This window comes from Paenibacillus xylanexedens, from assembly GCF_007676705.1.
Lineage (GTDB): Bacteria > Bacillota > Bacilli > Paenibacillales > Paenibacillaceae > Paenibacillus > Paenibacillus xylanexedens_C.
Genome location: NZ_VEBF01000009.1, coordinates 57672 through 115342 on the forward strand (window position 1 = coordinate 57672; position 57671 = coordinate 115342).

54 protein-coding genes (1 of these 54 only partly in view) are annotated in these 57671 nt (G+C 45.4%); 33 read left to right on the top strand and 21 right to left on the bottom strand.

From position 1 onward, the window contains the following. The first annotated feature begins 24 nt into the window (after positions 1-24). Entirely contained in the window at positions 25-906 is an 882-nt protein-coding gene (locus tag FS628_RS27380; protein WP_017690659.1) for a diacylglycerol kinase, read from the top strand. A 28-nt stretch (positions 907-934) separates the two neighbouring features. After that, the gene (gene rlmD / locus FS628_RS27385) at positions 935-2536 is read left to right on the top strand and encodes a 23S rRNA (uracil(1939)-C(5))-methyltransferase RlmD (RefSeq protein ID WP_145326207.1); all 1602 of its coding nucleotides are present in this window, start codon (positions 935-937) and stop codon (positions 2534-2536) included. A gap of 186 nt (positions 2537-2722) precedes the next feature. Here the strand turns inward: rlmD and FS628_RS27390 are convergent, their stop codons facing one another. Next, on the bottom strand, positions 2723-4501 hold the full coding sequence (locus tag FS628_RS27390) for a leucine-rich repeat domain-containing protein (protein WP_260871218.1): 1779 nt from the start codon (positions 4499-4501) through the stop codon (positions 2723-2725). A 593-nt stretch (positions 4502-5094) separates the two neighbouring features. After that, the gene (locus FS628_RS27395; protein WP_145326210.1) at positions 5095-5301 is read right to left on the bottom strand and encodes a DUF2536 family protein; all 207 of its coding nucleotides are present in this window, start codon (positions 5299-5301) and stop codon (positions 5095-5097) included. 375 nt (positions 5302-5676) lie between these two features. On the opposite strand from FS628_RS27395, the gene FS628_RS27400 reads away from it, so the two are divergent. Further along, positions 5677-6651 (top strand): tRNA dihydrouridine synthase, encoded by a 975-nt coding sequence (locus tag FS628_RS27400; protein WP_145326212.1) that lies wholly within the window; start codon positions 5677-5679, stop codon positions 6649-6651. A gap of 95 nt (positions 6652-6746) precedes the next feature. Here the strand turns inward: FS628_RS27400 and FS628_RS27405 are convergent, their stop codons facing one another. Then, positions 6747-7802 (bottom strand): ankyrin repeat domain-containing protein, encoded by a 1056-nt coding sequence (locus tag FS628_RS27405; protein WP_145326214.1) that lies wholly within the window; start codon positions 7800-7802, stop codon positions 6747-6749. Between the two features lie 304 nt (positions 7803-8106). On the opposite strand from FS628_RS27405, the gene FS628_RS27410 reads away from it, so the two are divergent. Continuing rightward, complete coding sequence (locus tag FS628_RS27410; protein ID WP_145326216.1) at positions 8107-8676, top strand: SF0329 family protein; 570 nt, start codon at positions 8107-8109, stop codon at positions 8674-8676. Between the two features lie 267 nt (positions 8677-8943). After that, positions 8944-10104, top strand: coding sequence for a cobalamin-independent methionine synthase II family protein (locus tag FS628_RS27415; RefSeq protein WP_145326217.1), 1161 nt, complete (start codon positions 8944-8946; stop codon positions 10102-10104). Between the two features lie 378 nt (positions 10105-10482). On the opposite strand, the gene FS628_RS27420 is transcribed toward FS628_RS27415, so the two are convergent. Then, on the bottom strand, positions 10483-12018 hold the full coding sequence (locus FS628_RS27420) for a carboxylesterase/lipase family protein (protein ID WP_145326219.1): 1536 nt from the start codon (positions 12016-12018) through the stop codon (positions 10483-10485). Between the two features lie 116 nt (positions 12019-12134). Between FS628_RS27420 and FS628_RS27425 the strand changes: the two genes are divergently transcribed. Next, entirely contained in the window at positions 12135-12944 is an 810-nt protein-coding gene (locus tag FS628_RS27425; protein WP_145326221.1) for an AraC family transcriptional regulator, read from the top strand. A gap of 2 nt (positions 12945-12946) precedes the next feature. Here the strand turns inward: FS628_RS27425 and FS628_RS27430 are convergent, their stop codons facing one another. Together FS628_RS27430 and FS628_RS27435 are read right to left on the bottom strand one after the other, a co-directional pair. Continuing rightward, positions 12947-13150: a hypothetical protein gene (locus FS628_RS27430; RefSeq protein ID WP_145326223.1), complete on the bottom strand. Its 204-nt coding sequence runs from the start codon at positions 13148-13150 to the stop codon at positions 12947-12949. Continuing rightward, entirely contained in the window at positions 13151-14314 is a 1164-nt protein-coding gene (locus tag FS628_RS27435) for a glycoside hydrolase family 27 protein (RefSeq protein ID WP_145326225.1), read from the bottom strand. Positions 14315-14365: 51 nt separating this feature from the next. Between FS628_RS27435 and FS628_RS32835 the strand changes: the two genes are divergently transcribed. From FS628_RS32835 to FS628_RS27485, 11 genes are all read left to right on the top strand, one after another. Next, entirely contained in the window at positions 14366-14494 is a 129-nt protein-coding gene (locus tag FS628_RS32835; RefSeq protein WP_260871219.1) for a hypothetical protein, read from the top strand. 86 nt (positions 14495-14580) lie between these two features. Beyond that, positions 14581-15396: an AAA family ATPase gene (locus FS628_RS27440; RefSeq protein WP_145326226.1), complete on the top strand. Its 816-nt coding sequence runs from the start codon at positions 14581-14583 to the stop codon at positions 15394-15396. Positions 15397-15428: 32 nt separating this feature from the next. After that, on the top strand, positions 15429-16136 hold the full coding sequence (locus tag FS628_RS27445) for a DNA alkylation repair protein (protein WP_145326228.1): 708 nt from the start codon (positions 15429-15431) through the stop codon (positions 16134-16136). A 216-nt stretch (positions 16137-16352) separates the two neighbouring features. After that, a complete protein-coding gene (locus FS628_RS27450) occupies positions 16353-17531 on the top strand; it encodes a DUF4317 domain-containing protein (protein WP_145326230.1) in 1179 nt (392 codons plus the stop codon). 73 nt (positions 17532-17604) lie between these two features. Further along, positions 17605-17997, top strand: coding sequence for a hypothetical protein (locus tag FS628_RS27455; RefSeq protein ID WP_145326232.1), 393 nt, complete (start codon positions 17605-17607; stop codon positions 17995-17997). A 208-nt stretch (positions 17998-18205) separates the two neighbouring features. Further along, on the top strand, positions 18206-18910 hold the full coding sequence (locus FS628_RS27460; protein WP_145326234.1) for an ABC transporter ATP-binding protein: 705 nt from the start codon (positions 18206-18208) through the stop codon (positions 18908-18910). After that, complete coding sequence (locus FS628_RS27465; protein ID WP_145326315.1) at positions 18910-21249, top strand: ABC transporter permease; 2340 nt, start codon at positions 18910-18912, stop codon at positions 21247-21249. Before FS628_RS27460 ends, FS628_RS27465 begins: the two co-directional genes overlap by 1 nt. Before the next feature lie 214 nt (positions 21250-21463). Further along, complete coding sequence (locus tag FS628_RS27470) at positions 21464-22273, top strand: ABC transporter ATP-binding protein (protein ID WP_145326236.1); 810 nt, start codon at positions 21464-21466, stop codon at positions 22271-22273. A gap of 90 nt (positions 22274-22363) precedes the next feature. Beyond that, the gene (locus tag FS628_RS27475) at positions 22364-23119 is read left to right on the top strand and encodes an ABC transporter permease (protein ID WP_145326238.1); all 756 of its coding nucleotides are present in this window, start codon (positions 22364-22366) and stop codon (positions 23117-23119) included. A gap of 99 nt (positions 23120-23218) precedes the next feature. Beyond that, positions 23219-24226 carry an ABC transporter substrate-binding protein gene (locus tag FS628_RS27480; RefSeq protein ID WP_145326240.1) on the top strand — a complete coding sequence of 336 codons (1008 nt, stop codon included), beginning with the start codon at positions 23219-23221 and terminating at the stop codon, positions 24224-24226. A gap of 50 nt (positions 24227-24276) precedes the next feature. Beyond that, positions 24277-25635, top strand: a complete 1359-nt coding sequence (locus FS628_RS27485) for an LLM class flavin-dependent oxidoreductase (protein ID WP_145326242.1) — start codon at positions 24277-24279, stop codon at positions 25633-25635. Between the two features lie 100 nt (positions 25636-25735). On the opposite strand, the gene FS628_RS27490 is transcribed toward FS628_RS27485, so the two are convergent. Continuing rightward, positions 25736-26683 carry an AraC family transcriptional regulator gene (locus tag FS628_RS27490; protein WP_145326243.1) on the bottom strand — a complete coding sequence of 316 codons (948 nt, stop codon included), beginning with the start codon at positions 26681-26683 and terminating at the stop codon, positions 25736-25738. Between the two features lie 171 nt (positions 26684-26854). Between FS628_RS27490 and FS628_RS27495 the strand changes: the two genes are divergently transcribed. The 3 genes from FS628_RS27495 (at position 26855) to FS628_RS27505 (ending at position 30527) form a co-directional block, all read left to right on the top strand. Further along, positions 26855-27874 carry a glycoside hydrolase family 88/105 protein gene (locus tag FS628_RS27495; RefSeq protein ID WP_145326245.1) on the top strand — a complete coding sequence of 340 codons (1020 nt, stop codon included), beginning with the start codon at positions 26855-26857 and terminating at the stop codon, positions 27872-27874. Between the two features lie 13 nt (positions 27875-27887). After that, positions 27888-30068, top strand: coding sequence for a 1,3-beta-galactosyl-N-acetylhexosamine phosphorylase (gnpA, locus tag FS628_RS27500; RefSeq protein ID WP_145326247.1), 2181 nt, complete (start codon positions 27888-27890; stop codon positions 30066-30068). 243 nt (positions 30069-30311) lie between these two features. Next, positions 30312-30527: a hypothetical protein gene (locus tag FS628_RS27505; RefSeq protein WP_145326249.1), complete on the top strand. Its 216-nt coding sequence runs from the start codon at positions 30312-30314 to the stop codon at positions 30525-30527. 138 nt (positions 30528-30665) lie between these two features. Here the strand turns inward: FS628_RS27505 and FS628_RS27510 are convergent, their stop codons facing one another. Together FS628_RS27510 and FS628_RS27515 are read right to left on the bottom strand one after the other, a co-directional pair. Beyond that, on the bottom strand, positions 30666-30989 hold the full coding sequence (locus FS628_RS27510) for a hypothetical protein (RefSeq protein WP_145326251.1): 324 nt from the start codon (positions 30987-30989) through the stop codon (positions 30666-30668). A 112-nt stretch (positions 30990-31101) separates the two neighbouring features. Beyond that, the gene (locus tag FS628_RS27515) at positions 31102-32046 is read right to left on the bottom strand and encodes an alpha/beta hydrolase fold domain-containing protein (protein ID WP_145326253.1); all 945 of its coding nucleotides are present in this window, start codon (positions 32044-32046) and stop codon (positions 31102-31104) included. 161 nt (positions 32047-32207) lie between these two features. Here FS628_RS27515 and FS628_RS27520 point away from each other — a divergent pair, with 161 nt between their 5' ends. From FS628_RS27520 to FS628_RS27530, 3 genes are all read left to right on the top strand, one after another. Next, the gene (locus FS628_RS27520; RefSeq protein WP_062836296.1) at positions 32208-32537 is read left to right on the top strand and encodes an ArsR/SmtB family transcription factor; all 330 of its coding nucleotides are present in this window, start codon (positions 32208-32210) and stop codon (positions 32535-32537) included. A 169-nt stretch (positions 32538-32706) separates the two neighbouring features. Further along, on the top strand, positions 32707-34482 hold the full coding sequence (locus tag FS628_RS27525; RefSeq protein WP_145326254.1) for a SulP family inorganic anion transporter: 1776 nt from the start codon (positions 32707-32709) through the stop codon (positions 34480-34482). A 165-nt stretch (positions 34483-34647) separates the two neighbouring features. Next, positions 34648-35637 carry a phosphotransferase gene (locus FS628_RS27530; RefSeq protein ID WP_145326256.1) on the top strand — a complete coding sequence of 330 codons (990 nt, stop codon included), beginning with the start codon at positions 34648-34650 and terminating at the stop codon, positions 35635-35637. Positions 35638-35750: 113 nt separating this feature from the next. Here FS628_RS27530 and FS628_RS27535 read toward each other — a convergent pair whose 3' ends face one another. The 5 genes from FS628_RS27535 to FS628_RS33070 all read right to left on the bottom strand — a co-directional run bounded on the left by FS628_RS27535 (position 35751) and on the right by FS628_RS33070 (position 38310). After that, positions 35751-36740 (bottom strand): DUF4003 family protein, encoded by a 990-nt coding sequence (locus FS628_RS27535; RefSeq protein ID WP_145326258.1) that lies wholly within the window; start codon positions 36738-36740, stop codon positions 35751-35753. A 22-nt stretch (positions 36741-36762) separates the two neighbouring features. Next, on the bottom strand, positions 36763-36945 hold the full coding sequence (locus FS628_RS32100; protein ID WP_222125297.1) for a hypothetical protein: 183 nt from the start codon (positions 36943-36945) through the stop codon (positions 36763-36765). 56 nt (positions 36946-37001) lie between these two features. Beyond that, on the bottom strand, positions 37002-37214 hold the full coding sequence (locus FS628_RS27540) for a hypothetical protein (protein WP_145326260.1): 213 nt from the start codon (positions 37212-37214) through the stop codon (positions 37002-37004). 164 nt (positions 37215-37378) lie between these two features. Then, on the bottom strand, positions 37379-37774 hold the full coding sequence (locus FS628_RS27545; RefSeq protein ID WP_145326262.1) for a hypothetical protein: 396 nt from the start codon (positions 37772-37774) through the stop codon (positions 37379-37381). Positions 37775-37944: 170 nt separating this feature from the next. Continuing rightward, positions 37945-38310, bottom strand: a complete 366-nt coding sequence (locus FS628_RS33070; RefSeq protein ID WP_145326264.1) for a DUF6713 family protein — start codon at positions 38308-38310, stop codon at positions 37945-37947. A gap of 379 nt (positions 38311-38689) precedes the next feature. Between FS628_RS33070 and FS628_RS27555 the strand changes: the two genes are divergently transcribed. The 4 genes from FS628_RS27555 to FS628_RS27570 all read left to right on the top strand — a co-directional run bounded on the left by FS628_RS27555 (position 38690) and on the right by FS628_RS27570 (position 43008). Further along, positions 38690-40069, top strand: a complete 1380-nt coding sequence (locus FS628_RS27555; protein ID WP_145326266.1) for an amino acid permease — start codon at positions 38690-38692, stop codon at positions 40067-40069. A gap of 248 nt (positions 40070-40317) precedes the next feature. Further along, positions 40318-40737 carry a hypothetical protein gene (locus FS628_RS27560; protein ID WP_145326268.1) on the top strand — a complete coding sequence of 140 codons (420 nt, stop codon included), beginning with the start codon at positions 40318-40320 and terminating at the stop codon, positions 40735-40737. 13 nt (positions 40738-40750) lie between these two features. Further along, positions 40751-41098 (top strand): hypothetical protein, encoded by a 348-nt coding sequence (locus FS628_RS27565; RefSeq protein WP_145326270.1) that lies wholly within the window; start codon positions 40751-40753, stop codon positions 41096-41098. A gap of 473 nt (positions 41099-41571) precedes the next feature. After that, on the top strand, positions 41572-43008 hold the full coding sequence (locus FS628_RS27570) for an alpha/beta hydrolase family protein (RefSeq protein WP_260871220.1): 1437 nt from the start codon (positions 41572-41574) through the stop codon (positions 43006-43008). A 26-nt stretch (positions 43009-43034) separates the two neighbouring features. Here the strand turns inward: FS628_RS27570 and FS628_RS27575 are convergent, their stop codons facing one another. Continuing rightward, positions 43035-44018 carry a MerR family transcriptional regulator gene (locus FS628_RS27575; protein WP_186327995.1) on the bottom strand — a complete coding sequence of 328 codons (984 nt, stop codon included), beginning with the start codon at positions 44016-44018 and terminating at the stop codon, positions 43035-43037. 268 nt (positions 44019-44286) lie between these two features. Here FS628_RS27575 and FS628_RS27580 point away from each other — a divergent pair, with 268 nt between their 5' ends. Continuing rightward, entirely contained in the window at positions 44287-45000 is a 714-nt protein-coding gene (locus tag FS628_RS27580; RefSeq protein ID WP_145326273.1) for an NPCBM/NEW2 domain-containing protein, read from the top strand. 117 nt (positions 45001-45117) lie between these two features. Here FS628_RS27580 and FS628_RS27585 read toward each other — a convergent pair whose 3' ends face one another. Further along, positions 45118-45813, bottom strand: coding sequence for a MerR family transcriptional regulator (locus FS628_RS27585; protein WP_260871221.1), 696 nt, complete (start codon positions 45811-45813; stop codon positions 45118-45120). A gap of 211 nt (positions 45814-46024) precedes the next feature. Between FS628_RS27585 and FS628_RS27590 the strand changes: the two genes are divergently transcribed. Beyond that, the gene (locus FS628_RS27590) at positions 46025-46927 is read left to right on the top strand and encodes an SDR family oxidoreductase (protein WP_145326274.1); all 903 of its coding nucleotides are present in this window, start codon (positions 46025-46027) and stop codon (positions 46925-46927) included. 124 nt (positions 46928-47051) lie between these two features. On the opposite strand, the gene FS628_RS27595 is transcribed toward FS628_RS27590, so the two are convergent. Then, positions 47052-49574, bottom strand: coding sequence for a transglutaminase domain-containing protein (locus FS628_RS27595; RefSeq protein ID WP_145326275.1), 2523 nt, complete (start codon positions 49572-49574; stop codon positions 47052-47054). A 302-nt stretch (positions 49575-49876) separates the two neighbouring features. Between FS628_RS27595 and FS628_RS27600 the strand changes: the two genes are divergently transcribed. Together FS628_RS27600 and FS628_RS27605 are read left to right on the top strand one after the other, a co-directional pair. Further along, positions 49877-50296, top strand: coding sequence for an ester cyclase (locus FS628_RS27600; protein ID WP_145326276.1), 420 nt, complete (start codon positions 49877-49879; stop codon positions 50294-50296). Positions 50297-50425: 129 nt separating this feature from the next. Then, positions 50426-52804: a GH36-type glycosyl hydrolase domain-containing protein gene (locus FS628_RS27605; RefSeq protein ID WP_145326277.1), complete on the top strand. Its 2379-nt coding sequence runs from the start codon at positions 50426-50428 to the stop codon at positions 52802-52804. A 113-nt stretch (positions 52805-52917) separates the two neighbouring features. Here FS628_RS27605 and FS628_RS27610 read toward each other — a convergent pair whose 3' ends face one another. Beyond that, positions 52918-53685 carry a GNAT family N-acetyltransferase gene (locus tag FS628_RS27610; RefSeq protein ID WP_145326278.1) on the bottom strand — a complete coding sequence of 256 codons (768 nt, stop codon included), beginning with the start codon at positions 53683-53685 and terminating at the stop codon, positions 52918-52920. A gap of 149 nt (positions 53686-53834) precedes the next feature. On the opposite strand from FS628_RS27610, the gene FS628_RS27615 reads away from it, so the two are divergent. Next, positions 53835-54497, top strand: a complete 663-nt coding sequence (locus FS628_RS27615) for a M48 family metallopeptidase (protein WP_145326279.1) — start codon at positions 53835-53837, stop codon at positions 54495-54497. A gap of 113 nt (positions 54498-54610) precedes the next feature. Here the strand turns inward: FS628_RS27615 and FS628_RS27620 are convergent, their stop codons facing one another. Together FS628_RS27620 and FS628_RS27625 are read right to left on the bottom strand one after the other, a co-directional pair. Further along, entirely contained in the window at positions 54611-55693 is a 1083-nt protein-coding gene (locus FS628_RS27620; RefSeq protein WP_145326280.1) for a saccharopine dehydrogenase, read from the bottom strand. Between the two features lie 99 nt (positions 55694-55792). After that, the gene (locus tag FS628_RS27625; RefSeq protein ID WP_145326281.1) at positions 55793-56113 is read right to left on the bottom strand and encodes an ArsR/SmtB family transcription factor; all 321 of its coding nucleotides are present in this window, start codon (positions 56111-56113) and stop codon (positions 55793-55795) included. 184 nt (positions 56114-56297) lie between these two features. On the opposite strand from FS628_RS27625, the gene FS628_RS27630 reads away from it, so the two are divergent. Further along, entirely contained in the window at positions 56298-56696 is a 399-nt protein-coding gene (locus tag FS628_RS27630; RefSeq protein WP_145326282.1) for an iron chaperone, read from the top strand. Positions 56697-56845: 149 nt separating this feature from the next. Here the strand turns inward: FS628_RS27630 and FS628_RS27635 are convergent, their stop codons facing one another. Continuing rightward, positions 56846-57671, bottom strand: partial view of a CAP domain-containing protein gene (locus tag FS628_RS27635; protein ID WP_145326283.1) — the 3' portion only. The gene runs 605 nt beyond the window's last position; the window shows 826 of its 1431 coding nt (coding positions 606-1431); its start codon lies beyond the right edge, outside the window — the gene reads right to left on this strand; the stop codon is at positions 56846-56848.

Below are 57671 nucleotides of genomic sequence, written 5' to 3' on the forward strand. Positions count from 1 at the left end.
AATGTGGAATAGGTGGCGTATGAGATGAAAAAAGCTCGCTTAATATATAATCCGACCTCAGGCCGGGAAGAAATGAAGAAACGTCTGGCTGATATTTTGCAGCGTTTGGATCAAGGTGGTATTGAAGCTTCATGTCACGCAACAACGGGTGAAGGTGACGCAACCCGGGAAGCTGAACTCGCGATTGAGCGGGGGTATGACATGATTATTGCTGCTGGCGGCGATGGCACGTTGTATGAGGTCATTAACGGTATGGCCGAGCGGGAGAATCGTCCTCCGTTGGGTGTGTTTCCTCTGGGAACGACGAATGATTTTGCACGTGCACTCGGCATTCCGAGACAGTGGGAAGATTACGTGGATCTGGTCATTAACCAGCAGCTTCGTCCGCTCGATCTGGGCAAAGCGAATGATAAATATTTTATCAACATCGCCGGTGGCGGATCATTGACTGAACTGACCTATGAAGTACCGAGTCGTCTGAAAACGATGATTGGGCAACTGGCCTATTATATGAAGGGTATTGAGAAAATGGCGAGCCTGTCTCCTCAGGAGCTGATTATTCGCGCCGATGGTCAGGAAGAAATTCATGATGAATTCATGTTATTCCTCATCGCCAATACCAACTCGGTCGGGGGCTTCGAGAAGCTGGCTCCAGGTGCAACCATTGATGATGGTCTGTTCGATGTGATCGGTGTCCGCAAATGTAATTTGGCTGACATGATCCGCCTCGTAACGCTCGCGCTGCGTGGGGAACATCTGAACGACAAGAAAGTGGTTCATTTCCAGACGAGTCATATGGAAGTCACGTCACCGGGTTATGTGCAGCTGAACCTCGATGGAGAACTGGGTGGCACGCTGCCAGCTACGTTTACAAATTTGCGTCATCATTTGATGCTGTATCGTTAAATACTAAAAAGAAAGAAGTGAATGTACGTTGTCTAATACGAACCGCAGCGGTCGTGGAAAAAACCGCCGGAATTCGGCTGCCTCTCAGGCGCAAGGGAACGCTTCAGCGTCCCGTCAGCCAAGTCAATCATCTCGTCCATCTACACGTCAGCAGGGAAAAGAGGTGCGGCCACAAGGCGCATCTCTTTCTGCCGTTCGTCCAAAGGGGAGAACGCGTGAATCTGCACCAATCGAAGGACTGCCTGTCAGCAAAAATGAAGAAACCGTCATCGACATCATTGGTATGAACCATGACGGTGAGGGAGTAGGCCGTGCGAATGGATACACGCTCTTCGTGCAGGGTGCGCTTCCAGGTGAAACCGTGCGCGTGCGCGTAATGAAAACCAAGAAGCAGTATGGCTACGCCAAGTTACTGGAGATCGTGAAAGCAAGCCCGGATCGTGTGTCCGCACCTTGCCCGATCTACGATCAATGCGGCGGCTGCCAGATCCAGCATATGAGTTACGCTGGTCAGCTTGCGTGGAAACGCCAGCTGGTGGTGGATAATCTACAGCGAATCGGCAAGCTGAACGTGATGGTGGAGGATATGGAAGGCACGGAGCAGGGCATTCGCGTCCTTCCTACGATGGGCATGGACGAGCCATGGCGCTATCGGAACAAGGCACAGGTGCCAATCGGCGTAACCGAAGGCGGCTTAGTAGGTGGTTTTTACGCTAAAGGAAGTCATCGGATCATTGATATGGAGACTTGTCTCATTCAGCATGAGCATAATGACGAAGTGGTTGCGAAGGTTAAGGAGATCGGCAATCATTTTGGAATCAGCACATATAACGAAGAGACAGGTCGCGGTCTGTTGCGCCATGTGGTCGTGAAGAAGGCATTCCGTACAGGCGAGATGATGCTCGTACTGGTTACGAATGGTCGAGACATTCCGTACAAGGACGAATGGATTGGCAGTATCCGTGAAGCGATTCCGCATGTGGCGAGTATCTGCCAGAACGTGAACAAGAAGCAGACCAACGTCATCTTTGGCGATGAGACCCGCGTCCTGTGGGGCCGTGATGTAATCTATGATTATATCGGTGATGTGCAGTTTGCCATCTCTGCGCGTTCGTTCTATCAGGTGAATCCGGTACAGACGGAAGTACTTTATGGGAAGACAGTAGAGTACGCAGGATTGAGCGGCAAAGAGACGGTAATTGATGCCTATTGCGGCATCGGGACGATCTCTCTTTTCCTCGCGCAACATGCGGATCAGGTGTACGGGGTAGAGATAGTGCCTGAAGCCATCGAAGATGCTCGCAGCAATGCGCTCTTGAACGAAATACGTAACGTGAAGTTCGAAGTTGGTGCCTCAGAGGACGTTATTCCACGCTGGAAAGAACAAGGCATCGAAGCAGATGTGATCGTTGTCGATCCGCCGCGGAAGGGCTGCGATCCACGTTTGCTGGAAACGATCTTGGAGATGAAGCCGGAGCGCGTGGTGTACGTGAGCTGTAATCCGAGCACGCTGGCACGTGATCTGCGTGTTCTGGAGGATGGCGGATATCAGACGGTTGAGGTAACGCCAGTGGACATGTTCCCACATACGGTGCATGTGGAGTCGGTTGCAATGTTGGTGAGAAGCTAAACATAAACATAAGGGGTTCGAGAATTTATACATGATTCTCGAACCCCTTCTTGTCTTTGTTTCAATCTGTGGCCTACAAACAGATCATACAGATGTATTAGCGAAAATAGTAAAGAGGAGCATTTTCGCTCCTCTTTACTTTATTAACTACAGTAGTCTAAAACTCCCCATCATCCCAGGCGGTAATTAATATACGTGCACACCCGTACCAACCACGGATTTGTTATGTACGGCATTGCCGGATAGATATACCTTTTGCAGATTAGACAGCTGGCTTAGGGTCTCTATATTGGAAATGGCGTTGTTCTCAAGATGAAGCTCTTCTATGGCCTGCCAGTTACTCATAAATTCGAGAGAAGCCAAATTGCTGTCTTGCAGAGTGAAGGAACGTAGAGCGGACATGTTGGCAAAGTAAGGCATCATTTGGTCAACTTCAGCGACCGAGGTGTTGTTTATGCTGAAATATGGCTCCTCTAAGGTCAAATGTTCAAGCACGCTGTTCGTTGCGGCACCCTTTTGTTCAAAATCCAGCCTGCATTCGGAGCACACCAGAGATTTCACCTGCTTCAAACGAAATAAGGCATCGCTTTCCTTGAACAGTGACGAGTCGTAAATGTTTAAGGTCTCTAGGCGGGATAAGCCGTCCAGGGCGACAAGATGGGTTATTTCACTGATCTCCCAGATGGAAAGCTGCTTCAGCTTCGGAAATTTCCCCAACGCCGCCAAATTTAACTCTCCGCTTCCGCCACGGAGCGTCAGGCTGGTTGCAGCGGGCGCCTTCAGGCCTGGGAGAAAGGAGGTCGGTATTTCCACCTGCACTACATTAGGCAAGGTCAGTGCTTCTGCCTCCTCGTAGTAACCGGACAACGTTAAATCCCGCAAAGAGGGCAGACTGTTTATGGCCTTTACCGAGCCAAGCTGACTTAGAGAAGCCAGGCGTAGTGTAGTAATGGAGTTTTTACCGGCCAAGCGCTCCAGACTGGAAAAGTTTACATTTTCAATATCTAGCGTTTGTAGAGCAGGCATATTTTGCACAAAGTCGATGGACTTTACATTCGATAAATAGGACAACTTAAGCTCCTGAAGCTGGGTTAAGGCATACAGCGGCTGTAGGTCTGTGGCTTCACTGTAATGAATGGACAAGGATGACAGCCCGGTCATGGACGACAACCATCCCAGTTCATTGACATAGGTGAGCGACAAGGACTTGAGCGGTAGCTTGTTCAATAGATAAAAATCTGTTACGGACTCATCCACATAGGTAATGGATAAAGAACTCAGATTAGGAAATTCCAGCAGCATGGCCAATTCCTCATTGCTGCGAAGCTGGGTGGAAAGTTCCGTAATTTTAGACTTGTCGCCAAAGTAGCCCGAAAATGTACTAAAGGATTCGTTAAAAGCGCCTCCATAACTTTTTAATCCGGGCATATGGGCAAAAGTGGTTTGGTCCGTCTGGGAGATTTCATAGTTATTCGTCAGGTCCAATGCCGTCAGTCCCTTAAAAGCTTCAAAATCTCGCTGATCGATCTTCTGGGTATTCAGTTTCTTGTCCTGAGTAATATAAGTGATCTTCTCGGCCTGTTCATCGCTGAAGGGATCGGAGAGGCTATATGTAAACTTCCACTGATCATTCTCCGAATGCTCTACGGTTAAATAGCGCAGACGAGCCAATTCCTCCTCTGTCGGCAAGGCAGATCCTTTATCGAAGATATCTCGCAAAAATGAGAGCAGTACCTCGCTTTCGGGCATCTTTCGCACAGACAGATTGGCTTCTGTTTTTGGATGAGTGGAGCTGACGCTGTAATAAAAATAAGTACCGATGGCGCCTGATATGACGAGCAGCAGGATCAATACCAGCCTTAGGGGGATGGAGACGGAGACGGACGGCTTCGGCGTAGCCTCAGGAACTGTCCCGTGGTAATGATTAATGGTCTGATCCACATAGTAGACATGATTTTGTTTCAATAAAAGCTCTGTTTCACAATAGGGACACTTTAAAACTTCATCCTCCTTGTATTCAATTCTTCCGTTGCAATTGGGACAGTTTAACGGAATAAATGCCACGGATGCTCCTCCTTCATTATGATAATAAGATCATGCTGAACTGTCATTTGACTTCATTATACCCGGTCTATTCCTATGAAAGCTTCACTATGTAAAAAACAATTTCAAATTATACCTTAGAGGTGTGCTCCATCCCCTTACTCCGACCAATCAAGTTAACTTTATCCCGAATCATGGTCGTTTGTATACTATGGATTGGAGAAATCTAGAACGGATAATGTGTACGGATGTATCCAAATGGAAGTTTACTTTTGAACTGAGCGAGAAGTGTACTTCTGTCCAGCTGGCCAGCATTAGGGAGGTTACGTGAGGAGAAATGTGAGTCATCGGCAGGTTCTCAATCAGAAGGATGAACTGATTAGAGATGAATTCATCACAGAGAACAATGCACTCATGATGTATTCCCTTACATGTTGCTTTGGCTGGGCAGGTTATCTATTGGATAACCTGCCCATTTCCTTTTTGCGAAATCGCATATTCCCTACTCTAGTCCATCAATCTACGGCAAAATGTATGACTGCACTATATAACATTTTGTTGCGAAAAGGGTCAAACGTCACTTGATGCTGAACTTGCTTCACCCGCAGTAGCAATGCTTTGTTCATTCCGATTCGTTCTTCGATGGCTCGTTCTAGTTCGCGGAAGTCATAAGCCTGCAAGCATTCGACTTTATCCTTGATCATATCCAGTGAAATTTCCATGTTTAATTCAGGCTCCTCCAAATCTCAATTCGCAGGTTAAAAGCCTGCCGAGCTTCATTTTAGAGGAGCTTTTCCAGTTCGGCAAGAGTAACTGTTCTGAAAATCAAATCAAGACGTGTTAAAATCGGGAAAGGGCAATTCGGGATTCAACGAACTTTCAATAATCTGATGATCTAATGGAAGTAATAACAGATACTGATGTTTGAACGAAGTTCATTTGCATGGTATAAGTGAATAAGCAAGGGCACCAAAATGTAAATTGCAACGAAACTGCTAATGCTAGTGTAGATGGTAAGCATGCAGATGCATGAGTTACGATTTTTTACTATTAATGAGGACAAAGACTGTCCTGGTATGTATAGAGGAGCTTTTGAGATGACAAAGGAAAACTTTTGGCTTGATTTGCCACGCCCATTTTTTGTACTGGCACCGATGGAAGATGTGACGGATGTTGTGTTTCGGCATGTCGTAAGTGAAGCGGGAAGACCGGATGTGTTTTTTACGGAGTTTGCGAACACAGAGAGTTATTGTCACCCGGAGGGGCACCATAGTGTGCGCGGGCGTTTGACGTTTACAGCGGATGAACAACCGATTGTGGCTCATATCTGGGGAGATAAACCGGAATTCTTTCGTGAGATGAGTATCGGTATGGCGAAAGAAGGATTTAAAGGCATCGATATCAATATGGGTTGTCCGGTAGCGAATGTAGCCGAGAATGGAAAAGGAAGCGGCCTGATCTGTCGTCCCGAAATTGCAGCCGATATCATTCAAGCAGCGAAAGCCGGGGGACTACCCGTCAGTGTAAAAACAAGGCTTGGTTTCACAGCTGTAGACGAATGGCGCGACTGGTTGACCCATATCTTGCAACAGGACATTGTGAATCTGTCCATTCACCTGCGGACAAGAGAAGAAATGAGCAAAGTAGACGCTCACTGGGAACTAATTCCGGAGATTAAAAAACTTCGTGACGAGATAGCTCCTAATACACTGCTGACGATTAATGGGGATATTCCTGACCGTGAAACAGGCCTGAGACTCGTGGAGCAATATGGTGTGGATGGAATTATGATTGGACGCGGTATCTTCCAGAATCCGTTTGCTTTTGAGAAGGAGCCGAAGGAACACAGCAGTAAGGAATTGCTTGATCTGCTACGGCTGCATCTGGATCTCCATGATCAATATTCCGAGCTTGAACCACGTTCGTTCAGCCCGCTGGCCCGTTTTTTCAAAATCTATGTTCGTGGCTTCCGCGGTGCTAGTGAGCTGAGAAACAGCTTGATGAACGCCAAAACCACTTCTAAAGTACGCGAATTGCTCGATGAGTTTGAAAGTAATGAACAGGCGGAGTAGAGTAAGACGTAATCATGGATACGGAGTATGATTCAGGTAGATTTAATAGCAAAAAAAGAAGCGGTAACTCTTCCGCTTCTTTTTTGCTTTACTGTTTAACGCGCATACTCTGGCTTCTCCATAGCGACCGGCTGAGGATTGGCAAGCACCCATAATACCGCCAACTCGGATAATCTGGCAGGCGCATCAAAATCGTATCCATTGCGAAGTCTGCTGACCAAGTCTGATGCCTCTTGGAGCAGTGCCGGGGCGAGTGGCGTACCAGAGCCCAGGTGACGAATCAGTGCATCCAGCATCTTGCGATACTCCGCATCCCAGTTTCCTCCGCCATTATCCAATACTTCATGGGACACACGTCCTGTGATGCGAATGACCTCTCCCTGTACCGTTTGAGCGTGGCCTTGGGCCGGAATGAGATATTCCCACAGCTCTTGGTGCTGTTTGGTCCAACTGGTTGCCTTTACCTGAATGGGTGCAGTCCCATCGTGCATGATCCGATTCGCTACCGGCTCGACATCAAATAACTGGTACAGTTTGTTCAGCGCGTCTGAAACTTCATCTACCTTGTCCTTATTGAACTTCTCACGGACGAATTCAAAATCCTTACCGGTCCGCTTCACAGACTCTTTCATTTCCGGGGTGACTGCTGCACCAGCATCCAGCAGAATCGCTGAAATCTTCGACATACTGACTATATCGCTATTCCTGCAATTGACTAACCCCTTAGCTAATGGCGTATTTCCCTGTTTATTTTCTACGTTAATAGTAGCGCCTTGGTTTACCAACTCTTGAACCACTTTGGTTCTATACCCATTGACCGCTGCATGTAACGGTGTTTCATTTTGGTAATCCACAGCGTCCAAATCCGCACCTAATTCAAGGAACAGGGGTACATTTCCTGACCAGTGTGAGGCATGGGCATGTAAAGGCGTGCGTTGATATTTGTCCCGTGCGTTAATGTCGGCTCCTTGCTCGACTAGCCAGCGGACTAATTCATCCGAAATTTGGCGGAAGCTGAGAGCTGTACCTTTACTGTAGCCCCCGGAGGCATCCCATTCACATTGCTCAAAGACTTCTTTTACAGCAGAAATATCATTATTTTTAATAAGTTGCTCCATATGGGTAGGTAAGGTTGTCTTTTTCTTAGCCACTAAAATATCCCTCTCCTTCTGAATAACATCATATTTTCGTAATGATAGACAATGACAGATTGATAGAAAGATAAATTTCTGCAAGTTTATCACATGGGGGAATTTAAAACCAATTACTGGATTCAAGTATCTTATTAAACGAACAAAGTAAGCAATAGGACTTGCCTCTAAATCAACATGAGACTTCACTTTGTCATGGCTGTGATATAATTTAGATGAGTGTTCATATTGGAGATGGATTAAAAAAGGTATATGAAATGATCGCCGCAATTCGTGCGGTAGGCTTTTGAAAATAGGAGGATCTATGTCCTGGAGCAAATTGAAGCAACAACTGGAGAGTTTCCTTAGTCCGGCGTTAATTGGGAGAGTAGAGTACCGTGCAACCAGCTATCGGTATGCGCCTGATAAATCAGGCAATTGTTATATTACTGTAGATAAAAAGAATGTACTCAATATGAGTGATGCAACAACCTCAATCCGATGGTATCAGACAGAGCAGGAGATCAAGAATGATCCTGAGATCATGATTCCTGTCAACCATGAAGAGATTGATGCTATCCGAAAAGAGGTCAAAGGACCCGTTCCCGAGGATCGTCTTCAAGTCATGGTAAGAAGTAGAAAAATCTCCGTACATGCCAAAGAACTTTTGTTGGCACAGGCCGCATTAAGTAAATCGAATTTTACGGTTGCAGCTACGACGTATTTATCTACTTCTATAGAGGATAATCTGGAGAGCAAGGATATCTTGTTTAATATTCTGGCTTTAATGGATAGACGAGTTGGCAAAAAGCGAATTCTGAATATGTCCGAGCAGATCAAGTTAAAGCACCCAGCTGTGCAGTATTTCTATGAATTACGGCGTAGTACGTTGTGAAGTTCAATCACTTGCATGGATAGAGGCATACTGTGTCCAGTAACATTCTTACTGAAATTCAGCTTAACAAGTGGATATACGAGTAAGTAGACGGTGCCTTCTGTAAAAGGGGAAGTCTACTTTTTTTATAGATGAAGCAACATATATGAGAAAGGTTTCTTGTTAATTGTTATAGCTTTTAGCTATAACCAGTTATGGTTTTTAAGTATCCCTTCTAACTGCTCTCGGCGTGATATGATAACTGCATACAAAGAGGGGGTTTTTTACATGACTGATAAGTTCCAGATCGTAGGAAGTTTATTGCGGCCAGATGAGCTGCTGAAATATAAAACGCAAATTGAACATAATGACGATATCCAATATCCGTTCTACGAAAATTACGATGGATATGAGAAGTGCGAGACGGAGGCAATCAAACAAGTTGTCGCAAAGGAAATCGAACATAACTTGTCCGTTGTTACGGATGGCGAATTCTCCAAATCGATGTGGCATCTAGACTTTGTATGGGGATTTGGCGGCGTGAAGCGTTACATCGCGGATCATGGTTATTTTTTCAGAGACGTGGACGGAACTTCGAAGTATGAGACACGCAAAGACATTGGACTGCGGATCACGGGCGAATTGAGCGGCAAGAATCATCACTTTATTCAACTGTTCAAACAACTGCAAGACACCGCTGGGGACCAGCAAACGAAACTTTGCGTACCGTCTCCATCCCATATCTTCGGTGAACTTTCCTGGTCGGATAACATTGGCGGAACGGATGCTGTATATCAGAACATACAGGAGCTCAAAGCGGGTCTTGTGAGTGCCTATAAAGATTTTGTGAAGGAATTCGCTGCGGTGGGCGGCAAAATCCTGCAATTCGATGATTGCTTGTGGGAGCTGTTTGCAGACGACAACCCGAACTCTCCTTTTACAGGGGAAAATATTAATCAAGATGAAGTAAAGGGTCTCGCTACCGAATTCATTGATATTAATAATACAGTAATTGACTACGGTCATAGCCTGGGCTTGAAAATGTGGACACATAACTGCCGCGGCAATTATGATTCCCGCAACATGGGTGGTGGATCGTATGCCAAAATTGCGAATCTGTTCCTGAAGCAATTGAAGTATGATCGTTTCTTCCTGGAGTGGGATGATGATCGTGCAGGTTCAATTGAAGCTCTGGAAGTGTTCAAAGACAGACCTGAAACGGAAATTGTACTGGGTCTGTTGTCATCCAAAACGAGTACACTCGATGATGAAGCGCGCGTTGTCCGTTTGCTGGACGAAGCTTCCAAAATTATCGATAAGGATCGGCTGCTGCTGTCTCACCAATGCGGCTTTGCATCCTGCGATGGTGGTAACGAATTAAGTGAAGCTCAGCAATGGGCGAAGATCGATCAGGGGCAGAAGATTGCCAAGCAATACTGGAACAACTAAATTGTAATCATACCATCCTGACTTAAAAGGAATGACTCGTAGGGCCGGTAGTGGGCCTTTGAGTCATTTTTATTTTTATGCAGCGTGGATAAACCTTGAATCAAGTCCTCCTAAAATGAATTACATACAAAGTATCTTGTTCATATATATGAGGTGTATAATTTTGGTAGGATATAATACATAGATAATCGCAGGTTCGATAAACAATAATCATTATTTATAAAAGTTCCTCCAGATGGTGAAGTGGCGTATATCATTCATGTGGGGAAGGCGCACACAAGTAGACGAATGAAACACAGGCTTAACTATCTCCAATGTAAATAGAGCCATGCGTCAGCATGACTCTTACATATATGGTGAGAGGGTAAGCTTCATGTTTTAAACAACAGGGGCACTCTGTTTCTTGAAATATTGTTCAAGTAGAAACGCGAGCACTGGTCCTGGCTCAGCCTTCTGTAATTGAGCCTGATCACCGAATTCCATAAGATACGGCTGTTCCGTAGTACACGGAATCCAATGAGGCATCGTTTTTCCGTTGGAGTCTGAACCGTTCGGGTCACCTGTAGCAATAAAATTGGATAAATAATTGCACATCTGTCGGGCCAGATCATAATGCTTGCCTTCGAAGGGGCGCCAGCATTTGGCGAGTGTTTCGAAGAAGAACCACAGATCGACCGAGTGGAATGTGCCCGGCTGGTCCCAGCCCGGAATCTCGGCGTCGAAGTTATAATAGTAGAGAGGTGTCTTAGACGGATGAGCGCTATTTGCCCGGATGGTGAGCAGAATGGCATGTTGGATCATGCGGACTGATGCTTGTTGCAGAGCATGCTCGAATTGACCGGTATTGGCCTCGCATAGCTGCAAAAAGGCAGAAGCATCCTCGCCGAAAAGCTCCGTAGCCATCTGCTTCAGTTCTTCCAGATTGGTTGCGGCGGGACGGGTCCAAAATTCAGAAGACGTATGCCCCAGCATTACAGGAATTGGCTCGCGCTCCTGCTGAATAAAGCGGGTAAACGGATCGCCTGCACAGAAATGTTCGTCGATGACGGTTCCCCAGAAGCTTTTGTATTCCAGTGCTTTGTCACGGAGATACTCAGCATCCAGTTGTCTCGCCTCAGCCAGGGAAGTTACGCCCAGGAAGCGAAAAAATTCAACTCCTGCTTGCTCTGCATCCCTTAGTGTGGAACGGACAGAAGGCACGCGGACCTCCGGGTACAACTCGGTAGCCATACCGCTCATAATGACGGCTCGCTGGAACAAGCCTTTATTTTGCGGAGATGTCATCTGGCTGAGTACACTTCCTCCGCCTGCCGACTGTCCGCCGATGGTGATTTGGTCTGGATCACCGCCAAAGGCGGCAATGTTGCGTTTGACCCACTGGGTACCTGCTTGCTGATCGAGATGACCGAAGTTGGCAGGTGCATGGGGAGACTCGGCACTAATCTCGGGATGACACAGGAAGCCGAAGGCATTCAACCGATAATTAATGGTCACGACGACAATACCTCTACGGGCGATTCGCTCACCATCGAATTCCATCTCGGCCGTATGGCCGACCTGTAGGCCCCCGCCAAAATACCAGACAAAGACAGGCAGCTTCTCGTCCGTACGCTTGGCGGGTGTCCAGACATTCAGATACAGACAATCCTCGTCCATGGGCAGGTCGGGATCAACAGCCCATTCGCGGGTATAGATATTGTTATCGTCTATAATCGTTGGGGCTTGCATGGAGATGGGGGCAAAATCAAAAGCATGCAGTACACCTTCCCAGTTCGACTGCGGCTGCGGAGCGCGCCAACGATTCTCACCTACAGGAGGTGCGGCAAAAGGAACTCCCTTGAAGCTGGTAATCCGCGGGTCCGCCGCGGGCAGTCCTTGCACTTGTCCATGTTCTACCGTAACCATTCTAAGCATCACAACATGCTCCTCTCTGGATTTAGCGTGTAAGCGTTACCTAATATCTGATCAACGATATTATAAGATAAACCGAACACCAGAACTGTACAGCTACAGAAATGGGGGAATCAAGGTTGAATCCGATTTGGCATGAGAGCAGTAGAGCCAGTAATTTGTATTTTATCAGCGGTGGCCACAAGCCAGCCAACCCTCACCAATGGGGGCCAGGAGTACGTGACGTTTATGCGCTGCACTACATTATCCGCGGTCAAGGGACGCTGGAGACGGGCGGCGGCGTTTTTCGGCTGGTTACAGGGGAAAGCTTTATCATATTTCCACAAAAGGAGATCTACTATTATCCAGACCCGCTGGATCCATGGGAGTACGTCTGGGTGGAGTTTAACGGTGAGGACGCTGGGCGGTTGCTGGGGCTGACGCAGCTTTCGGAGGCACAACCCGTGGTCACGATCTCACCGGAGACGCTGCAACCGTTTTTTCACCTTGCCTGGAACGCGGGTGCATCATCCTATGAATTGCTGCGGGCAGATGCCCGTTTGCGTCTGCTGCTTTCCTATTATATGGAATATTATCCGAAGGAGTCGCAGGTGGACACCAAGGATTATGTCTGGCTGGTGAGAAAGTACATCGAGCAGAACTACTGGAAGCCGTCATTGACCGTCACGGAGATCGTAAAGGCAGTTAATCTGGAGCGCAGCTATTTGTTTCGTCTGTTTAAGGCAGCAACCGGCAAGTCTGTTTTGGAGTATATTACATCCTGTCGAATCGATCGCGCCTGTGAACTGCTGAAGACGTCGGGCCTGCCGATTCAATCGGTAGCTTATTCTGTCGGCTACAATGATCCGTTATATTTTTCCAAAGTATTTAAGAAAGCAACATCATACACGCCAACAGCTTACATGATGCTGCACTACACAAAGGAATAACGTTAACGGAACAGGGCGCAGTTCCCTGACTCTCGGAAATAACGGATCAGCTTCTCAATAGGCTCGCGTCCACAGTTCAGCTTCACTCCGAGACAATCGATGCACAGATACTGCTGGGCAGAGCGTGAGATCAACTTAAGGTAGATACCCACATCGTCCGAAGAGAGCGGAACCTGGCAGGTGGTGCACAGGCGATGTTGACTCATCTATTTCACCAGTTTAGCTCGCACAACTAGACAATCATGAGCGGCGACAACGGGAGCGAAGCGTTCACGGAACACGCCTAGCTCTTTATGTTCCCAGCAGTCATACAGCGAGAGAGCGTAACCGGCAGCGTATGGCAGACCCATATCCCAAAATTGCAAAGACAATTCCCGCTGGCTGTCGCTCAGATTGAAGAAACCAATAGCCAGATCGCCGTCCGTCAGTACTTTTACGAGCATAAATACATCTTCTGTGTGGAACCATTGCGGCTCCGGTTTAATACGGTAAGCTCCGCGCGCTTCTACATCCTGGTTGATGGCAAGCAGGTCAGGATTGAGCAGAATATCTTTTGTGATCTGGTTGGCCTTGCGCACGTCGCATCCGATCATTAATGGGGAACCCATCATGGACCAGAGTGAGAAGTGGGTTTTATATTCGATGTCGTTGCATCCGCCGATACTGCCAATAAAGTCGTTGTTGCTTCCGCCATACATACCAACGATCAGCATATCCATGTCGTTATGGCAGAAAGAGCCAGTGTAGCTTTGTTTGCCAAGCTGTGAAAGGGCGAGCGCTTTCACCGAATCCCAATTGTCACGGATATCTTCGGTAGAGCGGTACATATGAGCACCCGATTCCCGAATCCAATCGTATACGTCGTCGGCACCCCAGTTGCAGGCGGAGAACAGGATATCGCGTCCGCAGTTTTTGAGGGCTAGGCTCATCCGTTTGTAGAGTAGTTCGCCTGAAATATGACGTGGCTTGAAGCAGTAATCATACTTCAAATAATCAACGCCCCATTCGGCAAAAAGGGCGGCATCCTGGAATTCATGCTCAAAACTGCCTGGATACCCGGCACAAGTATGCGTGCCCACGCATGAATACATGCCAAACTTTAATCCTTTGCTATGGATATAATCAGAAAGCGCTCTCATTCCTCTTGGGAATTTCTCGGGATCAGCCACCAGATTGCCGTTCGCATCCCGTTCCTTCAGGCTCCAACAATCATCAATGACAATATACTCGTAACCAGCAGCCAGATAACCTTCCGATACAAACACATCAGCGACATCCCGAATTAATTGTTCGTTAATATCCCACGTAAAGGTATTCCATGAATTCCAGCCCAGAGCAGGGGCAAAGCCTAACATTTGATTGTTGCTCATGATCTCGCATCCTTCCTCTTGTTGGTTACAACACTAAACTGAACATAAACGATGAGCGATCTTTCCTGCCATAGTTTGACGTTGCTTGGACATGGACATATGTTGCTCTGCTGTACAGGGGAATTAGCTCTTCCAATCAGATTCTGGGCAGGTATTCAGAAGTTGCCGGTAGAAGCATAAGAAAGGAGAAATGTCTGCTTGCGAAGAAGTTATATCCATTCATGTCTTCAGGTGTATGTGCGAAACGATGGATAAGGAGTGAGTCAATGATTTATCTAAGCAATTTCAAGCTGTCTTCGCAAATTTCCGGCAATCCCAATATATATCCTGATCATGTATTCAAACATATCTCGGGAGAAGTCCTTATTTTTGATCGAGTCACTGTGCTCTATGGCAGCAACGGCTCTGGCAAATCCACCCTGCTGAACGTGATCGCCAACAAGTTGGGAATCACAGGTTCTGAACGAATGACAACGTATGGATATAGCGCTTATGTGCAGCGTTTTCTGGATATGAGCAGTTATGAGCTTGGGCGTGACGAACAGGAGCGTGTCATCCGGCAACTGCCAGAAGGGAGCCGATACATCAAGTCAGAGGACATTTTATATGAGATTAAGAAAATTCAGCAAGCAAATGTGCTCCGCGAAGGACTGTTGTATGAACAGACTCAGCAAGGAATGAGCAAGGCTGAGACAGAAGAGTTAGCGCATTCCTATGCATTCAAGAAAAAGCTGGATAACATTCAGTTTTCTCAGGAAAAATACTCCAATGGGGAAACCTCCATGCAGTTTTTCGAAGAATACCTGCTTCCGGGCCAATTGTATTTATTGGACGAACCGGAAACATCGCTTTCTCCAGTTAACCAAATCAGGCTGGCGGAGCAAATCAATGAGTTGGCACGATATTTTGACAGTCAATTTATAATTTCGACGCACTCGCCCTTTGTTCTGGGGACGCTCCATGCTAAAATTTACAATCTCGATGGGACGATTTTGCAAACGGCAGAGTGGTTTGAACTGGACAATGTGCAGTTTTTCTATCAGTTTTTTGACAAACATAAGCGTCTGTTCGATCAGGAATGAAAATAATTAAATAGGCTGAGGGGTGTTGCGAAGTGAATCGAGATGAAGTGATGCAGGAGCTAGAAGCGTTGGGCAAAGAACGAACGAAAAAAATCTACATCTCCAACGGTGCGCATGAACCGCTATTTGGCGTGGCAACCGGGGCGATGAAACCAATCGCGAAACGGATCAAAAAGGATCAACCTTTGGCCGAGCAACTATACGCGACGGGGAATTATGATGCGATGTACTTTGCAGGTGTAATTGCCGATCCCAAAGTGATGACGCCCGCCGATTTCGATCGTTGGATCGATTCCGCTTATTTTTACATGATCTCCGACTACATCGTTGCTGTGACATTGTCCGAGACAGATATTGCGCAAGAGGTCGCTGATGCGTGGATTGCAAGTGGTGATGAGCTGAAGATGTCAGCGGGATGGAGCTGTTATTGCTGGCTGCTGGGCAGCCGCAAGGATGCTGAGTTTTCCGAGAATAAACTGATGGAGATGCTTGAACAAGTGAAAAATACTATTCACGAATCTCCGGAACGAACGAAATATTCAATGAACAACTTCCTGTATACCGTTGCAACATCCTACCAACCTTTGCACGATCAGGCGGTGGAGACAGCTAAGGCCGTTTTCCCTGTCGAAGTGAACAAGGACAAGCCGAAGAGCAAGCTGCTCAATGCCTCCGAGAATATCCAACAGGCAGTGGATAAAGGACGGACGGGGTTCAAACGTAAATATGTAAGGTGTTAGATAGGAATCGCGTTATTCGTTAAGAACATCAGGAGATGTAACACATACAGGAGGTGCTCGTATATGTAGAGAGTGCCTCCCTTTTTGTGTTGTGAATTTCAAGTATTGGGTAACTGAAATCCCGTCATCGTCAAGCAACAAGATAGTCAACAAATTTTCTGTCGATCCTTTATACTTATAAAGCCAGAAACATATCTAAGGAGTTGCCAAACCAATATGAATAAAAAAGAAGTCGCGCATATACGCAAGCAGTTTAAACTGGATCATGATCTACTGAATATTTACGATATTCTCAACGTGTACATTACGAAGGAAACGAATGAGGTCTATCACTGGGAGCGTCACCCGTTTGAACTGGTGGACAGAGAGAAGCAGGAGCTCTACATGGGCAATTTCAAAAAGCTACTGACAGGTGATCTGGATCAAAAGTTGTTTGAATTGAAGTTCCAGGAAGCGGCGGAGGACCCGGCGCAGGTGCTGCTTCACCAGGCTTTGGTTACAGGTGATCCGGATGAATGGCAGGATCTGATGCTGCTGCTCGTGGATCGAATGTTGGTGGATGCAAAATATGAGCGGGACATGGTAGCTACGTTCGTGCGTGGACAGTACTATCTGCCGACCAAGGCTAGAAACGAAGCTACGGAAGAGAGCGAGAAGAATGAAGTGTTCGCCCATCCGTTCATCCTGTGCAGTGTGAATTCCACGGAGAAGCAGCGGAAAACGCTCTTGTTTGATTACGTGGAGAGAGAATTCAAATACAACGTTATTGTCGATCCGATTATCAAATTAAGCACGCCAGAGCAAGGATTCCTGTACCCTAGCGTAACGGACAACTACTCCGATGTGAATCGTGTATTATATTGCACAGGGAAATCCAATTTCCCGGATCCGCATTTTGTTGAAAATGTATTAAATGGTGAAAGATCCGTAACTGCACTTGAAGAGCGAGCGATCTTCGAAGATATCGTGAAGGAAGTGGCCGGTGAACAGCTCGATTCAGCCACAATTGCACATGTATACGAGGAGATCAACCGAGTCATTGAAATTAACGAAGAGTCCCATGAGGAAGAACCTCCGAAGCTGGATTATAAAGATCTGGAACGTGTACTGACCGCAAGCGGTGTAGAGGATCTGACGACAGAGAAAGTGGAACGTGCCTTCGAGACCATCGTGGATAACAAGAATTATGAAATGAAAGCGACCAGTGTTATGCCGAAGTTTACGTCCAAGTCCATCAAGATTGAAACCAAGGTTGCCACGATTACGGTTAGCCCGCAAGACCTGAGGTATGTGAAGCAGGTGAATCATCAAGGCAGACGGTGCATCATGATTGAAGTGGATGAAGATGTCGTGATCGAAGGCTTTACGCTCACTACAGAGACACTTTTAGATTAAACCACGTTCAATTGCAGGACAACGATCAGGGATCTTACCCTAAAAAGCACAAACGCAACAGGAGATGACTTCGATGAACAAAATGCTTTTGATCTTGATTGCGGCCGCAATGATGCTGACGGCCTGCAATTCGAACCAGACCAATCCCGTCAACGATGCGGGCAGTACCGAGCAATCTGAACATACTGAAACAGCGCAACAAAATAACGAACCAGCGGAGGGAAGCCGGAACCCAGGCGAGTGGTCTTCACTTCCCGAATATGACGTGATTGTGCGGACTATTGATTCGGTGGATTATACCTTTCGAGCGGTAAAAGATAACGAAAACGAACGCATTCTTCTTCTCGCAAACCAGGACGGTAAAGAGAAATACAAGACCATTTATATTAAAAACACGAGTCGCCTTAAAATCATTGATGTCGATGGTGATGGACAACTCTACAATGATGTTTTGGAAAACAGCTAAAAAGAAGGAACAGACCGCAATCCCTCAGACGGATAGCGGTCTGTTTGTTTTTTGCGTCCAAGCAATTCAATGGCTAGCTAGAGAAAAATCCTTCTTGAGACGGATAAAGGAATACATCGCTTGTTGGGTGTCTCTTCTATCCTAAGCTGTAATATTGAAATTAAGCGCATCGAGGCCAACTGAAAATTCAATACGAGGAGTTGTAAGAGTGAAAACGTTTATCGAACTCAAGAAAGTAACGAAAGAATACCAGATTGGAGAGGTTCCGATCAGAGCTCTGGATGGGGTCGAATTTTCCATATCAGAGGGAGAGTTCGTCGTTATTTTGGGTGCAAGCGGTGCCGGTAAAAGTACGATTCTGAATATACTCGGAGGCATGGATACAGCTACTTCAGGTCAAGTGATCGTTGGAGATCAGGACATTGCCAAATGGAACGAAAAAAAATTGACGACTTATCGCGGAGAAAAAGTTGGTTTTGTATTTCAGTTCTATAACTTGATCCCAAACTTGAACGCATTGGAAAATGTTGAATTTGCCACTGAAGTTGGCAACAACGAGCTGAATGCCGCAAATATTTTACATCAAGTCGGATTGAAACATCGCATGAAAAACTTTCCTTCCCAGCTCTCTGGAGGTGAACAACAACGAGTCGCGATCGCCAGAGCTGTTGCGAAAAATCCCTTGCTCCTGCTCTGCGACGAACCAACTGGCGCTTTGGATTACGTTACAGGCAAATCCGTCCTCAAGCTTCTTCAAGATGTGAACAGGGAAATGAAAAAATGCGTCGTTCTGGTCACTCATAATTCGGCAATCGCTCCTATGGCCGACAAAATAATCAGGGTCAAAAGCGGGAAAATCGAAAGTGTAACGATAAACGATAATAAACAGAGCGTTGAAAGCATTGAATGGTGATGGTCATGACGAAATTAGCAGTGAAGTTGCTCAGGGACGTTAAACAATCTCTCGTTCAATTTACAGCCTTGGCTGTAGTGATCGCGGTAGGATCTTTTTTCTATGCAGGGTTGAATAGCTACAGCAAGGAGCAGCGTGCGTATACAGAAACTTATTTTACAGAGCATAATCTAAGTGACTTGAATGTTTATTACGATCATATTTCCAATGTGGACGCCACTCGTTTAAGCGAAGTGGAAGGCATTAATACAATCGAAGCACGGTACACTACGGATGCAACGCAACATGTTGAAGGTGATAAAACATCGTTGAAAATCCATTCGATTCCCGCAGACAATCAAATCAATACGCCTACGATCATTAAGGGCCGCATTCCGTCCAATAAGAATGAGATCATCGTGGATGCCCATTACGCTCAAGAACATCATTATCAGGTCGGTGATAAGTTCCGTATGATTGCGAATGAAAGAGAGCTTGCTTTTACGATCAGCGGTTTGGTCGAAAATGTTGAATATGTGAAAAAGAATGCCACACAAGACCATAAAACCAACGGATTTGCTTATGTTGCTGAAGAGGCGATCACCGAGGTATCAGGTACAGGCAGCGTGGTGTATAACGAATTGCTCATTGATGCCAGCGAAGGCTACGATGTGGACCAGTTGGGCCAAGTCATCGAAGGGCAATCCCAGGGTCTTTCTTATTTAGATCAACGAAGCAAAGAGCGATCGTTCGGTTACGCTCAAATTCATCAAACCATGTATAACAATAGCATGATGAGCAAGGTGATTCCCTTGGTGCTCTTTTTGATCTCTGCAATCATTCTATTTCTTACGATGTCCAGGACGATTGATTCACATCGGCATCAAATTGGGATTATGAAAGCTCTGGGGGTCAAGGACAGAAACATCATGCTTCATTACATGGGATACCCTGTGCTGATAAGCATTGCAGGGTCGATCATGGGGTGTATCATTGCATCTAACGTATTTATTCCATTGGTGACTGCGTCCAGTGCAACGTCTTATTCATTGCCTGGCATCTCCTTTTCGCTTTCATTATTTTCGGTCATACCGCCCATTTTTTTCTCCGGTTTTTTCGGACTCCTGTCCGTTTACTTCAGCGGCAGAAGCGTACTGAAGGAACGCGCAGCCCACGCGATGCGTCCCAAACCACCAAGAAAGATGAAGAAGCTGTTTATCGAACGGTTTCCGGGGATATGGAGCCGGACTTCTTACAACCATAAACTCATTTTGAGAAACCTGTTTTTAAATAAACGAAAAGCGCTGGCAAGCTCCATTGGCATCATTGCAAGCACCGTATTATTGATTACTGCATTAGGTACGCAATCGGCCTTGCAAAAAATAGCCAATCAAATCGAAGAGGTATACACCTACGACTTTAAAGTCGATTATAAGACAGATTCATCATTGGAAACGTTGCAGCTACCCTCCGGCATCAAACATCAATATTTGTCTTCTACCTTTCCTGTTGAATTCATAAAAGGGAGAGGAAAAGAAAACGCTACGTTGGTTGTGACAGAAAAAGAAAACCATCTCATTCGTTTCCATGACGATAATGGCGTTGAAATATCTTTGCAGAATAATGGCGTGCTTGTGCCTAAATCCTATGCCGACCATTACAACATTGCAGAGGGAGATACCGTCCAAATCAAGTTCACGGAACCAGGGCTTCACAATCAATCCGTTGATATGAAGGTTATAAAAATATCCTCTCAGTACAACAATCCGTCCTTTTATATCACACCAGCCTATTTGAAAAGCTTTAACATCGACTACAGTCCAACCTCGCTTTTGGTTGAAGCGAATAACGTTTCGGATCTTCCCAGCATTCGCAGCTTTTTTGAACAGGATGAGCTTGTGGATACCATTGCGGACAAGACGAATTTGAAGGAATCGGCCCAGTATATTTTGAAACAAAACCGCTTTATGTTCATGATGTTTATCATTAGCGCCGTTGTGCTCTCTATTGGTGCCGTGTACACGATATCTTCTATAAACATTTACGAACGGAAACGCGAACTTGCGACGCTTAAGGTATTGGGCTATCCCAAAAACAAAATAAACAGGCTCATCTTTGTTGAAAACGTGATATTGACGGCCTTTGCGGTCATTGTGGCGTTGCCTATAGGCATTCATTTTTATGCCCTTGTCGTACAGGCGCTATCGAGTACCCATCAACAAATTCCGGATCAGTTAAATCTTTCTGTCATGTTGATATCGGTTCTTCTGGCGTTCGTGCTGACCGTTCTGTGCAACTTGCTGCTTAGAATAAAAGTCACGAAGATCAATATGATTGAATCGTTAAAAAGTGTAGAATAAAATTGTGAAATTACATTATTTTGAAGTAGTTGTTGACAATCCTGAGGGACTAAAATATAGTAAACACATCAGATTAATGAAGTTTTGAAATATTTCAATTTTAGCAATTGGATGTAAGCTGACTGGTTCATCCAGAGGCTCAGGGGGCAACGCTTGTCGTTGTCACCTGAGCCTTTTTGATTACTCTCCCAATACAATCGAAGAGGTGAAGTCAATGATTGCTGCTGAAAAAATCAGATTTGAGAGTGTCACCAAAACGTTCAGTGTCCGTGACCCTAAGCAAAAGGAGGCAACACAAGCATTTACAGCGGTAAAAGACTTGGACTTTTCCGTAAGAGAAGGCGAATTTGTAACCATAGTGGGCCCGAGCGGCTGCGGAAAATCAACGTTACTTGATATGATTAGCGGTCTATCCTCACCAACGCACGGTCGCATTTTAATAGATGGCCAAAAAATAACTGGACCAGGGCTTGATCGAGGCATTGTTTTTCAGCAGTATGCTTTATTTCCGTGGAAGACTGCGCGTGGCAATATTGAATTTGGGTTAGAAGCCAAAGGCATCCCGAAGCAGGAGCGTAGAGAGCAGGTGGAGCATTTTCTTGCATTAGTCGGGCTTACTCAGTTCGGTGACCGTTATCCGCATGAGCTTTCCGGGGGGATGAAGCAGCGTGTAGCGATTGCCCGAAGCCTTGCCTTTAACCCAGATGTCTTATTAATGGATGAGCCTTTTGCCGCATTGGACGCTCAAACAAGAGAATCTCTGCAAAGTGAACTTTTGCGTATTTGGCAGAAGACCCAAAAGACCATCATTTTTATTACGCATGGCATTGATGAAGCCGTTTATCTAGGAGAGCGAGTAGTTGTATTGACACCGGGACCCGGTATGGTGAGACAAATTGTTGATATTCCGCTTAAATCACGACTGGAAAATTCAGATATTCGCTCACATCCTGACTTTGTGAAGGCTCGCCATGAAGTATGGAGTTTATTGCATGAACCTGAATACCGCGGTGCATATATCTAAGTGATAAAGGAGTGTATCCCTATCGAAACCGTAAAGACTACTCATTCAACGATACGGCTTAGTAAACGAAATCCTGTGTCCCTTTCCAGTATGCTGAAGTTGTTCAAACAGTCTGTTGTGTTAGCCACATTAGTCTTACTATGGGAAATAGCACCAAGGACGGGCTTGGTAGATGCAGCCTTTTTCCCTGCATTCTCCGAAGTGATTACAGCATTGTGGAGTTTGATCATCTCAGGTGAACTTTTCACTCATTTTCTGGCGAGCATTATTCGTTCATTCAGTGGATTTGCCTTGGCTTTAATCATTGCGATCCCGTTAGGGTTACTGATTGGCTGGTATCCATTAGCCAGACAGTTGTTAAATCCCGTGTTGGAACTGTTTCGAAATACTGCCGCATTAGCATTGCTTCCGGTATTCATGCTGCTGCTCGGAATCGGGGAAACATCCAAGATCGCCATCGTCCTGTTTGCCTGCACATGGCCTATTCTTTTAAATACGATTGCAGCGGTTGGTAACGTGGATCCTTTGCTTATTAAGGCAGCAAGATCCATGAATATTAAGTCGTTTAAATTATTCCTTAAGGTGATCCTACCAGCATCCGTACCAACCATTTTTACCGGTATTCGCATGGCAGGCACTGGGGCGATATTAGTACTAATTGCTGCAGAAATGGTAGGGGCAAAAGAAGGCTTAGGTTATCTCATTACGTATTCTCAATATAACTTCCAAATCCCTCAAATGTACGCCGGCATATTAACCATTGCATTGCTGGGCTTATTGATCAATCAAGGCTTGAGCATGCTCGAACGTAAATTCTCTAAATGGAAGCAGCAAGTGAATGGATAGAATGAGGATTCCGGAATGATTTTTTTTAACATTAATTCTTACTAAATCAATGGATTTAATAAGTTATAGAAAGAAGTCATGTGGAGGAGGAGAAACAAGATGAAAAGAACATTAGGAATCCTTGTATTCGTAGGCTTGGTTAGTGGTGTTTTATCAGGCTGCTCAGATCCCAAGACCTCCGCAAAAAGTGGAGAAGATCAAATACTGCAGTATCAGTCTTCCCCTGGGAGTGTTTCTTTTCCAGAGCTTGCTGCGGATTTGGGTTACTTAGGGAACTTGAAGTTGGAATCTATAGGTGACAGCGTTGGGGGGCCGGAAAGTATTCAATTAACCGCGACGAAACAAATTGACTTTGGTTCAGCATTTAACGGGGCCATTATCAAATCCTATTCCCAAAATGTAAAAATAAAGTCCGTCATCGGTTCATATGGCAGTGATGAACATACGTACATCGGAGCATATACACTCGAGGGGACGCCAATAAAGTCGGCTAAAGATTTTATCGGGAAGAAGGTAGGGGTGAATATTCTCGGTGCCCATTTGGAGTTTGTCCTCAAAGACTATTTACGGCAAGGGAATTTGACTGAGAAAGAAATTGAACAGGTCACTCTGGTGACGGTTCCAAGTTCTAGTGCGGAACAGGTTCTGCGCAATAAACAGATCGACGTGGTGATGTTAAGCGGAATTGGCCGGGATCGGGCTCTGGCAACAGGAGGAATCACTGAAATTTTCAGGGATATAGAAGTGTTTGGTAAGGAGTTTACTGCAGGCGATTATTTCTTCAGTGAAGAGTATATCCGGGAGAATCCGAATACGGTGAAGCAATTTGTAGACGGGGTCGCCAAGGCCATTGATTGGGCCCAAACCACGCCTAGGGAAGAAGTCATCAAGCGGTTTGAGGATATTGTTAATAAGCGTGAACGAAAGGAAACGACAGAAAACCTTAAATATTGGAAGAGTACGGGCATTTCTGAAAAGGGCGGCGTAATCACTCCATCGGAATATGGAATTTGGATTGATTGGCTTGTCGCTAATGGCGAGCTAAAAGAAGGTCAACTGAAGCCGGAAAATTTATATACGAACGAATATAATCCATTCGCTAAATAATTTTTTATATTAAGTACTTGATAAAAATATGAACATAGGGAGTGGTTCGTATGACAAGAAAACAAATGAAATTAGGAGCTTTCATTAATCTGCCCGGACATCATGTAGCAAGCTGGCGTCATCCTTCTTCAGGTGCGGGTCGTGCATTTGATTTGGATTATTTAACTGAAATCGCACAGACGGCTGAGCGTGGTAAATTCGATATGATATTTTTTGCTGACGTGTTGGGTCAAAGGCTATCAGGAAATGCGCAATCATCATTGAAGCTGGACCCCGTTATTATTATTTCGGCACTCGCGGCAGTGACAAAAAATATTGGGTTAACGGCCACGTTGACGACGACCTATAACGATCCATACCATGTAGCGCGTAAATTCGCAGCCATTGATCATCTGTCCAAAGGACGCGCCGCCTGGAATGTAGTCACATCAGCCAACGAGGGTGAGGCTCTCCTGTTCGGTAAGGATAAACATTTGCAGCATGCGCTCCGCTATGAACGCGCAGAGGAATTTGTGGACATTGTCAAACAACTCTGGTTGTCCATAGAAGATGAGGCACTTATCATTGATAAGGAAAAAGGACGGTATTTAGATATAGAGAAGGTTCATCCCGTTAACCATGAGGGAGCCTGGTTTAAGGTGCAGGGTTCGCTTGATTCCCCAACAACACCACAGGGGCATCCCGTGATTGTTCAGGCCGGATCTTCTGAATCTGGAAAAGAGTTAGCAGCCAAGACTGCGGAAGTTATTTTTACAGCTTGGCAAACACTTGAAGAAGCGCAAATATTTTATCGAGACGTCAAGGGACGGTTGGCTAAATATGGGCGTAAACCTGAGGACTTGAAAATCATGCCTGGTGTGTTTATTACGGTGGCCAAAACAGAGGCAGAAGCTTTATTGAAACAGCAGCAATTAAACAGCTATATTTTGCCTGAAGTAGGATTAGCGTATTTGTCGGCTTTCACCAATATTGATTTGTCAGGGTATGATGTCGATGAACCGCTTCCGGAAGTGAGCTCCATTGAAGATGAGACCAATCCGCGAATCCGCTACAACATCATTCGTGAAATTGCCAAACGTGAGAATCTGCAATCGATACGTGAAATCTATGAGCGAATCGCAGGAGCACGCGGTCACCGGGAAATTGTAGGTACCCCTGAACAAATTGTGGATCAATTGGAAGAATGGTTTGTAAATGAAGGTGCAGATGGTTTTAATATTATGCCACCCCACTTCCCAGAGGGTTTTAACGATATTGTTGAATTGGTGATACCGGAATTACAGCGCAGGGGCTTATTCCGTACCGAATATGAAAGCAGTACCCTTCGAGGGAATTTAGGACTATCTGTGCCTGTGGTTAAAATATTCGAAACGGCATTAACCGGCGCGAACACAGGAGAGAATGGTTAAGGAATGAACATTAACGCAACCTTTCGGGGTTGCGTTTTTTGATTGGGGAACGGGTGTGCCATCGATTTAGAGGGGGATCCTACTTTTCTGCCTCGTAGTCTTACATCCACCCCGTAAACTCCAATATGGACGCTTTTGCAGACTGTGCTTCGGAATGAGCCTCTTTGCGCCAGACTTTAGGCGATTCTCCCATCAGTTTGGAGAAGCAGCGGTTAAAGCTGGAGATGGATCGGAAGCCGACTTGCTCAGAGATAGACAGAATGGAAGCCTCCGTGCTTTTCAATCGCTTGCATGCCTCTTCAATCCGGGTGCTGTTCAGAAAATCGAGCGGTGTAGTTCCCATGATTTCATGGAACTTGCGGCGAAAATGCGTTGTACTCAGATGACACAGATCAGCGAGGTAATCGATGGTCACAGGCATCATATAGTTTTTGGTGATAAACTCCAGCACCGGTGAGATGACCAAGTCACCTTGGAGGTCACGTTCCCGTTCCTGATCCTGCGCTGACCAGCTCTCGTTGCTCGCATGAATTCGAAGCAGTTCGATATATAGAGCCATCAACAAGCCGTACGCGCTCTCCCGATAATAGGGGGACTGCTGCTTTATCTCTTCTACCACTGATGTTGCGAGCATGTGAATTTTGGGATACTGTTCCTTATTCAAAATACAATTGCTCCCCTGAATAGCCCATAAATTCGGTTCAATGTGACTTTGGGGTGTTTTGAGCGAATGACGGAAGAGCTCTTCCGGTGAAAAAAAGATATAGGCCCACAGGCTGGCGTTATTAGGCGAACTGTACGTGGTGTGCGGAAGATAGCGGGGAATGAACGTGACGTCGCCTGCCCGAAAAGGCACAGATTCTCCCTTAATCTCCATAATGCCTCCATCTGAATAACAGATGCCAATCTCCATGTGGTTATGGAAATGAAGATGCTCACTCTTGATATCGGATATTCTCCAGCGGTCTCCACTGAGTAACAGGACAGGAAAATCAATGGGCAGGCTGTAGTGACGATATTCAATGACAGGTTTCTTCGGTTTGGGCATTTTCGAGGACTCCTATGTATAAATGATTGAAATTGCACAGTTTTGTTATGAATATGCTTAGATTGAGACTATTTTACTGCGTACAATGGAATAAGTAAAGCGTTTACAAAAATGGACGGACACCTCTCAGGGCGCACTTGGGGGCGTGTGCGCAGGGAGAGGGGAATAACAATGCTTCAAGTGAAATATGACAGGGAACAGATTCTACACGTAATCGAGAACGTTACCAAGAAAACACTGGATATGGATCTGACATGGGATTGGCCCGGCGGTGTGGCTTATTATGGAGTATCCAGAGCCTATCAAACGACAGGCAACCAAGAGATTCTGGACAGGCTGGTGAAATGGGCAGACGAATATATCGAGCTGGGGCTGCCGAGTTGGACGGTAAATACATGTGCCATGGGCCATGTGCTCATCACTTTATATGAAGAAACCGGGGATCAGAAATATTGGGATATTGTCCTCAGCAAAGTCGATTATCTCCAGAATCATGCGCTTCGCTTTGGAGACAATGTGCTTCAGCATACGGTATCCGTTTCCAATGATTTTCCGGAACAGGCTTGGGCGGATACCCTGTTTATGGCGGCATTTTTCCTACTCCGCGTAGGTAGTAAATTAAAAGACGAAGCCATGATTCAGGATGCGCTGAATCAGTATTACTGGCATATCAAATACCTGCAAGATCCGAGCAGCAGTCTCTGGTATCACGGCTATAACAATATCAATAAGGACCACATGTCCGGCTTTTACTGGGGAAGAGCGAACGCTTGGGGAGCCTATACGATGTCTCAAGTGAAACCGCAACTGAACGACTGGTATTTGTATCCGCAGTGTATGGATGTAGAATGTGCTCTTCGTGATCAATTGGCGGCTCTCAAGCTGGTGCAGACCGAGAATGGCTTGTGGCGTACGGTTCTGGATGATGAAGATTCGTATGAAGAGGTATCGGCTTCCGCTGGTATTGCAGCAGCCATGATCAATAATGGCAATCCACTGCATACCAAATATGTGCAAAAGGCACTGGAAGGCATCCTGAGCAACATTAGCGAAGATGGACGCGTGCTTGGTGTATCTGGCGGTACGGCAGTGATGAAGGATCGGGATGGCTATCGCAATATTCCAAAAGACTGGATTCAGGGCTGGGGTCAGGGCCTGGCACTCGCTTTTCTGTCCGATATGTTGAGATAGGGAGGGAACCAAAATGTCCAAACCAACCAAAGGCTCCTTTACACTACCGGGAGAATCCGGATATGAGGCACTGACGCTGGAACTTGCCGATCGCTGGGGAGCCGATGTGATTCGAGACAGTGACGGTACAAAATTATCGGATGAGATTATCAATGCCGGATATGGTATCTATTCAACCATTTGCATTATTCGGGATCATAATGAGTGGGCATCCCGTAATCTGGATAAGCTGCAGCAATGTTTTCTCATTACGAATCCGAAGGTCGCTGTGCAAGATTATGTATCCATCTATCTGATGGAGGATTTCTTCGCTGATCAATTTAGGGTGAATGATTCCAAAGAAGCGTTTAAATATTGGCAGGTGTACGACCGAACGACTGGGGAAGAGGTACCTAGAGGACAGTGGAATTATGAAAGGGAATCTGGCAATGTTGTCATTACTGGCGTTGCTCCTTGGCATAAATACACGGTGAGTTTCATGGTTTATCGGATATGGGAAGAGATTTCCATGTACAATCACACGACGAATAATTGGGACAAAGAGCATCTGATGCAGATTGACCCGATCTATACGGACACACAAACCTATCTGCTGGATTGGATGGAAAAGTGGTGCCAAGAGCATCCGGAGACAACGGTTGTACGGTTCACCTCCTTATTCTATAATTTCGCCTGGATCTGGGGCAGTGATGAGCGGAATCGCCATCTGTTCTCGGATTGGGGTTCATATGATTTCACGGTAAGTTCGAGAGCGCTGGATCTGTTTGCTCAGAAATATGGATACTCGCTCTCTGCCGAGGACTTTGTGAATGGCGGTAAATATCAGGTCACTCATATGCCTGCGGATCAGCGCAAACTGGACTGGATGGCATTTATCAATGATTTTGTGATTGAATTCGGTAAGGAATTAATTGATATTGTGCACAAACATGACAAGCTGGCGTATGTCTTCTATGATGACAGCTGGGTAGGCATGGAGCCTTACAATGATCGCTTTCAGGAATTTGGATTCGACGGCATGATCAAATGTGTGTTTTCCGGTTATGAGGCAAGAATGTGCTCGGGCGTTAAGGTGGATACCCATGAGATTCGATTACATCCATACTTGTTCCCTGTTGGTTTAGGCGGGCTTCCTACCTTCAAAGAGGGCGGAGATCCTACACTGGATGCGAAGAAATATTGGATTAATATCCGTCGTGCGCTGCTGCGTGAGTCGATTGACCGGATTGGACTGGGTGGATATTTGCATCTGGTTGAGCCTTACCCGGACTTTGTGGATTACATCGAGAAGATTGCTCATGAATTCAGGGGAATGAAAGAGCTGCATCAGGCTGGAAAGCCTTATCAGATCAAGACGAAGGTGGCCGTTCTGCATAGCTGGGGCAAGTTAAGATCGTGGACCTTGTCCGGTCATTTTCATGAAACACATATGCATGATCTGATTCATGTGAATGAGGCGTTATCCGGTTTACCGATCGAGGTTAAGTTCATTGATTTTGAAGATATTCGTCAGGGCGCATTGAAGGATGTGGATGTTGTCATTAATGCCGGTTCCGCTGGATCTGCCTGGAGTGGTGGAGAGCACTGGAAGGACCACCAATGTGTAGACATCCTGACCCAGTGGGTGTACGAAGGTGGTACCTTCATGGGCATTAACCAGCCTTCAGCGGCCCACGGGTACGACAACTTTTTCAGAATGGCGCATGTGCTTGGAGTAGATGAGGATACAGGTGCAAGAGTTGTTCATGGAAAGTGGTCGTATGAGGCTCACGATGAGCATGGTTTGGTGCCGGAAGCTGCAAATATCGCATCAAAAGGTACAGGTAGCATATATCTTACGGATGGTACAGCCAAGGTATTGCACGAGACAAATGGCAACATTACGTTGACCACACACGCCTTCGGAAAAGGCCAAGGAATCTATCTGTCTTCGTTCGAATTCAATTGGGAAAATACAAGATTGCTGCATAATCTCATTCGTTTTGCTGGCAATGAAGTCAGTGACACGAAGTATGTTCCGGATAACTTGTATACCGAGTGTGCCTATTATCCAGAGAGCAACATATTGGTTGTGATCAATAATAGCGATCAGGTTCAATCCACGACGATTGATACGGAGCATGGAAAACAAACCGTGGAATTAGATCCGTATGATACGGTGATCAGCAAGATTGGCGCAATCAAATCAGTGTAGTGATGATAGATTGGTTCTATTCTTAATAAGAAAAAGCTCAAGCCTGCGGCGTTCAGCCAATGCTTGAGCTTTTGTTGTGTTCAATGTCTATTAAAGCCTTATTCCCGACTGGATTGATGTGTAAAATGCGTATTATACAACGATTTATTATATATGGCAAGAGGAAAAAGATTGCTTTTACATAGGTAATCGTTTATTCTAAAAAAAGGAAGTTTACTAAATTCAAATAGGAGGAACATAAAAATGGAAAATATGATGATGAACATGATGATGAATATGTGCATGGAAGAAATGATGTGCAAGATGAAATCCATGAAGATGATGATGGAATGTATGGAAGACAAGAGCATGATGGAAGGCATGGATATGAATAAAATGATGTCCTGCATGCAAGAGTGCGACGAAATGATGACCACTATGATGGGCATGATGAGCAACATGAAGAAAGCATCCGTGTAATTCATTGATTACCAAGTTTGTCTTGTAAAGCTGGCGGGCTTTACAACTCTGCAGAACAGTTCACTGTATGCAGTCCAAAGAATAGTAAGCCCTTCAATAGGGCGGGTTGAGCAGACGAACTGCAGACCGGCTTTTTTCTTATTTATATTGAAGAATCTTCCGCGAAACATCAATCCGCATCAGCTTTAATTTGAACCATTGCTCCTGTAAGGATTCCGTCTGGTCACCCTCTGAAGCGACTCGCAACTTGCTGAAAATATCCACCAGTTGCTTGTTAATTTGGTCATAGCTTATAAGCAATTCACGGAGCATTATAGCTTTCCGTTCTTCCTCCAGCAACGCATCCTTCTGATCACGAAGCTTCCTGAGAATCTCTTCAGCCCATTCTGAGTCTTCTATTGTAAGGGCATAATTATATAAGTCCAAATAATCGTTAACCCAACTTTGTGTCAAAGAATCCATGGCGTTATTCACTCCAGTCAGCTACGCTTTTCTATATACCGAGTATTATACCCGGAATAATACAATTTACAAGTGCTGAATGAGATTTTCCTGGATTTTTTCAGTTGAAGTCTTATATATGCGATTCATGTGATACCTGTTTAATGATATTAATGATTTTGCGCTTAGCATCCTTGGCTTCAGGAATCGGATACAGTACGAAGACGTGATTCATTTTGGGATAAACAAAGGTGTTATGCTCAATACCTTGGTCCGTCAGCTTTTTATCCAGCTCCATGTTGTCAGGAAATAACCCTTCATGGGTTCCGATGAAGATGCTAATCTTGCCGAGGTTTTCAAAATCCCCGTAGATTGGACTAATCAGCGGGTCATCGAGCTGTTTATCGGCTGCCCAGATCCGCCGAATCACATCATACCCTTCTACAGCCAGCATGGGATCTCTGGTCTCATAGTCGAATATCACCGGGTTATCCAGAACCATATCGACACACGGCGATAATAGAATAATGTCTTTGGGCTGAGGAAGAGAATGCATCTTCAGGTAATGTGCAAGACTCAGCGAAATGTTCCCACCAGCTGAATCTCCCATAATGGTTAGCTGCAATGGACTTTTTATGGATGCGATGATATCTCGATACAGATTTAGAAGTTTGGGATACGTATGCTGATAGTTGAAGTGAGGCAATTTGGGATAGATGGGAGCGATCACTTTGGCATTCAGTGCCTGAGCCATATGATCCATGAACTTCCAATGGAAGGATAACGGTTGATGCGTATGGGCACCTCCATGGATATAGAGAATCACCCGTTGTTCGGGGGAACCCTGATCATTTAAAGTAAATACTTGCATGTCCTCATAGGAACGCTCCTTCATAGGAGAAGTTAATTTAACCTTACCTAACTGATAGGGTTTAATATTCTCAATGCCCATATGCTCCAGATGTTTCTGTGTATATTCCCGTGTAGATAGGTTCTTCTTGGTATCTAATGTTCCGATGTATTTTTCGAATAGATAGCTCGCTATAGAGCGTCTTTTATTATAAATTTGTATGCTCATTTGAGGTTCGTCCTTTCCTGGATGAATTCCGATATGTACAGTATAAAGGTTGAAGTATACTTCGAGGTCAAGGCTGATTCCTGTACATAAAATGAAATATTTGATCACTTCTATGTTATGATCTTTATATATTCAAAAGTTTGAATGAAGGGGTATAACGTATGAATCAGAGCATACAACAGTTTAAAGCGGATTTTTTCAAAGCCTTGGCTCACCCCATGCGGATTCAGATTCTGGAGTTGCTGAGTGAAGGGGCGAAGAACGTCAACGAGTTGCAAAGTATCCTGGGGTCAGAAGGCTCCGCCGTTTCGCAACAATTAGCTGTATTACGCAGCAAAAATGTTGTGCAGGGACTGAAAGAAGGGACTACGGTCATATACTCTCTGCGGGACCCTTTGATTAAAGACTTGCTGGAGGTTGCCAAACAGATCTTTGACAATCATCTGGTCGATGCCATTTCCATGTTGGAAGATATCCGAAAAGAAACATAAACATGCTAAACAAGAGGAACCGGAAATAAGTTCAGGTAACTTTTTGTTTTTTTTGTATGTAATCAACGTCTCAGGTGTGAGCATTACGATTGACAGGGTGCTCGCAGGGGCGTAGTCTTCTTATTATATTCAAATATTCAAATATATAAAGAAAAGAAGGTTAAGTCAGATGAAATGGTCGGGGAGATATGCAGGATATAATGGTTCTGCTTTTCGTAAGGATCTGTTATCGGGGCTAATTGTAGGTATTATTGCGATTCCACTCGGTATGGCGTTTGCTATCGCATCCGGCGTCAAACCGGAGTATGGCTTGTACACAACGGTGATCGCTGGGATTTTCATTTCCTTGCTGGGTGGGTCGAAGTTTCAGATTGGCGGGCCGACGGGGGCATTCATTCCGATCCTCTTCGCCATTGTGATGCAGTATGGATATGAAAATTTATTGATTGCCGGAATCATGGCCGGATTGATGCTTGTATGTATGGGGCTGTTTAAACTTGGGGCGTTAATCAAGTTTATCCCGCGACCTGTGACCATTGGTTTTACGGCGGGTATCGCCGTCATTATTTTCAGTGGTCAGATCGCTAATTTCCTGGGACTCAGCGGGATTGAGAAGCATGAAGATTTTTGGTCCAATATGAAAGAAATCGGGATGCATATCTCAACCGTTAATATATATAGTTTGCTGACAGCAGGCAGTTGTCTGGCTGTTATTCTGCTTGTGCCGAGGTTTGCGCCTAAGGTGCCTGCGTCACTGGTAGGTTTGGTTCTATCGACAGTTGTTGCAGCTTTGTTTTTTGAAGGGCAGGTGGCTACGATCGGATCGTCCTTTGGCGCCATACCTAACTCATTGCCTCAGTTTCAGGTGCCAGAGATCACTTGGGAGCGAATCGTGAGCTTACTGCAACCGGCTTTTGTTATCGCCATGTTGGGCGGAATTGAATCGTTGTTGTCTGCTGTTGTTGCTGATGGCATGACTGGAAGTCGACATAACAGTAATCGAGAGTTAATTGGGCAGGGGATCGCTAATGTGGTAACCCCGCTATTTGGTGGTATTCCTGCAACAGGTGCGATTGCGCGTACGGCTACGAATATTAAATCCGGGGCTGTATCACCATTGTCGGGGATTATTCATGGCATCGTGGTTCTACTGGTACTTGTTCTGTTCGCGCCGTATGCTTCCCATATTCCACTTGCCAGTATGGCTCCCGTCCTGATGATGGTTGCCTGGAATATGAGTGAACGGAGGTCGTTCATGTATGTTATGAAAACCAAAACGAGCGACTCGCTTGTTCTGATTACCACCTTTTTACTCACCGTATTCACGAGTTTAACGACTGCTGTAGAGGTTGGGTTGATTCTGGCTGTCCTTTTATTTGTTAAGCGGATGAGTGAGATGATGAAGGTTGCCAAAGTGCTGCCCGATCCCAATCATAAACATGAGAAAGTCATGGCGCATATGGTTCGGGAAGGACATGATTGTCCGCAAATAAGTCTGTATACGATTGAAGGGCCGTTATTCTTTGGTGCAGCGGATAGGTTTGAGGAGTCGGTCATGGATTCGATTCATCGGCGACCAGGTATTTTGCTGTTGCGCATGGGCAAGGTGCCCTTTATGGATACGACAGGTGAGTCCAATCTGGCCCATGTGGTCAAACATATGGAGAGAATTGGGGGAAGGGTTGTAATCTCAGGCATTCAGACGCAACCTCTGGAGATGCTGAAGAGAACGGGATTGGTTGAAAAAATCGGTACGGATCATATGTTTGAGTACACGGGTGAAGCTATCCATTTTGCATTAAAGCACCTGGATGATCAGAAATGCAGGGGATGCAAACATTTTGCCTTTCGTGAATGTGCTGCATTGTCGAGAGCTGATGCCGATTCAGAGTCAAAGAGGACGCTCAGATCTGGAAATCGAGTCCATGCAAATACCCCTGTTTAATCGGATGAATAGAGAAGCGTTATAGGAATATAGCATTATTTTGTGAGATTAAAATATATATTCTGGAAAATAGATTAAAAATATACTATGTTATAGGTTGGGCGGTGAATAAGTGTAATCGTTCCTCAAAAAAGAAATAGTATATTAATCTAAAGGAGCATATAAATGGCCACTCAACCGACTGCTTTACGTTCAGTGCTTAACCCCAGATACCTGGAGTCTGCATTGAGTGATCAGTATGACATTGGAACGTGGGAAGAATGTTTGTTTTGGCTCAGAGGATTGAATGATACATATCGCGTACGCACATCGAAAGGTTTGTATATTCTGCGAATCTACCGTACTGAAATTACGGAGGCAGATGTTCAGTACGAGCTATCGTTATTATCTCAACTGAAGAACGTTCTAGCTTCTGCGGAACACACCGACATTGGGGAATATATCGAGAAGAAAGATCATACGGGTTATACTGTGCTGGATGTTGCGGAAGGCAAGCGGATGGCTGTGATGTTTCGGTATATTGAGGGTACGGAGAACAACCTGGAGGATGAGGAGTCTTGTTACGCCTTTGGCCAATCTGCCGCTGAATTGCATGAGGCTATGGATCAGGTGAATATGGAGCTGCCACGATATGAGCTGGATCTGAAGTTACTTATTGACGAACCCCTTGAGCGAATTATCCACTATATCGGTGAGAACAATGAAGCAGCAGCATTTCTTCAAACGTTTGCGAGAACATTAAAAGAGCGCATTGTTGCCGTCTCTAATCAAGGTCTCGACTTCGGCTTGTGTCATGGCGATATGCATGGGAATAATAATGCGTTTCAACAGGAGCATCAGTTCATCCATTATGACTTCGAATGGGCAGCTAATGGCTGGCGTGCCTATGATTTAGCTCAAGTGAAAGCTCGAAAGAGGCAGTCCGGTGAGCAAAAAGAAGCGTTATGGAAAGCACTGATGGCGGGATATCGTTCAGTCAGAAGGTTCTCTTCGGAAGATGAGCAGGCGGTGGATCTCTTTATTATCGCTCGCCGATTCTGGGTGATGGGTCTGGATGTTGCTTTTATTGAGAGTGATATGGGTGCGCTGGACTATGGTTCGGATTGGCTGGATAGTTTCGTGGAAGAGTTCCGGGATACGGGGATTATATCATAGCGAATGATGAACATTATTTTAGGTGTAGGCTTGAATGCTTTAAGACCCTTCCGAGTGGACTTGAACTCGGGAGGGTCTTTTTCAACTCATATTGAAGGTAACATGGTCACTTGTTAGTTAGATGATGAAGAAGCGGCTGCAGCCGATGCTGCGGCAGCTGCTGCCATGGCGGCCTGCTGGGCGATAATAATATTTGTGATACTGGTTGAGATCGCCGAAGTAAGAACACCGTTTCGCAGATTCTCCACATATTGAATGGCTATCAACGCAGAGGAGAACAGGAGCAGCTCCTGTTTGTCGATCGACCAGCCACCGAAGCCCTTTTGAGTTCGTAACCAGTCCTGTGTTTCGACGATTTGATCCACTAATGAATCTCTGTCAGAAGGCAACAGGGAGAGTATTCCGAGAGAGGATAACGTGTACGTTTTGTCCATTCGGAGATTCCTTTTGCGAAAAGCTTCATTTAAAGCAATCACACGACCGCTTGCATCCGGGGTGTCATCTCCAAGAACCAACACCTGTGTTAACGCCTGCACGCTGTTTCTGGAGGAGAACTCCGGTTTTAATTCGCGGTAAAGTTGTTCCATGCGTACCACACCGGAATCCACGTCGAGATCGGAAATGGCTAACATGGCAGCAAAAATGTAGTCATCCTGTCCAGTAAGGAAACGATGCTCTGCTTTCATGCCGTCGTAAAATGATTTGGCCCGCTCCACCATATGCTGAAACTGGTCAGGTGACGCCTGAGTAGCAATCTGATAGGCAGCAATAACCAGATAGTCGGAGTTGCGGAATTTGATCTCTTTCATCAAGTCATAGACATGTAAGGTGTCTGCCAGCTTCGTGTCTTCATCCGTGGTAAGAGAGAGCATGGCAGCAATGCTAATGGCAGAATTACCTCTGAATGAAGAGAAGAGTTTCGTGTTTTGCTTAATCAACTCATGGCTCTGGCGAATGGCTTCCCCATCAACAACTTTATTCTCCGTTGCATAGAGCAAAGCGGCCAGACGGTGCATCATCGCATGTTGCCATTTGAACGACTTCTTCATAATCTGGGTGTTGGAAACGAATAATTCTAAGCGTTCCGCATGATGTTGTTGCATAGGCATACCTCCATGCTCATTATTATTTTGCAGATCCCGGTTTCATGATCAGATTACCTACACGCTGCAACATCACCTCTTCCAATGCCTTGAAGCTGCTGGATTCGGGGTGTAGCCTTATTTCTTCGATATTTTGATGCTCGTGGAGGGGGCCTAAACTGGATACAGGGGCAAAGTTGGCATCCATGATCTTTAAATGATGCAACTGTGCTACATATGTAATATCGGCCAGTTTCTTGGGAGCGATTAAGTGGATTTCTTCTACATCAGGAAAGGCTCGCCAAAAGTCAGGCTTTTCAGCTTCGTAAATTCCTTTAACGGCTCAAACGGTGTAATGGATTTGATATTTTGTAGGACCAGGGTCTCCAGATCATAGACCGTACCGGGAGAAGTAAACCATGTATACTTGAGATGACTCTCTATGTATGAAGCTGCTTCGTCTACGATGGCATATTTTGATTTGGCGTAATCCACGTTACTACCTCCTTTTAAAAAAATAGATATAATAGGTTATTGTATCTTCATTACCCTTTAATTCATGGTGTGTCACTTCCACAGACAAGAGAGTCTAGTTGTTGAATATAAAAAGACCGCTATTAGCGGTCGTAGGTTAGATTGATCAGTGATATAGGTCTGAACTAATTGAAAGAAATCGAGTAGGCTACGTTAGGGTATGCCGCCGTCGAACCTGGAACACGTTCTACTACAGTGATCAACGTTCCTGGGTTGTAGTAGGCTGAACCGCCGAAGTAAATGTTTTTGTTTACGATGGCTGTACCGAGGTCCAGTGTCGTATTATTGTAGCTCCAGTAATAGTGCAGTTGAAGGGTATTGGCTGCATTTGTTGTGACTTTCACGCTGGTCCCCGTCGTTTTGGCATTAGGAAGAATGTAGGCGTATCCTTGTCCGGCAGAGAGCGCATTGGAATAACTGCCACCATAGCTTACGATGGCGGGATTAGCGGAAGCGGTCAGGCTAAACAGAAGGGAGATACCTAGAATAAGTGCAAAAAATGTGCTAATGCGTTTTTTCATAGAATGCCCATCCTCTCAAAAATGAAGTGTTTTTATAGTTTAACTCGATGTAAACCAAAAACCTTTTCGAAACGGATTGGAGCCCCTCCTTATTCAATTTATGTTAGCGCTAACATTCCTAACGGCTATACTATATACCAATAAAATACAGATGTAAATAGTGGATCAGATTAGATCATCAGGAGTATCAAATGAATTAAAGCGATCATTCCCATAGGGTAGATCAACGATCTGGAGAAGCCATCCTTAAATTCATTTCGAGGATGCTTCTCGAAAAAGAAGTGCAACACGGTATGTATGATGAAAAAGATATCTATCACCCAAAATGTAATGGTCTGATACGAGCTAAAAAGTAGAGAAAGAATGATCGTGTACATAGGTAAATGAATCCAAGTGAAATACCTGTAGGCTTTATCATCTTCCATATCTTTTAACACCATAAACAATTTCCACTCGGATCGCCTGATGGCATCCATTTCGTGAAGCAGGAAGAGAGATAGATTAAATAAAAATAAGACTAGTAAAAAGTCAGGCATGTAGAGCCTCCCATTTTTCAATTTTATATAAGCAGGTCAATAGCGAACAAGTCACTTATGGTATTGCGACCCAAATATACAATACGTGAGTTGTCCTTTGGGGGTTCCTGCAACCTCCCTGTGGAGTCATGTATAAGAAAGTCTCTGTCACTTTGCTACACAACGCTGCCGTGAATTGTTGAATGAGCTGTCTGCCATATTCATTAAACGGTTATCCTATACCTATATGGTGTAGTGAATCCGCTTCCTTACATTCCTTGTTGTATTTCTGCGGCACATCTCGTACAATTTGGTGAAGTAATTCTGCATTGCGTTAATGTGAATGTTTAAATTAGAAAATTACATCAGGAAGCTGTACACAAGAAAAGGGGAGAATCGTTTGGAATCAAAGCAACTATCTAGAGGGCTAAAGCCCCGCCATGTAGAGCTGATTGCACTCGGAGGTACAATCGGCGTTGGTTTGTTCATGGGATCGGCGAGTACCATCAAATGGGCAGGTCCATCCGTGCTGCTGGCTTATTTACTGGCCGGTATCGTTATCTTTTTTGTCATGCGCATTATGGGGGAAATGTTGATTCAGGAGCCAGTCACGGGTTCGTTTGCTACATTTGCTCACAAATATATTAGTCCGCTTGCCGGATTCTTGACGGCCTGGAGCTATTGGTTCCTGTGGGTTACGGTCGGTATGGCGGAGGTTACGGCGATCGGAATCTATGTCGGGTATTGGTTCCCGGATATTCCACAGTGGTTGCCGGCCCTCGCTGGGGTGCTGATTATTGCAGCAGCGAATCTGGCGGCGGTGAAGTTCTATGGGGAATTTGAATTCTGGTTTGCAATGATTAAGGTGACTGCCATTGTGGCCATGATCGTGATCGGAACCGGGCTCATCTTCTTCGGTTGGGGGAATGGGGGGCAGGCGATTGGTCTGTCGAATCTGTTCAGCCATGGTGGCTTCTTTCCCGGAGGTCTCAAAGGTTTCCTCTTCGCGCTGTGTATTGTAACGGCTGCCTATCAAGGGGTGGAAATGGTCGGTATTACAGCAGGCGAAGCGGAGAATCCGAAATACACCCTGCGTAAAGCGATCAAAAACATTGTGTGGCGTATTCTTATTTTCTACGTGGGTGCCATATTCGTTATCGTAACCTTGTACCCTTGGAACGAAGTAGGAGAAACGGGCAGCCCGTTTGTACTTACTTTTGCCAAAGTCGGCATTGTTGCTGCAGCGGGAATCATCAACTTTGTGGTGCTCACGGCGGCCATGTCGGGATGCAACAGCGGGATCTACAGTGCGGGACGGATGTTATACACACTGGCGGAGAATGGACAGGCACCTGCCTTTTTCAAAAAGCTGTCCAAAGGCGGGGTCCCTCGCAACAGTATCGTCATTACGATCTCTTTGCTGCTGATTGGGGTTGTGCTGAACTATCTGATGCCAGACTCCAAGCTGTTCCTGTACATCTATAGCGCAAGTGTTCTACCGGGCATGGTTCCTTGGTTCGCGCTGGCGTTCAGTCAGTTCCGATTCAGAAAGCGTTGGGGCGACGAGATGGCGGATCATAACTTCAAGTCCAAATGGTTCCCGATCAGCAATTACATCATTATTGTGTATCTGATTCTCGTCATTATCGGTATGGCGTTTAACCCGGATACGCGCTTACCCCTGATTGTTGGAGCTACGTTCATGGCCATCGTGGTGGCTGGATATTTCGCATTTGGCATCGGAAAAAGACAACGGATAGATGGCGGCGAAGATCGCTAGTCTCGTATTCCAAAGTCAACTTATATTCTAATATTATACGTGCATTCCTTGAAACGATTGGAGAACCTGCGGGTGATTCAGCGTCATTCAGGGAGTGCATTTTATTTTATTTCGTAGAAAATGTCGTAATGCCCTTTTAATTTTAAAAAAAGAGTCGAAATCAGAACTTAATGGATTGAACAGCATGAAGGCTTACCTTATAATCAAGAGGATTGAAGAATTTGTAAATATACTGGGGGAGTACGCTAATGTTAGTAGGAAAAGGTGCAGTACGTGAAATGTCCAATGATATCGACAAGGTCATCAGAGAAATTGATCAGATTACACAATCCAAAATTGACCGTGTGGCGGATAAAATCGATTCTGAGTTGAACTCTTGTGGCCGTGAGCTTGCCAATGCAGCTACTACGCTCACTCAAATTAAGCCTTTGATTGACAGATTAGTCGCACAGGTTGGACAAGATGCCCCCGATCATGTACAGGTACTTGTGACATCCATTGCACAGGAAGTCATGTCCAAAGTTATCGCTACTACTGGCAACATCGATGAAGTTCAAAAAAATATCAAAGACGTGGACAAACTTACAAACGAAATTGATAATCTTACGGACGAGATTGACAAATTGACTGATAAAATTGACGAAATTACAGATAAATATCAGAAATAAGGAGGTTTGTTCTGTGAGTGATTACACACCACCTGTAGGTCAGCCCAATTACATATCTGGTGGATGGGGCAATAAACAAGCTAAAGAAACGGCTTTAAAAATAGACCATATTGCTGACAAAGCTAAATTTGGCATTGAGATGCTTGGAACAGGATTAAATGGTATAGATGCTATAGAAAAAGAATTAATTGAGATTTCACATGCATCTCAGCCTCCTACACAAGAACAGATTCGGTCCATGGCTCATCGTCTCGATGCACATCAGAAGCAGCTGCAAATGGCCTTAGATCGAATTAAAGATATGATGACGGATATAGAAAGAGAAACCGATGCGATCCAAAAGCCGCGTACATCATGGTAATTTAGAATAGTAGTTAATGGATTATGAATAAAAAGAGAGGGTGATTCCTCTCTTTTTTTATTTTCATTTTATTCCCGAAATTCATCCTTGAATCTCCTGTAACTGGAGGTTTTAAGATTGGCATTATAAAGATTGAACTAAACCCTATTTACACTTGCCACTTCGATGACAGAACAACCTTCTGATCGCTGTTATCCCCTGATTTTGTGAATCAATTTTCAAAGGTGAAAATCTGGGGATAAAGGCGAACGCATCCGCTTCTTCAGGTTATTTCTGTCCTCTACGTTCTCGTGTAAATGTTTAGTTCAATTTTATATGAGAGCTGCCGCAAATAGAATCATTCCAATTCTTTCCGCGGCAGAAAGGGAGGCTTTAAGCATATGAGGACAATAGAATGGATTTATCTTATTTTCAACCTGCTTATATTCGTGGGGGGAATTGGGATTGGGAGACAGAATCATAAGTTTCGGATAATGGCATGGGGTGGGTTCGCCATATCGGGTGTGTTGTTAATCATCCATAGTGTGGTGGAAGGACTACGTTGGCCGATGATTCCAGCGTATCTGCTCACGTTGGTTCCACTGGCAGTGTTATTTACAAAAGCAAGACGCCAGCAACAGTCAGGTGCAACCTCGCTGAACAGCAAAGGTTCCCTGGTATCTGCTTCGACATCGCCTGTGGCGGGGAAATTCGGACGTGTTCGAATCATTACAACGTCTCTGCTAGTTTTGGTATACGCTGTTGTAAGCATTGGCTTGCCGCTGCTGTTCCCGGTGTTTTCGTTTGCCAAGCCAGCAGGTCCCTATGGAATTGGAACGGTATCCTACGACTGGACAGATAGCAGCCGGGAGGAACTTCTGACGAGTAACAGCGGAGAGAAACGGGAGCTGATGGTACAGATCTGGTATCCAACGAATCCAGACGCAGAGGGCCAAGCAGCCCATTATGTTAATAAGCCGGAGATCTACGGGACAGCCTTCAATGAAGTGCTGAAGCTACCAAAGCTTTTATTTTCCAGTCTGAGTCAGGTTAGAACGCATGCGATACAGGAAGCTCAATTATCTGATGCCGAAGCCGAGTACCCGGTTGTTCTTTTCTCTCATGGTCTGCATGGGTATGAAAATCAGAATACGTTCCAGGTCGAGCAGCTGGTCAGTCAAGGTTACATTGTCGTAGGCATCAATCACACGTATAGCAGTCTGGTGTCTGTATTCCCGGATGGGCGTGTGGCGCAGTTTGAATCCGAAGGGAAAGAAGGCTTTGAGCAGCTGCAGTTCAGTTACATGGACAAGTTGAATGAGACATGGGTGAAGGATGCACAGTTTGTACTGGATGAGGTGGAGAAGTTGGCTGAGGGAGACCCAAGTGGACGCTTTACCGGACATATGGATTTGGACAACATCGGCATGTTTGGGCATTCATTTGGCGGAGCAACGACAGTACAGATGTTAATGGATGATCCGCGTGTGAAGGCAGGCATGAATATGGACGGCGTATTGTTTGGCGAGAAGCGTATTCCTGCCGAAGGTGTAGGCAAGCCATTTCTCATGATGAGTGCAGACTCAACCGTTGCAGGGACAAGTGTCATGAGTGACGAAGAAATTGCTGCGATGGGCACAACTCGTCCGGAAGCCGAGAAGTACTATGAGGAAGTGTACGATCGCTATGAACCGGTAACCGCAGGAGGGAACTACTGGATGGAGCTGACTAACACCAAACATCTGAGTTTCTCGGATCTCTACCTGATCTCTCCACTGCTCGAATGGACGCAGGGTGTAGATGCGCGGGGGACACAACAGTTGGTCAACGATACGACGATTGATTTCTTCAACCACTACTTGAAAGGGCAACCGCTCCATATGGACAAGGAAGTGGGAGAGCACGAATTCTATTCGTTAAAAAAAGGCTAAACATAAAAATGGAAGGAGACTGAGGTTCAGTCTTCTTCCATTTGTTGTAATCGTAACTGCATGCCTTCCTGCAACAGGTTAATGCCATCTACAATCTGGCTCCATTCAGGATTCATCACCTTGCACAGTTTGTTAAAACGCAGAATGCGATCCGTCACGGAGTCCAGCATATATTGAGCCTGTTTGCGAAAAAATACTTCAGGTGCTTCCGCATGCTCGACACTTGCATACATCAACACAAAGTCCCACACCATGCTTTGCACAGCAGGGCTATCGCTGGCCCAACGTTTGTCCAGCGCTTCGGCAGTGCGAATGCGAATTGCTTCCATTTTCTTCACCCAGACGTCTGCTTCGACTTGTGGCTGATTCGCCATAATGAAGAACGGAACCTCCAGCCGAGCCAGATCTGCCCAATAGGCAGGATCATTGATCAGTTCCTGGATTTCCTTCCAGGCCAGTGTCTGCTGAGCTGTCAGTTTCGTATCTTTCATCATGTATTTATCGAAAAAGTGCAGGAACGAAACTCTCCAATCCTGCGGAATGCTGTCCAGTAGATGAGATTCGTCCACCTTGGCAGCAACGAATTGTTTTCGACTGCTCGCATGGGCCGTTAGGGATTCAACCAGACTGGAGATATAGGTGAGAGACTGATCCGAGTGCAGTGAAGTTTCTTCTTCATGCTGCTTCGCTTGTTGCAAAATGGAGAGCATGGAATTCATCGTGCCGATCTGGGTTTCCAAGGCTTCAATCTGCAGATCCAGCGCCTGTGCTACTGCCAGTTCACCAGACATGAGCTTTCGAATATCCGGTATGCTGAAATTCAGATAACGAAGCGTTGTAATGAGTTCAAGTTGCCATAGGTCTTGTGTTGTATAGAGTCGATGCCCGCCTTCCGTATGACTGGAGGGTTGTAAGAGTTCAATCTCATCGTAATAACGGATCGTTTTCACCGTGGAGCCGATCAGTTTGGCTGCTTCACCGATGGAATAGGGTTCTTTGTTTGCATTCAACGAGATCACCTCATGTTCTATTATACAATCTCCAGTTAGGGGAGATTCAATGTTAGACGGTTGTCAGGGAATCTGGGTAGCTTAGTTTAAATAACGCCCAACTCGGTTACAAAGGAAAGCATTTACGCAAATTTAATTCACAACAAATAAAAAAGACAGGGAGACGAGCGTGCCGTTATAGTAAAAATAAAGAGGATCGGATATGATTAAGTAGGTAAATTAGAGAGTTATACATAATTTACCTATATTAAAGAAAAGAGGGACTTATATGAGTTTAATGAAAAAGATGAAGTACGGTGTAACTGGTTTTACTCTTGGAGCCGTTTTTTTTGGTGGAATTGCTTTTGGAGCTACAACAAAGATTGAAGTTAGCTTGGATCAGATCAAGTTTATTGTAGATAATGTAGACAAGACACCTTTAAATGGAAAATTCAATAACAATGGCACTAGTGTTCCAGCATCGCTTTCTTACAGCGGAACAACTTACGTACCTTTGAAAATGGTTGGGAACATGGTAGGCAAAGAGGTTGCTTGGGAAGGAAAAACAAAATCGGTCCTGATTGGAGATGTAGTCGGAGAACAAAAGTCTTTAACCGACTTGCCACCGTTAAAGGTATCCTCAGGAGAAATTAAAACTAATGCAAGGATGGAAGTTAAAGGTACAAGGTATACTAATGGAATTAGTACACTTGTATCGGCCTATGATCCTGGCGTGCTGTCACAAAGTTACAATTTAAATGGACAATACAAGCAGTTTAATTTTGGGTATGCTTCAATTGGCACAGGTGGATCGCTTGGTCAAATATCAGTCTATGGAGATGGAGAAGAGTTATGGACCGGAAATGCTGTAACAGGCGTTGGTTTGAATGAGGCTTCTGTTTCCGTCAAAGGAGTACAGGAATTAGAAATCAGATTTGAGAATCAAAAAGACGAGTATACATATACAGACATAGCTATTATAAATCCCGTCTTGATCAAATAAGTTCGAACAGCATAAGGGGCTTAGACTAGCGGGACTAAGAAGGCCAAAAACGCTGCCTTAGATCCGCTATAAGCCCTTGATTGTTACTCAGCCACGGAGCGAAGGTCAAAATCAAATTCACAAAAAAGAACCGGCAAGCCGGTTCTTTTTTTGTGAATTTCTTTGCGTCGACGATTCTACGTGTCGCTGTCTTCTCCTGTAATTTTCAGATCCGCTTTCGACCGACCCGCTGCCTTCAGAAAAACACGTAGAAACTGGATCAGCAAGCGAGTCGGTGACGAAAGTTTCTCGTTGAAAATTACATACGAAGATAGCAATACATGCTAGATCGGTGCGCAAAGAAAATATGTTCAAAGGATTTCGCTCAGATCGCTTGAGCTGCCGAGAGCGGCGCCTAAAGTTAGACGAGCAAGCCTGAAAGGCAAACCCAAAACTGGAGAGAAGGCTAAGCCACAAAGAGTGCAGTGAAGTTTCTTCTTCATGCTGCTTCGCTTGTTGCAAAATGGAGAGCATGGAATTCATCGTGCCGATCTGGGTTTCCAAGGCTTCAATCTGCAGATCCAGCGCCTGTGCTACTGCCAGTTCACCGGACATGAGCTTTCGAATATCCGGTATGCTGAAATTCAGATAACGAAGCGTTGTAATGAGTTCAAGTTGCCATAGGTCTTGTGTTGTATAGAGTCGATGCCCGCCTTCCGTATGACTGGAGGGTTGTAAGAGTTCAATCTCATCGTAATAACGGATCGTTTTCACCGTGGAGCCGATTAGTTTGGCTGCTTCACCGATGGAATAGGGTTCTTTGTTTGCATTCAACGAGATCACCTCATGTTCTATTATACAACCTCCAGTTAGAGGAGATTCAATCCCGGAATAGTTGCCAAGGAAATGTAGCAGGTCCAGTTTAAATTCCACCCATCTCGGTTACAAAGGAAAGAGTGCAACTTTTACGCAAATTAAATTCACAACAAATAAAAATATGTTTATGCGATGGGTATCGTGTAAATAAACGAGGAGGAAATTGAACATGGCGAATCAAGACCAGCACACCATGCAAGATCCAACGACCCAATATCCGAAGGCTACACCAGAGTGGAAACAGCAACAGGATGAGCCGGGACTCCAGCGTGAGATGACTCCTGTTCCTGATGCGGGTGAGAAAAGTTATAAAGGAAGTGGACGTCTAACAGGACGCAAAGCGGTTGTGACCGGAGCCGACAGCGGAATTGGTCGGGCGGCAGCGATTGCTTTTGCCCGTGAAGGTGCAGATGTTGTTCTGGCTTATCTGCCAGAAGAGGAAGCAGATGCGCAGGAAGTCGTTAAGCTGATTGAGGAAGCTGGGCGTAAAGCGATCAAAATGCCAGGCGACCTGAAGGATGAGAAATACTGCGAGAAACTCATTGAATCTGCGGTAAAAGAGCTTGGCGGGATTGATATCCTTGCTAACGTGGCGGGTAAGCAGCAGTATGTGGAGCAGATTGCGGATCTGACCACCGAGCAATTCGATGCGACGTTCAAAACGAATGTCTATTCCATGTTCTGGCTCTGCAAAGCAGCTGTAAAACACATGAAGCCGGGCAGCTCCATTATCAACACGTCTTCCATTCAAGCGTATAGTCCTTCCCCAATCCTCTTGGATTATGCTACTACGAAGGCGTCGATCAATACGTTCAGCAAAGCATTGGCTCAACAGGTGGGTAGCAAAGGAATTCGTGTCAACGTTGTTGCTCCAGGTCCAGTTTGGACACCGCTTCAGGTTGTGGGTGGACAACCAGTTGAGAAGCTGGCTGAGTTTGGCTCCAATACACCACTTGGCCGTGCAGGACAACCTGCTGAGATGGCTCCAGCCTTTGTGTTCCTAGCGAGCCAGGAATCCAGCTATGTGAGCGGCGAGACACTGAATGCTAACGGCGGTACAGTTAGTCCGTAAACGACGAATATAAAATGCCTATGGATCATGACCAGCGATTATAGGCCAGTTAAACAAAGAACTCCATTCCCGATAAAGGTGAATGGAGTTCTTTGTTTTTATAGTATTTTTTATGATTATGGGTTTACTTCTGATCCGGTTTCGGTTCCAAAATGGCATAACTGCCGAGTGTGGCTAATTGTGCTGTATTCAGAAGGGCTTCATCCACTGCAGCAAGGGCTTCGCCGGCAGCTGTCATCAACTCGTCGGAGTCAACAGGTGAAGCGAAACGGAGAATGACCCGGTTCTCTCCTTTTTTGAGTTCAGTCTCAGCTTTAGTTTTGTACTCATTCATGGATGCGACTTCGAGATCATTCTGCACATAATAATCATTGGCATCACTCTCGCCATTGAACAGCGCGAGCTCGGAATCAAGCCAGTAATCCTTATCCGCTATCGTTTTCTGACTTGCAGCAGTCTCATCGTTGGCATTGTACAGGAAGTATGGGATGCCGGAGTTCGTCAGGTTGTTGGTGGCATCTACATGGAACCATTCGTTCCCGATTTTGACCTTGTTCCATGCATGTGGAACGCCGCTCGAAGCTCCCGTTACGACGATGCTTTCCAGTCCCGAGAGATCGGAGAGCAATTTGTAGACGGAGGCATAGCTGGCACATACGCCAACACCTTTGACCAGAATACCGTATGTGGTAAACGAGTCATTGAACTGCGGATCGACATTTTTGAAGTTGTTCTGCTCGGCATTTTCCAGCGCTGCATCATCATACTTCGCGTTATCGTTCAGATAATCGTAGATGGCTTTTCGTTTCTCGTCTTCGTTCATACCATCTTTGATGATAGAAGCCACGACTTCGTTCGCTTTGGCAATAATCTCATCCTGTTTCTTCTGGATACCACTAGCCGATTCATTGTAATGAATCGTAAGGGTAAGCGTACCATAGTTGTATTCGAAACCTTCCACACCAAGAATCAATGGATTCTGGTACATCACTTTCAGGACAACATCCGAGAGTGTCGTGAAATTTTGAGCTTCGGGGAAAGCTTTTAACGAAATTTTATCTTGTGCCGCAATCATGTTTTTGGCTAAAACTTCTTCCAATGCGGAATCTGCATTGATCATTGCATCGCCTGTAGCAGGCTGTGGCACGGTTTCCTGATTACCTTGTTCTACATTTTGCTGTGTATTGGACTTCTGTTCGTCTACCAGGTTGTCTTCTTCAGCTTCGGGAGCTGGAGCAGGTGTTTCATTGGAAGCTTCTTCAGAAGCCATATCTGAAGAATTATCAGAAGTATCATCGAAAGCCTCAGTAGATAGAGGATTAGTTGCATCTTCTGACGTTCCAGTATCGGTTGTAGACTCTGTAGTTGGAGTTTCCGAAGCCGGTGCTTCTTCTGTTTCCGTTGCAGACTCAGGTGCATCATGATTGTTGATGATTGTTGGCACGTCAGGTGCAGGAACGTAAGGTGTGTCATTCTTCGGTTCCACCAGTCCGTTGCTGGAATCGGCTACGGTTTGCTGAGCAAGTTTGTCCAGGTCTGCTTGGGTCACATTTTCTACGCGTACGTAACTTTTCAGAGCTGTTCCTTTAACGTGAAAAGGAATATTCGTTTCATTGAACTCTGAAATCTCTACGCTTTTGGTATCATAGACAATGGTTTCACGGGATAATGAACCGTCATTGTACTCAACTGTTGTTTTCTGAGGAAGTACATCTATATTCTTTAATTTCTCCCTATACAATTGTTCTTTCAAAGCTGTTGGCAACTGGGAAGCAAGCGGAGCTGTAGGGACACCTCTGCTAAAATTGGATTCTTTGCCTCCACCAATTGCAGTGACGTAATATTCTCCTCGTATACCATGGTTCTGAGTGGTAGTTATCATTTCATTATAAGTGCCTAGCCCGCCTTTTCCGTCTCTCAAAAAATCATTGAAAGACGTCTCTGTCGTTACCGCAATATCTAAAGGTAGACTATTGCTGAAAGCGTCCTCTGCGCCAGTTAGAGGTACATTTGTATCGAAGTTGGTTAGGTCAGAACGTTTATAAATTTTATATTCGGTTGCACCCTCAACCTTGTCCCAGACTAACTTTAACCGTCTGTCTTTATCAATCTCGTATCTTAGGTTGGGTACAGGTAACTCCGATTTCACCGTAAACGGAATAATGATGGGTTGATCGAGCAACGTCATGTTCTCTGCGTCAGGATCATAATTCAGACGAATGTAATAAATGGGGGCACCACCCCAAGAACTTTGACCCCTGTTCATCATGGAATCTGAACTTAAAACGCCCCATCCAAGAGGTCTAATAGAAATACTATTGTCATGAATATCTGATAATAAAGGTACTTCGCTTGCTTTGAGTGCTTTAATATCGGTATGTACGGATATGGTATCTCCCAGGGACCAATTAGATTTTCCTAAATCTGCTTTAAACTTGAACGTAAATTCTTCATCCTGAGCTACGTTGTACATCGGCATGATCGCTTGTTCCGATTCAGAGCCGTATTTCTGCTTCAAACTTAAAATGGTAGAACCCTCTACTACTTCTGTAGGATTATTCTCGGACGGACTGCTTTCCTGCTCATTACTCTGGCATCCAGCCAGTAACAGGGTGAACGCAAACATAATGAAAAATAGACGTTTCATGATACACCGCTTTCTTGTTTTTCTGAGTTGCTCTAATGCCACGCTTCTACACCCGAAAGATTATCAGATATGGTTAAAACCCATACTCGAACCTCTTAACGGTCAAACCTCCTATTAATTTCCTGATATCCTTTGCTAGTTTATGGTCATATTGACTCATTGTCAAGGTGAGAGGATAGGGTTTAAGTCCTGTAGAACAATAGAACAGTTGTAATTCCGTAGCGTGTGTTCCATGTTAAAATTTAAAAGTTACTACATATTTATATATATAACAGAATAATTTGAGGAGGCTGGGGTGGCGTATGACAGCAGAACAGATTGTCAGAATCTTTTTTGAAGAGGTCCGATCAGGCCGAAATCCGGATTATGCAAGCAGCGTGATGGCGGAACAGGTACTGGCTCATCAAGTGATATCTGAAGAAGAGGTCACGGTGACCCGAACACCTTCCGATTATGCAGATCATGTGCGAGAAATGATCGAAGCTTACGGGGAGTTTTCACTCGAAATTCAGGAGTTGCTGACGCAAGGCGATAAAGTCTATGTGCGCTGGAGACAATCCGGTACCCATGTTGGTGATGTGGACGGATTCAGTCCAACCAACCTCCCGGTGATTGAAATTGCGAGTGCGGTATACCGAGTGGAAAACGAACGAATTGCAGAGTATTGGATACAGATCGACAGGTTGGGCATCGAGAAACAATTGGAACGTAATCGGAGCTGAGTTTCTCAGCTCTTTTTTAGTTTTCAGTTCTTTGTAAGCGTTCCCGTGTTATAATGGACAAAGTTGTATACAAGTTATCTAAAACGTTTTCTGTCTTTTGACTCCATAATCTGAAAGTGAGGTTCAGTGATGATTAAAGCATCGGAAGATAATCAATATGTTGAACTGACCAGCCCAACAAGTATACCGAAGGCATCTGGATTCCTTTGGAATGAAAAGATGATGATTCATGTGAATTGCCGGGGTTACGCTGTGGCCCAATTCATGCAGCCCGAACCTGCCAAATACTCGTATGCGCCCAACCTGGAAGCCAAGACGTTTATGCAGCCAGAGCAGCCATATTATGCCCACCATCCCGGACGGTTTGTCTACATTAAAGATGAAGTAAGTGGCGAAATCTTCTCCGCCCCGTATGAACCGGTTCGCAAGCAGGCGGATAGCTATACGTTCGCTGTCGGTAAACATGATATTCAATGGAAAGTCATCCAGGATGACATTTGCATCGAGATGTCCCTGCGCCTGCCGAAGGAAGATGTCATGGAGCTGTGGCGTGTGAAGGTAACCAATCTGTCTTCGAGAAAACGCAAGCTGAGTATCTACCCGTATTATACGGTCGGCTATATGTCATGGATGAACCAGTCCGGTTCATATGTGGAAGATTTGCAGGGCATTGTCTGCTCGGCGGTTACGCCGTATCAGAAATATCAGGATTATAGCAAAATCAAAAATTACAGTGACAAAACCTATCTGCTTGCAGATCACAAACCGACCGCCTGGGAAGTGAATCAAGAGCGTTTTGAAGGCGAAGGGGGACTTCATAATCCTTCTGGACTTCAGTCAGAGACACTCGCTGGTGGAGATGCGCGATATGAGACACCTGTGGCTGCATTGCAATATAGATTAGAGCTGGAAGCGGGAGCTGATCAGGTGTACCGATTTATCTTTGGCCCGGCTCATGATGAGACAGAGATTGAGAGCATTCGTCAGCATTACTTTGTGAAGCAGAATAAGGATGGACAGGATGGTTTCGTCGCAGCCGAGCAGGAATATGCTGATTATATTGCAGAAGGGCAAGGAAACATCCAGATTGAGACACCGGACAACTGGCTAGACAATGTCGTGAATCACTGGCTACCTCGCCAGATGTACTATCATGGCAAAACCAACCGTCTGACAACCGATCCGCAGACGCGGAATTATTTGCAGGACAACATGGGCATGAGTTACATTCAGCCGCAGATTGCACGGGCTGCGTTCTTGACCGCTCTGTCTCAACAGCATATAAGCGGCGCCATGCCAGACGGTATTATTTTACACCCGGACGCAGAACTGAAATATATCAACCAGGTTCCTCATACCGATCATTGTATCTGGCTTCCGGTCTGTATGAAGACCTATTTGGATGAAACGAATGACTATAGCATTCTGGAGGAACTGGTTCCTTTTACAGACAGTGAACAGAAGGTTACTGTACTCGAGCATATGAATCTTGCGATGCGCTGGTTGATCCATGAGCGGGATGCGCGCGGGTTGAACTATATCAATCAGGGTGACTGGTGTGATCCGATGAACATGGTGGGATACAAAGGCAAAGGCGTATCCGGCTGGCTGACCATTGCGACGGCATATGCCTTCAATGTGTGGGCAGATATTGGTGAACAGGCAGGGCATGCCGAGGTTGCAGCGGAATTCCGTCAGGAAGCCAATCAGACCAACGCGGTAGCCAATGAGTTTCTGTGGGATGGTAACTGGTACGCGCGCGGAATTACAGATGATAACGTCGTGTTTGGCGTAAGCAAAGACGTGGAAGGACGCATCTATATCAATCCTCAGAGCTGGGCACTTATGAGCGGTGCTGCGGATCAGGAGAAACAGGAGAAGTTAATCCGTGCCGTAGAGGAGCAATTGGAGACGCCATATGGTGTCGAGAAGCTCGCGCCGTCTTTCACAGGGATGCGGGAAGATGTAGGTCGAGTTACGCAGAAACATCCCGGAAGCGCAGAGAATGGTGCAGTGTACAATCATGCGGCTGCTTTCTATATCTACGCGTTGTACCTGGTAGGCGAGAAGGAGAAGGCGTATCGTTTGCTACGTAAAATGATTCCTGGCCCTGATGGCGAGGATATTCTCCAGCGTGGGCAGTTACCTGTATTTATTCCGAATTATTATCGCGGAGCCTATCGTCAATTCCCACGTACAGCCGGGCGTTCCAGTCATCTGTTCAACACCGGCACGGTGCCTTGGGTGTATCGCTGCCTGATCGATGGCCTGTTCGGACTGCAAGGTCATGCACAAGGACTTCAAGTGCGTCCGCAGTTGCCTGAAGATTGGAACGAGGCGTCGGTTACGCGGTTGTTCCGCGGGGCTGAGCTGAACGTAAACATGAAGAAGGATGCCTCTGTCCAGACAACTGAGGTGCATGTTGACGGTCAACGAATTGAAGGCGACATCATCAAGAATATACAAGCCGGCGTGAAATATGAGGTGCTGGTGAAGCTGCCATTGTAGAAAAGCGCACGGAGTAACTGCTGAACGGTGTGAAGAGTTATTAAGAACCACGGAGCAAATTAAAAACTGCCTTTCCTTCATAAGAAGGAGGGCAGTTTTTGGTTTCAGCTTGATCAGGACTCGATCCATTCTTTGACTCTGTACCAATAGCTATAGATTTCGGAATAACCCAGCTTCGCGTAGAGCTTTAACGCAGGTACATTATTCGCAACGACTTGCAGATAACTAGACGTAGCGCCATTCCTTTTTGCCCAATGCAGGAGGTGCAGGATCATCTGTTCAGCAAGTCCCCGATTCCGGAAGTTAGCGTCTGTAATGATGTCATACAATCCGATATAGCCACGCTCGATTACACCGAACCCACACGCGACGACTTGCCCGTCGATCAACAGCGAGATGAAACCTACCTGTGTGCGGATGTTATGTAACATTAGTTCTGTCGTTTTCCGTTGCAGATCATTCACCTGATTTAACCTACAAAAGTGATCCAGCCACTCCCCGGTTAAATTCTCGTCAATCTGTACAGCATGGTGCTCAGGCTCTTTGATATGTTCCAGACTCCGAGTCTGGAGGTGGGTGAGATCCACTACAGCATACCCTTTGTCTTGCAAAAGTTGGTCGAGATGATCCGGCTGAATAAACGGCGTGATTTTGAATATGGTACTTAATTGATTGGAAGCATAGATGCGCTCACATTCTTCAATCTTTTCATGCACATCCAGAGTCGAGTAGTGGATCGGTTGAACGGAGTTGGCACGTTTGGTATATCCTTTGGCAAAACGCAGTACCCAGCCGTCATATAGTAAGGTGGACAAGGGTTGCCAGTGGTTAAGCGATAGTTCTTCAATGGTTTTGTATTCTGTATCCGTAGTATGAGTCATATCCAACCTCCGATTTTATAATTAAATAATAATACATAATAACGTATAAAAATACAATTCAAACATAAATATCGCCGAACAGTATGCATTATCGTTGGAGATGGTATACAATTTGATTTGAATGAATAACTTCAGAAGCGGAGCGCGTTATGTTAACTATAGAATTAAATAATCACAGTATTAACTGTCATATTGAATACGGCAAACGGAAAAAAGTTTCCATCACGATGGATTTGCCTTACATGGTCACGATCAAAGCACCCAATGGTACCAGTGAAGACATGATCCGGCAACTTGTGGAGCAACATGGGGATGTGATTTTGAAGAAATCCGCTCTGATGCAGCGGGCGCTCGACGGTCCTCAAGCCAAGGAATACGAAGATGAGGGCAAGGGAAAGTTTTTACTATTTGGCAAGGAGCATGCACTGCATGACTTAATCCCTGTAGAGGGGCTTACAGAAGTGGAGTTGCGAGCGAATCTGAAGAAGTTTTATTTTGCCGAGTGTAAACGCATGATTGGGGAGCGCATCGGACGCTATCAGCAGGAGTTGAAGGTGAAGCCGAAGTCAGTTGAGATCGTAGATTCCCCCACCAAATGGGGCAGTTGCAGCTGGGACAAAAAACTTACGTTCAATTATCGCCTGGCGATGGCGCCACTGGAAGTGATCGATTATGTCATCATTCATGAACTTTGCCATATTCACCACATGAATCATGATCGCTCTTTCTGGCGGCGGATCGGCAGCATCATGCCGGATTACAAAGCGAAAGAAGATTATCTGATGCGAAATGGTCGAGCCATGACGCTATAATTCCAGACTCAAGCTTGTACTTGATACGATACATCCCTCATTATCATTCGTAAAATCCGCGAAGGTCCCACTGTTGCAGTGAGCGGCTTCGCGGATTTTGTTATGTCTGGAGTTCAGGAATGGGATATTTGAACGCCGTATTGTTTGAAAAAAAGAGTAACCGCATCCATGTCCATTCGTTGATCGAACAAATGCTCAGGATAATAGATGCCTGGAGCCATAAGCTCGTCCGTAGGCATCATCAGTATCTTTTCGGCCTGCACCGCAGCGCCGAGTGCAGTCATGTGGGTCTGACCGAGTGGGTCAGAGACCGTCATCGTTCGTTTAACCTCGTTTCCTTTCGCATCCAGTCCTTTCAGTTGAATGACCAGATGATGTGCACTCCCGGTTCCCGGATTATAGAGCAATTTCCGCCGGAATGGCTGGAAACGTTCTCCACTGATCATCTTCCATACTCCGGTTTTGACCAATCCGGCGAGTGCATAGGTAGATACTTTACTATCAAATGAAATGCGGAAGCTGGCGGAATCGATATGGCTGGTATGAGGCAAAGTGACGTGATCGGGTGTATCCAATCTGTAACATGGGGTTGTGTACCCGTTCGGAAAATGTACTTTAATCGGATCTGTCATGGGATAGACAAGCCGGTTCGTGTTGGATTCGGTTACCTGAAAAGGAATACTCATCCGATCCATAAAGGCTGCTGAGTCAGGCCCGGCTTTATCTCGCAGCGAGTACAAGGCATGAATGTTTACTTCGACATGTTGCAGCGAGTTAGAAAGTATCATGGCAAATAGAGAAGCTGTTCCTGCCATCCATCCAGAGGACAGCACTACAGGGGCATGAAGTTCTTCCTGCTCTACTGTACGGATCGCTTGATTGAACACCTCAGTCCAGCGTGTTACATCGATGAGTGGAATTTTTCTCCGCACTGCGGATACCAGTAGCCGATCATCCAGATCGTTCACTGCATTAATGATTAATGATATATTCTCTCCTGCGTGAATCAGTGGATCGTCTGCATTGGTATCAACAACAGCCGTTTGGACACGATTGGATGGAAAAGGTGCTGCTTTACCCGCAGAGCGGCCTCCGAGTACCAATTCCAGATCAGGATGCCTGTCGTGCAAAATGCGGGCAAGCTGTGCACCTACAGCACCATAGCCTCCAGCGATAAGAACTCTTTTTCTAATCATTCGATAAACCTCCGTTGATATGTTTATGTACTTATATGTTTAAACTATTGAACATAATAGAGTGAAGAAAAGGAATGCAGTTCACCAGCGCGGTACGCGCTAGCTCTGACATTCCACTTCCACGAGATGAACGAGCTGTTTGAGTAATTCGATCGCATCGTTGAACTCCAGCTTGTAATACATCTCCGTACCTTTTTTCTGAACCGATAGCAGCCCGGATTGACGTAATATTTTCAAATGATGAGAGACCGTAGGGCGTGACATGGGGACATGCTCTGCAATCTGTGATACGTTCATGCTCTCTTGATCAATGAGCAGCGATATGATTCGCTGGCGAACGGGATCTCCCAAACCTTGAAGATAAGGACTTAGATTCTCGAAAATATCAATGACTTTTTGGTTACCCATTGAATCGTTCATGGCTCACTCCGTTATAATGTTTAATTGTTTAAACGTATTATATAGCTTATACATCTAAAAAATCAAATTCAACATTTTAAATCACAGAGAAATAGCTGTTCTGCTTGTACATTTAGAGTACAATATAAGCAAATATACCCGTACCACGAATCAGTGGCAGTCCCCGTGGTGGAAGGAGCCCCAGATGGCTGAGAGTAACCATTATTCTGTGTTGGTAGATGAGTATATCTCGGAGTTTGCGCCCGATGTACAGGTGAGATTGCAGGCGTTAAGACAGATTATTCGGGAGTCGGCTCCACACGCCGAAGAGAAGATCAGTTACAAGATGCCGACGTATGCGCAGCATGGGAATCTGGTTCATTTTGCCGCATACCAGCATCATATTGGGTTTTACCCTGCTCCCCGGGGAATTCAAGCTTTCAAGGAAGAACTCTCCAAGTATAAAGGGGGAAAGGGATCGGTCCAGTTTCCGCTGGATCAGCCGTTGCCCGAGGATCTCATCCGCCGGATTGTGGAGTATCGGGTGAAAGAAAATGTGGAGATCGCGTTGGAAAAGAAACGCAAAAAGGGAGCACCGAAGTAATCAAAGCTCCTATCACAAAAGCTCATATCATAAAACAAAAAACAGTCGGATGCCTATGCATTCCGACTGTTTTTGTTTTTCGATTTTAAGTTTTACTTTGGTCGTTACTTCATTTTACTTTGTTCGATTCCTATTCTCTTGCTTCACTTCTATTCAAAGGAATAGGTGACGTTTGAATTACTTGCTGTAGGGATGAAGTACATGAAGCTTGGGTCCACTTGCAAATAGATGGTCAGATCAGGCACACCCAGATTAGGAACCGTCAGACTGAACCGACCGTTAGCATCCAGCTTCACCGTTTCCGTACGAATATGTTTCTCTTCTGGAGAAGGACCGTGGATTTGGAAAGAGAACGTTTTATTCGCATAAGTCGCGAGTGTTCCCCGTACTTTCAGCGTACGATCCGCTGTATATTCGAACTGCATCAGATGATTATCGAGATAATCTTCGTTCCCCGTATCCGGTTCTTGTGGTTCTGTTCCAGGATTCTGTGGATCGGTCACAGGCTCTTGTGAAGGGTAGCTAACCGAGAAGAAACGTGTCTGGTATGAAATTTCTGCTTTGGACCCGTTCTTCTTTTTCAAACCGGTAATGCGAACGTTGAACGTGTCGCCTGCCTTCAGGGATTTCAAGTTATCCGGGCGGAAAATGACAGCATAGTTATACCCATAACCATCGGTATTTACGTTGAAAAATGCCTTTACAGGATCACTGCTAACCGGGGTTTTAGATCCCAATACCCAAGTTTTCTGATCCGATGAACGGATGATCTCCACCTGTACCTCGGAATTGGAAGGCTTTGCGAAGACGTCCGGGTTCAGCTGTGCAGACCAGGCTTGCGACACATGGAATGCTTCAACAGGGAATGCCCCTTTGTTCGGATACAAGTTGTAATTGTAATTGAGTTTTCCTGAACGGCTTGTATCCATAACCTGCATGGTGCTGAAATGGCTCGCATAGTTTTTGTTGTCCCGG

Bases quoted from the DNA above. Each gene is read 5' to 3' on its own strand.
- FS628_RS27380 (WP_017690659.1), top strand. From the start codon at position 25: ATGAAAAAAGCTCGCTTAATATATAATCCGACCTCAGGCCGGGAAGAA.
- FS628_RS27395 (WP_145326210.1), bottom strand. From the start codon at position 5,301: ATGGAAATTTCACTGGATATGATCAAGGATAAAGTCGAATGCTTGCAG.
- FS628_RS27400 (WP_145326212.1), top strand. From the start codon at position 5,677: ATGACAAAGGAAAACTTTTGGCTTGATTTGCCACGCCCATTTTTTGTA.
- FS628_RS27410 (WP_145326216.1), top strand. From the start codon at position 8,107: ATGTCCTGGAGCAAATTGAAGCAACAACTGGAGAGTTTCCTTAGTCCG.
- FS628_RS27415 (WP_145326217.1), top strand. From the start codon at position 8,944: ATGACTGATAAGTTCCAGATCGTAGGAAGTTTATTGCGGCCAGATGAG.
- FS628_RS27420 (WP_145326219.1), bottom strand. From the start codon at position 12,018: ATGCTTAGAATGGTTACGGTAGAACATGGACAAGTGCAAGGACTGCCC.
- FS628_RS27430 (WP_145326223.1), bottom strand. From the start codon at position 13,150: ATGAGTCAACATCGCCTGTGCACCACCTGCCAGGTTCCGCTCTCTTCG.
- FS628_RS27435 (WP_145326225.1), bottom strand. From the start codon at position 14,314: ATGAGCAACAATCAAATGTTAGGCTTTGCCCCTGCTCTGGGCTGGAAT.
- FS628_RS32835 (WP_260871219.1), top strand. From the start codon at position 14,366: ATGAGCGATCTTTCCTGCCATAGTTTGACGTTGCTTGGACATGGACAT.
- FS628_RS27440 (WP_145326226.1), top strand. From the start codon at position 14,581: ATGATTTATCTAAGCAATTTCAAGCTGTCTTCGCAAATTTCCGGCAAT.
- FS628_RS27450 (WP_145326230.1), top strand. From the start codon at position 16,353: ATGAATAAAAAAGAAGTCGCGCATATACGCAAGCAGTTTAAACTGGAT.
- FS628_RS27455 (WP_145326232.1), top strand. From the start codon at position 17,605: ATGAACAAAATGCTTTTGATCTTGATTGCGGCCGCAATGATGCTGACG.
- FS628_RS27465 (WP_145326315.1), top strand. From the start codon at position 18,910: ATGGTCATGACGAAATTAGCAGTGAAGTTGCTCAGGGACGTTAAACAA.
- FS628_RS27470 (WP_145326236.1), top strand. From the start codon at position 21,464: ATGATTGCTGCTGAAAAAATCAGATTTGAGAGTGTCACCAAAACGTTC.
- FS628_RS27475 (WP_145326238.1), top strand. From the start codon at position 22,364: ATGCTGAAGTTGTTCAAACAGTCTGTTGTGTTAGCCACATTAGTCTTA.
- FS628_RS27480 (WP_145326240.1), top strand. From the start codon at position 23,219: ATGAAAAGAACATTAGGAATCCTTGTATTCGTAGGCTTGGTTAGTGGT.
- FS628_RS27485 (WP_145326242.1), top strand. From the start codon at position 24,277: ATGACAAGAAAACAAATGAAATTAGGAGCTTTCATTAATCTGCCCGGA.
- FS628_RS27490 (WP_145326243.1), bottom strand. From the start codon at position 26,683: ATGCCCAAACCGAAGAAACCTGTCATTGAATATCGTCACTACAGCCTG.
- FS628_RS27495 (WP_145326245.1), top strand. From the start codon at position 26,855: ATGCTTCAAGTGAAATATGACAGGGAACAGATTCTACACGTAATCGAG.
- gnpA (WP_145326247.1), top strand. From the start codon at position 27,888: ATGTCCAAACCAACCAAAGGCTCCTTTACACTACCGGGAGAATCCGGA.
- FS628_RS27505 (WP_145326249.1), top strand. From the start codon at position 30,312: ATGGAAAATATGATGATGAACATGATGATGAATATGTGCATGGAAGAA.
- FS628_RS27510 (WP_145326251.1), bottom strand. From the start codon at position 30,989: ATGGATTCTTTGACACAAAGTTGGGTTAACGATTATTTGGACTTATAT.
- FS628_RS27515 (WP_145326253.1), bottom strand. From the start codon at position 32,046: ATGAGCATACAAATTTATAATAAAAGACGCTCTATAGCGAGCTATCTA.
- FS628_RS27520 (WP_062836296.1), top strand. From the start codon at position 32,208: ATGAATCAGAGCATACAACAGTTTAAAGCGGATTTTTTCAAAGCCTTG.
- FS628_RS27525 (WP_145326254.1), top strand. From the start codon at position 32,707: ATGAAATGGTCGGGGAGATATGCAGGATATAATGGTTCTGCTTTTCGT.
- FS628_RS27530 (WP_145326256.1), top strand. From the start codon at position 34,648: ATGGCCACTCAACCGACTGCTTTACGTTCAGTGCTTAACCCCAGATAC.
- FS628_RS27535 (WP_145326258.1), bottom strand. From the start codon at position 36,740: ATGCAACAACATCATGCGGAACGCTTAGAATTATTCGTTTCCAACACC.
- FS628_RS27545 (WP_145326262.1), bottom strand. From the start codon at position 37,774: ATGAAAAAACGCATTAGCACATTTTTTGCACTTATTCTAGGTATCTCC.
- FS628_RS33070 (WP_145326264.1), bottom strand. From the start codon at position 38,310: ATGCCTGACTTTTTACTAGTCTTATTTTTATTTAATCTATCTCTCTTC.
- FS628_RS27560 (WP_145326268.1), top strand. From the start codon at position 40,318: ATGTTAGTAGGAAAAGGTGCAGTACGTGAAATGTCCAATGATATCGAC.
- FS628_RS27570 (WP_260871220.1), top strand. From the start codon at position 41,572: ATGGCATGGGGTGGGTTCGCCATATCGGGTGTGTTGTTAATCATCCAT.
- FS628_RS27580 (WP_145326273.1), top strand. From the start codon at position 44,287: ATGAGTTTAATGAAAAAGATGAAGTACGGTGTAACTGGTTTTACTCTT.
- FS628_RS27590 (WP_145326274.1), top strand. From the start codon at position 46,025: ATGGCGAATCAAGACCAGCACACCATGCAAGATCCAACGACCCAATAT.
- FS628_RS27595 (WP_145326275.1), bottom strand. From the start codon at position 49,574: ATGAAACGTCTATTTTTCATTATGTTTGCGTTCACCCTGTTACTGGCT.
- FS628_RS27600 (WP_145326276.1), top strand. From the start codon at position 49,877: ATGACAGCAGAACAGATTGTCAGAATCTTTTTTGAAGAGGTCCGATCA.
- FS628_RS27605 (WP_145326277.1), top strand. From the start codon at position 50,426: ATGATTAAAGCATCGGAAGATAATCAATATGTTGAACTGACCAGCCCA.
- FS628_RS27610 (WP_145326278.1), bottom strand. From the start codon at position 53,685: ATGACTCATACTACGGATACAGAATACAAAACCATTGAAGAACTATCG.
- FS628_RS27615 (WP_145326279.1), top strand. From the start codon at position 53,835: ATGTTAACTATAGAATTAAATAATCACAGTATTAACTGTCATATTGAA.
- FS628_RS27620 (WP_145326280.1), bottom strand. From the start codon at position 55,693: ATGATTAGAAAAAGAGTTCTTATCGCTGGAGGCTATGGTGCTGTAGGT.
- FS628_RS27625 (WP_145326281.1), bottom strand. From the start codon at position 56,113: ATGAACGATTCAATGGGTAACCAAAAAGTCATTGATATTTTCGAGAAT.
- FS628_RS27630 (WP_145326282.1), top strand. From the start codon at position 56,298: ATGGCTGAGAGTAACCATTATTCTGTGTTGGTAGATGAGTATATCTCG.